The sequence below is a fragment of the Microbispora sp. NPDC049633 genome, from assembly GCF_040675265.1.
GTDB classification, from domain to species: domain Bacteria; phylum Actinomycetota; class Actinomycetes; order Streptosporangiales; family Streptosporangiaceae; genus Microbispora; species Microbispora maris.
In genome coordinates, this window is record NZ_JBFAOO010000032.1 from 1 (window position 1) to 52,916 (window position 52,916).

Genomic DNA, 52,916 nt, shown 5'->3' on the forward strand with positions numbered 1-52,916 from the left:
GGCCGGCCGGCGACTGCCCGACCTCGTGCGGCGGCTGCGGCGCGGCGAGGACGTCGACGTGGCGGCCGAGACCTCGCCGATGACCCAGGCCAGCGGCACCGTCGAGATCGAGAACCTCGGCCGCGCGTTCACCTCGGTGCAGCACACCGCGATCGAGGCGGCCGTCGGCCAGGCCGAGCTGCGCAAGGGCGTCAACAAGGTCTTCCTGAACCTCGCCCGGCGCAGCCAGTCGCTGCTGCAGCGCCAGCTCGGCATGCTGGACGGCCTGGAGAAGGAGATCAGCGATCCCGACCTGCTCGAACGGCTCTTCGGCGTCGACCACCTCACCACCCGCATGCGCCGCCACGCGGAGGGCCTGATCATCCTGTCCGGCGCCGTGCCCGGCCGCGGCTGGCGCAACCCGGTCCAGCTGTACGACGTGGCCCGCGCCGCCACCGAGGAGGTGGAGGACTACCTGCGGGTGGACGTGAACGTGCCCCACGGGTTCTCCCTCGTGGGCACCAGCGTCACCGACGTCATCCACCTGCTCGCCGAGCTGATCGAGAACGCCACGGTCTTCTCCCCGCCGCACACCCGCGTACAGGTCCGAGGGGAGATGGTGGCCCGCGGCTTCGCCATCGAGGTCGAGGATCGCGGTCTGGGCGTCCCCCCGGACGAGCTGGCGCATCTCAACGCCCGGCTCGCCGACCCGCCGGAGTTCGACCTGGCCGACAGCGACCGGCTCGGGCTGTTCGTGGTCGGGCTGCTGGCCAGGCGGCACAACATCCGCGTCTCCCTGCGCACCTCGCCGTACGGCGGGACGAGCGCCGTGCTCCTGCTCCCGAAGGAGATCGTGGTGGAGAACGAGATCAGGGAACCGGTGGTCGAGCGCCTCGCACAGCCGGAGGCCGCGCCCCCGGCCCTGGCCCTCACACCGCCGATCGGCGGCGGCGCCGAGGACTCCCTGCCCCGCCGGGTGCGGCAGGCGAACCTCGCGCCGCAGCTCAAAGAGGAACGGGGCGACCTGTTCTCCTCCTTCCAGGCAGGCTGGCAACGCGCTCAGGAGGACTCGTGACCGAGCACGAGGACGGGCCGCTGCTGCGCCCCTACACGATCACCCGTGGCCGTACCCGCCCGACCGGGCCGGACTTCGACCTGATGACCATCATCAGGACGGCTCCCTCGGCGTACAGCGGGGTGACCGGGCTGGCCCCCGAGCACTGGCGGATCCTGCAACTGTGCCGGGTTCCCTCGTCCGTGGCCGATCTGGCCTCGGAGCTCGGCCTGTCGCTCAACGTCGTCCGCATCCTGCTGGGCGACCTGCGCGACCAGGGGCTGATCACGGCGCGGCCGCAGGCCACGGTCGCCCAGCTGCCAGAGGAGCGCCTCCTCCGCGAGGTGATCCAGGGACTCCAGGCGCTCTGAGCGTCAGGAGTCCGCTTCGCAGGTCGCCCTTGTCGCTAGGAGTCCGCTTCGCAGGACGCCCTTGTCGCTAGGAGTCCGCTTCGCAGGACTCCAGGAGCCGCTGCACGTGCCAGCGGGCCGGGGTCAGCAGTTCGTCGGCGTACCGGTCCAGCAGGTCCGCGCACGCCACCGGATCGGCGATCTCGACGGACGGCAGGACCAGGATCTCCTCCTCGCCGTCGAGCACGAGATCGCCCCGCACGCCGAAGGTCCCGTCGCCGACCCGGACCGCGGCCTCGAACACGAGGTCGTGCCCCGGCAGCGCCAGCGCGGCGCCGAGCCGTACGGCGGGCCCGGCCAGGTCGGTGACGGGCTCGGCGCGGACGTGGGGGAAGAAGTCACGGGAGACGGAGCGCCCCATCTCGCTGAACCGCGCCGCCGTACGCATCAGCGCCTTCAGGAGTTCGGCGGCACCCTGACTGTTGGCGTCCACCCCCGCAGGGTAGATCACGGAAAGTTGCGTTTTGGCCAAATAATTGGGTTCGGCCGGAAATTCCGCCGAAAAGGGCGGCCTCAGCGGAAGGCGTAGCACTCCACCTCGGCCCGTCGGCGGGTCAGCCCGCCGTTCACGGACTCCTCGACGCAGGAGCGCTGCGCGGCGGTGAGTTCGAGCGCGCCGCAGACGCTGACCCCGGAGTACGTGCGGCAGTCGAGGTTCGGGTTGAAGGCGCCGACCTTGTACCGTTCGCGCACCTCCGCACGGCAGGCCTTCCGCGCCTCGGACGTCTTCCGGTAGCGGCACTGGCCGACGAGGACGTCGTACTGGTCCCGGCTCACCTCCTGCCGCTCCACGCCCCCTCTGGGAGCGGGCGCCTGCGGCGCGATCCCCGCCCTCGGACCGGTCCTCGGGTGGCCGCCGGCCCCGGCGTCCACCGAGGCGACCGCGGCGACCGTCCCGAGCATGGTCATCGCAGCGAGCACGGCGACAGCGACGATCTTTCTCATGGCGATCCTCCCGAGCAGGAACGTACCCACGCGGGAACCACCGCCCCCGGCGCCGTGCCGTGCCCGCATGGACGGCCGTGACCTCTCGTCACGGCGAAGCCGATGCTTCCGCTGCATGGAGTAAGCGCGACATTGCCAAGTGTGCCCGCGGGCCGTCGAGGGTAGGCGCGGCCCCGGAAACGGCGGGGACGGCGTTCGTGCGCGTCGACCTCGGCCACCAAGCCGGATTCCGGTCATTCCCGCGACGACGGAGCCTTTACGAGGTCTTTGGCCGCGTCCTCATGGTGTGACCGTCGCCCCTTCCCTCCGGCCGCGCGTCCGCGCCCGTACGGCGGCGCGCACGGCGACGACCAGGACCACCGCGCAGAGCAGGACCGCGAGCAGCACCGCGACGCCGTAGTCGTCGGGCAGGCCCGCGCTCCAGCCCAGGAACGGCAGGAAGACGGCGGCGAACGCGGCGGGCGCCGCGAGCAGGAGACGGGTCCCCCTCGGCGGCCACCGCAGCCAGACCGTGAGCACACCGGTCACGCCGGCCACGAACATGCCGCCGTACGGGGGAGGGATCGACCGCCGGACAGCCCTCCGCGCACTACGGGGTGCTGACGGGCGACGGCTCCTTGCTGAGGATGACGGGAGAGGCGCCGCCCAGCGCCAGGTGGGCGGGCAACCCCGCCGTGCGGCTGTGACGTTCCGCACGCGCCAGCCCGCTCACGGTCAGCGTCCCGTCGCACGGCCATTCGTCCGCCCGCTCGTCCGGCCGGTCCCACACGGCCAGCGGGCCGTCCACACGCGCGGTGAGCAGATACTGCAGCGGAGTGCGCGGCAGGAACAGGTCGACGTCGGGCGTCGCGCGCCGTACGGCCCGGGGGAGCACGGGCTCGCGCAGCCGCACCAGCCTGGCGGGCTCGGTCCGCTCGACCAGCGCGCGGATGTCGGGCGTGGACAGGTTCGCCACCTCCCTGGCCATCGAGACGTTCCGGACCAGCACGCGGACCCGCCCGGACGCGCCGTCCATGCGCGCCAGCGCCTGCTCCGACCTGGCGTCGCAGACGACCTGGTCGGCGAACAGGTCGTGCAGGCCGGCCACTCCTCCCGCCCCGATCGACGCGACGGCCGCCGCCAGGGCGTCCTGGCCCGTGATGCCCTCCCATCGGAGGCCGGGGCCGCAGACCCTGCAGCCCGTCGCGGCGGACACGGACCTACGGGCGTGCGGGCCGCGGCACTCCCGTCCGCAGTCCCCGCACAGGACGGCGGAGGGCGCCGCTCCGGCCCGCGGCCGGCAGTCGTCGCAGCAGACGAGCGGGTACATGTACCGACGGCCGGCCCGGTCGAACAGCTCACGGACGCAGGCGGAACAGAGCCCGTGCTCGCTTCGCCGAGCGCCGGGGGAAGCCGAGATGACCATGGAAGCCGCACTGCCCGCCGCCGGTCGCTTTAATCACCCCCGTCACACGGATATCTCGGTGATCAAAATCAGGCGACGCCGAGATGGACGCGGTGATACCGCCGCTCCGCCTCGTGCGGCACGGCGACCGCGAGATCGGGCTCGGCCGCCCCTCCCGGTGGGCGTACGCGGCCGGGTCGCGCGAGGCGTGGCCGTACGGGCCCGCTCAGCCGTCGGCGAGGGCGCGCAGGGACGGGCGCAGGGCCTCGGCGATCCGCTCGGGCGACGCGCCGCGCAGAGCGGTGAGATCGAGCAGCTGGTGGGCGATCGTCACGCCCAGCATCGTGCTGACCATCAGGGCGGCCCGCAGTTCCGCGTCGCCGGCCCCGATCGCGTCCGCGAGATGCGCCACCTGGCCGTCGAGCTTGCCGCGCACCTCCTCGGCGGCGTCGGGATGGGTGAGCATGGAGCGCATCATCGCCAGCGTCGCCTCGGGCAGCGGCCCCATCTTCATGCCGATCCTGCCCAGCAGTTCCTCGACCGGCTCCAGCCCGCCGTCCAGCGGCGGGATCGACGGGATCCGCACAGCCTGGTCGAACAGGTCCTGCTTCGACCCGAAGTACTGCATGACCAGGGCGGGGTCGACCTCCGCCGCCGCCGCCACGGCCCGGATCGTCGTGCGCTGGAAGCCGCGCTCGGCGAAGATCGCCCGCGCGGCGGCCAGGATGCGCTCCTCCGTGCGGCGCCGGCGCTCGGCCCGGCTCGTCGGCGTCCCCTCCACACGAGGACTCTACCGGCGTTGACCACGCCGGCCCATTCGCTCTACAGTCGTTGAGTCAACAGTTGTTGAGCGAATGGAGAGACCGATGCCGCTCACCCCACGTGAGGTGCTGGTCCGCTATCACCGGGCGATGGTCGACAGGTCGGCCGACGACCTCGCCGGCCTCTACGCCGCCGACGCCGTCCACGTGTTCCCGTTCCGGGTGCCGCGGTTCCCCGCACGTCTGGAGGGGCGGGAGGAGATCCGCGCCCTCTACCGGGGGACGTGGGGCGCGAGCCCCGTACGGCTCGCCGAGATCCGCGACGTCGTCGTCCACGAGGCGGCCGATCCCGAGGTCGTCACCGGGGAGTGGGAGGGCATCGGCAGTGTCGAACCGGACGGCCGGCCCTTCCGCGCCACCGGCCTGCTGACCCTGCGCGTGCGGAACGGCGAGATCGTGGAGACGCGCGACTACATGGACGTGTTCGGCACCTATCACGCGATGGGCCGGCTGCGGGACGTCGTGGCCGCCGCGGAGAGCGACGGCTGAGCCCTCGGGCCACAATGGGCACCATGACGATCTCCGGGAGGATGGTCCGCCGGGCGGGAGCGGCGGACGCCGCGGCCCTCGTCCGCCTGCGCGCCGTGATGCTGGAGGACATGGGCGCGGACACCGGGGACGAGAGCGCGCCCTGGCGGGCGGCGGCCGTGGAGTGGTTCGGGCGGCGGCTGCGCGATCCGGGGGACTTCGCCGCGTTCGTGGTCGACGACCCGGAGCTCGGGGTCGTCAGCTGCGCGGCGGGCACCTGCGACCCCCACGCGCCGGGGCCCACGAACCCGAGCGGCCTGCACGGCCACGTCTTCAACATCTGCACGGACCCGCGCCGCCGCCGCCTCGGCCTCGCGCGGGCCTGCCTCGACGCGCTGCTCGGCTGGTACCGCACCGAGACCGAGGTCCGGACGATCGACCTCAACGCCACGGCGTACGGCATCGAGCTGTACCAGTCCCTCGGCTTCGACGCGCCCCGCTACCCGGCTCTCCAGCTGCGGCTGGGCCCGCCGCTCGGGCGCGGTTTCACGAGCGGCTAGAGGTCGAACCGGTAGTGGACGGTCCGGCGCGTCGGCACGTAGCCGAGTGCGTCGTTGATGCCGCGCATGTAGGTGTTGCCGTCGGCGGTGTCGGCGAGCAGCCCGCCGAGGTCCGGGTGGCGTTCCCGGACCAGCCGGATCGTCTCGGCCTTCACCCAGCGGCCGAGGCCGCGCCCGCGGTGCTCGGGCGCGCCGGGATGAGGATCGACCAGATGGGTCAGATGAACAGACACGGGCGCACACCGTAACCATCGGCCCGCTCACGGATCAATGGGATTTACCTGTGGGGCCTGGGCCGACAGAACCCGCAGCGCCCGCAGGAACGCCGCCCTGTCCTCGTCCGGCAGCCGGGCGAGCAACGCTTCCTCCATCCGGCGGATGCCCGCCTGAGCGCCGTCCCGCACGCGACGGCCCTCGGGCGTGATGGACAGGAGCCGGACACGGCGGTCGGCCGGATCCGGGCTGCGCTCGATCAGCCCCCTGCGCTGGAGGTCGTCCAGGACGCGGATGATGCGCGTCTTGTCCGCGCCGATGGACTCCGCCAGCGCGGCCTGCGTGCGCACCGGCCGATCGTCCAGGCCCAAGAGCACGGCGTACGCCCACATGGACAGGCCGTGCTCGCGCAGGATCGGCGTCTCGGCGGCGATCAGCGTCCTGGTGAGCGGGACTGTCATCGCGGCGAGATCGGGACGGTCGGGCATGCCCCACAGCTTAGGGATCGACAAACCATAAGCACGCGCATATGATCGGCGAGAGCTTATCGATTGGAGAAGAGATGGACATCCGGGAACTGGACCGCCGCGCCGTACGGGCGAGCGTCGAGATGGTCGCCGAGGTGCGTCCGGGCGACCTGGGACGCCCGACGCCCTGCGCGGACTGGAACCTGGGCGGCCTGCTCGCGCACATGACCGCCCAGCACCACGGCTTCGCCGCCGCGGCGGAGGGCCGCGGAGCCGACCCCGACGCGTGGCTGGCGCCGCCCGCCCGCGACCCCGTCTGGGCCTACGCCGCGGCGGCCGAGCGCGTCACGGCCGCGTTCGCGGCCGAAGGGGTGCTGGACCGCGGGTTCGCCCTGCCCGAGCTGGGAGCGGACGCGGTGTTCCCGGCCGTGCAGGCGATCGGCTTCCACTTCATCGACTACCTGGTCCACGGGTGGGACGTCGCCCGCGCGCTCGGGATCGCCTACGACCCCGACCCGGACCTGGCCGAGGCCGCATGGCCGATCGCCCTGGTGGTGCCGGACGGCGACTACCGCCTGAGGCCAGGCGCCGCGTTCGCGCCGGGCCTGCCCGCCGCGCCGGGGGCCTCCCGCTTCGACCAGGTCCTCGCCCGCCTCGGCCGCGACCCCGCTCACGGGAGCAGCAGGCCCCAGTAGAGGGACCACGGGAGGAACGCGGCACCGCCGGCGAGCAGGAGCCCGAGACGGGCCCGCTCGCCCCTCGTCCCGGCCCGCCGCCACGCCGGGACCGTCCGTACGGATGCGGCCACCGCTGTCAGCGCGAGGGCCTGCAGGGCCAGCCAGATGACGGGGCGGCCGAGCAGCACCGGACCCGGCGCGGCCAGCTTGCCTCCGGTCATGAGCAGGTAGAACAGGAAGGTGAACGACCCGAGCACCGCCACCAGCCCGGCGGCGCTGAGCACGCGCGGCGCCGCGGGCAGGGCCGCGCCCCGCCGCCCGCGCAGCCGGCGGACGAGGGCGGTCACGGGGTAGGCGGCGAACGCGACGATCAGCAGCAGCAGCACGGTCCCCTGCACCGGGGCCGACTCCCACAGCGCCGGCCGCTCCACCGGCACGGTCGGCGTCGCCTGCTCGGGAGCGGGGCCCGAGGTGGTCGCCAGCGGCGGCCGTCCCGAGACGACCTCGCGGACCCAGGAGCCGACGAGGTCGGCGTACCCGGGAGCGAGGGCGGGCAGCCGGGTGACGCCGCCGTCGGGCGTGAGGTGGGCGGCGTGGTCCGCCCCCGCGTAGAACCGGAACGTGTAGTGCCGGTTGCCGCCCTCCTGCAGCGCCCGCGCGAAGATCGGCGGCGTCTCCTCCGGCGGCGTCAGCAGGTCGTGCACGCCCCAGACCGCAAGCACCGGCTGCCGCACCGCGGCGAGGGTCGGCCGGGGGTCGTACCAGGGCTCGGGGAACATGCCGCCGTCCGCGATCACCCGGTAGAGGTTCGGCTCGGTCCGGTCCACCAGCGATCCCGCCACCCCCGCCTTGCGCAGGCCCGCGGCTGTGGCCCAGGTCTGCTGCCGCAGCGGCGGGAGGGCGTTGGCGCCGACGACCACGACGAAGGCGACGTCACGCGAGCGAGCGGCCGCGAGGGGCGCGACCCAGCCGCCCTCACTCAGGCCCCAGACGCCCACCTTCGCCGGATCCACGCCCGGCTGCGACCGCAGCGCGGCCACCGCCCCGAGCGCGTCGCCGGCCAGTTGCGCGTACGACCGGTGGAAGAGCGAGTAGCCCTCCGATCTCTTGTCGTAGACGAGCACGGACATGCCTCTGCGGGCGAACTCCACGGCTTCGCCCATCAGCTTGGCGCGCGGCGTGCCGGTGCCCGCCCCGTGGACGAGCACCATGCCAGGGCGCCCGGGTGCCGCCTTCGCCGGCGACAACACGGTGCCGTGCAGGGTGAGGCCGCCGTTCCCGGGGAAACTCACCTCCCTTCCGGTCAGGCCGGCGGGAACGGCGACCTCTCCGGCGTCGGGGGGCGGTGGGGCGGCGGCCGCTGCGGGGGCCGCCACCAGGGCGAGGGCGAGGCCGATGGCCAGGGCGATTCGACGCATACTGCCGAATTTAGTCTGCAGAGAGTTCTCGGCAAAGACATCTCTGCAGATATCGTTCTGGAGGACTAGGCTCATCCGCATGAAGGATGAGGAGCCGTTCCTGCTCGACGACCCGGCCCGCCTCAAGGCGCTGTCCCATCCCATGCGGCGGCTCATCCTGCGCCACCTCAACATCCACGGGCCCGCGACCTCCACGACGATCGGCGAGCTGCTCGGCGCGAAGACCGGCACGACCAGCTATCACCTGCGCCAGCTCGAGAAATACGGCTTCATCGAGGAGATCCCCGAGCGCTCGGGCGGCCGGGAACGCTGGTGGCGCAGGACCGAGAGTCCCCGCGACATGCGCGCGCCGCTCCCCGCGCAGCTCGCACCCGAGGACCGTCCGGTGCTGGAGGAGTTCCACCGCATCGGTTTCGAGGAGGACCGGGCGCTTCTGGAGCGCTTCCCCGAGGCCTACCGGCGCGATCCCGACTGGGCCAAGGGCTCCCGCGGTCTCGGCCGGATGACGAAGGAGGAGCTCGCCGAGTTTCACGACGCCTACATCGCGCTGCTGCTCAAGTACAGCCACCGGGCTCAGGACGCGCCGCCGGGCGCGCGGCCCCTGTACATCCGGATGTTCGCCCTTCCCGCCGACGAGTCCTGAATCCCGACCGGCTCGCACGACCCGCTGAGAGCCGTTTGAGCTGGGTTATCGTGAAAGTGCCGCCCATGTCCGGGACGCTGCCATGCCGGTCACGGTGCGGACGCACCATACGGCCGCTCTCGTCGGGGGAAGGGAACGTCCGATGTCCGAAGTGCTCCGTGCCGTGGACAAGCTCAGACAGGCCATCAACCGCCATGACCTCGACGCCCTGGCGCAGTGCTTCGACGAGCGGGCCGTTCTGGTGTCCCCGGACGGCGTCGCCGAGAACAGGGAGGAGATCACCTCCTACTACGGCCAATGGATGGAGGCGTACCCCAACATGGTGATCACGCCGCAGTCGGTGACCATGTTCGGAGACACCGTGGCGGCGGAGTTCACGATCAGCGGCACCCACAAAGGGCCGCTCCTCATGCCCGGCGGGGACGTTCTCGAGGCGACCGGGCGGTCCATCCTCCTGCGCTCGTGCAGCTTCTCCACTGTGGAGAACGGGCTGATCCTCAGTCATCGGCTCTTCTACGACCAGTTGGAGGTGGCGGCCCAGATCGGCGGCTGCCTCTGTTTCAGCGACCACCCGTAACCGGCCTTCGCGCGGGAAAGGCGCCGACCGTCCGCGAACCCTTTTCCCTTCGTCGGGTGAAAGCGGGTAGCCGGATGGATGGAGCCCCCACGTGATCCCCGAAGCACCGCCCGATCGCGTCGACGACGCCGAGCTGATCCAGCGGTCCCGGCGCGACCCCGAGGCCTTCGCGGACCTGTTCGACCGGCACGCCTCCGCTCTGCACCGGTACGTCGCCCGCCGTTTGGGCGCGTCCCTCGCCGACGACGTCGTCTCCGACACGTTCCTAGCCGCTTTCCGCAAGCGCGAGCGCTACGACCCGGCCCAGCCGGACGCGCGCCCGTGGCTGTACGGCATCGCCGCGAACCTCATCGGGCGGCACCGCCGTACCGAGGTCCGGTTTTACCGGGCGCTGGCGAGGACCGGGGTGGACGAGGTCGCCGAGCCGTACGCCGACCGCGTGGAGCAGCGGGTGTCCGCGCAGAGCGCGCAGCGCGGCCTGGCGAAGGCGCTGGCCGGGCTGTCGGCGGGCGACCGCGACGTGCTGCTGCTGGTCGCGTGGGCCGACCTCACCTACGAGGAGGTCGCCACGGCCCTGGACATACCGGTGGGGACCGTGCGATCGCGATTACACCGGGCGCGGGCGAAGACCCGCGCGGCACTCGGCGGCGACGACCCCAGCGCGACAAGTGAGGAGCCCTCCCATGGATGACCTGCGACTCCTCCGTGAGATGCGCGCCGAGGTGCCGGACCCGGGCCCGGAGTGGCTGATCCCGGCCAGGGCGCGGCTGCTGCGCCGCGTCCGCGCCCGGCACCTCCCCCGGTTCGGCCGCAGGCTGCTGCTCGCCGGGGCCCTCGGCGGTGCGGCGTCCGTGGTGATCGCGACCCGGCCGCACGAGCGTGGCGGCGTCGCGCCGCCGGCGACCGTACGACTCGACTCCGCCACCGTGCTGCGGCAGGCCGCCGAGGTCGCCGAGTCACGGCCGCGACCGGCCGTCCCCCGGCCGGACCAGTGGCACTACACCAGGACGCTGGACAAACAGGCCAACGACGATTCCGGCACGACGCGGGAAGGCTGGTTCCGCTACGACGGGAAGCAGGCCGCCGGCTACGGAGAGGACGGCCGGATGCACGTCAGCGACGTGCCACCGGACCCGGGCGACGACGACCTGTCCCCCCAGCAGTACGACGCGAAGCTGCGCCGGCTCCCCACGGACCCGGACGACCTGCTGGCCCACGTCAGCGGCGACCGGCACTGGATCGACCTGCCGGTCGAGGAGGGCGTGAAGAAGAACGTCGAGCCCCCGGACGCGCGGGCCTTCCGCGTGATCTTCCTCTACCTCGAACGGCACGTGGTCATGCCGCCGAAACTGGAGGGCGCGATGTTCCGGGCGCTGATGAGGATCCCCCGTGTCGTGGTCGACAAGGACGTCGCGGACGCGGCCGGGCGGCGTGGCCTCGGGATCCGCTTCGACTGGGGCGGCGATCCGGGCACCCTGAGCTACCACATCCTCGATCCCCGCACCTACCGCTACCTCGGCAGCCGCATGGTGTGGCTGCGCGACCAGTACATAGGGGGTAATCCCGAGCCCGCGTTCCGGGCGGGATCGGTGTGGGCGACCGCCCTGCTCGCCTCCGGCATCGTGGACCGGCCCGGCCGGCGGCTCTGAATATTTCACCGCGTTCGGGCGCCGCCCGCGGATCCCGTACGACGTTTCGCGAGGTGCCATACGGTTCCCGCTTTTCTGCCACGGAAAGGGACATTTCCACTTCCGCGATTCATGTACACGAGCCGGGCGATTGCCGAGTCTGGGAGCATCGGCGCCCACGCGTGAACCCGAACGGGCGCCGACTGCCGGAACCTGTCACCACGCCCCTGGAGACGATCGCCTATGCCCTTCGGCCACCATCGTTCCGTCCGCAGGATCCTGACGGCCGCCGCGGCGGTCGTCCCCGCCGCGGCGCTGGCCGTGGCGGGACCGGTCCTGGGCACGACGTCCGCCGACGCCGCGGTCACGTGCCAGGCGACCTACACGAGCACCCAGTGGGGAACGGGTTCGGGCGGCTTCACGGCCGCCGTCTCCGTGAAGAACAGCGGCGACCCGCTCACGGACTGGACGCTGACCTTCACCTTCCCTGGCTCCCAGCGGGTCTCTCAGGGCTGGTCGGCCCAGTGGAGCCAGTCCGGCGCCCGGGTCACGGCCAAGAGCGAGCCGTGGAACCGGTCCGTCGCCTCGGGCGGCTCCTTCCTGATCGGCTTCAACGGCACCTGGACCGGGAGCAACCCGACGCCCACGGACTTCGCCGTCAACGGCGTGCCCTGCCAGGTGGCGGGCACCTCGCCGAGCCCGTCGCCGAGCCCCTCCGCCAGCGCGAGCCCCTCGCCCGGCCCGCTGCGGATCGTCATCGAGCCCAAGACGATCACCGTGCCCGAGGGGGGCACGGCGAGCGTCCAGGTGCGGCTCAGCCGCAGGCCCGAGGGAACGGTGCACGTCGGCACCGCCAACGTGTCCGGCGACAAGGACCTGACGGTCGTCAACAGCCCGTCCTTCACCCCGGACGACTGGAACGTCCCGCAGCCTCTCACCGTGGCCGCCGCCGAGGACGACGACGCGGTGGACGGCGGCGCCACCTTCGACACGCGCAGCAGTCAGGCCACCGCCCCCAGCGCCGTCCTGTGGACCGCGACCGAGCAGGACAACGACACCGCCGGACCGTCGCCGAGCCCGAGCCCGAGCGTCGATCCGAGCCCGGACGTGCCGGTGGACAACCCGTTCATCGGCGTCAAGGGGTACGTCGACCCGGGCTGGGCGGCCGACGTCGAATCCTCCGCCGTGAAGGTGGACGACGCGACCGCGCAGAAGATCCGCGGCCTGAAGACGACGCCCACCGCGGTCTGGCTGGACCGGATCGCGGACGTCACCGGCGGCTCCGGGGTCACCCGTACGCTGAAGGACCACCTCGACACCGCCGTCGAGCAGGGCGCCGGGTACGTCACGCTCGTGCTCCACAACCTGCCCGACCGCGACTGCCGGTCGCGGGTCTCCGACGCCGAGCTGCACGAGCAGGACAACGGCCTCAACCGCTACAAGACCGAGTACGTCGACGCCATCGCCGCCCTGCTGGCCAAGCCCGAGTACCGGAACCTGCGCGTCGCGGCCGTCGTCGAACCGCGGGCCCTGATCGACCTCATCGTGGGTGGCGCGAGCGCCTACTCGTGCGACCAGGCGGCGGGGTCGGGCGTGTACACGATGGGCATCCGGTACGCCCTCGACAAGCTGGCGCCCCTGCCCAACGTCTACACGTACCTGGACGCGGGCAGCGCGGGATGGGCCGGCTGGGAGACGAACTTCACGGCGCTCACGGCCCTCATCACCGAGACCGTGCGCGGCACGGCACGGGGCCTCACCAGCCTCGACGGCATCGCCACGAACGTCGGGGACTACATCCCTCTCGATGAGCCGTTCCTCACCGACCCGTACAAGACCGTGAGCGGCCAGCCGATCATCCAGAGCAGGTTCATCGACTGGAACCCCTATCTGGACGAACGGGACTACGCCGTCGCGATGCGCGCCGCCCTGCTCGCCAAGGGCTTCCCCGGCTCGCTCGGCGTGGTCGTCGACACCTCCCGCAACGGCTGGGGCGGGCCCGCCCGGCCGACGGCCGTGAGCACCTCCAGTGACGTCAACACGTACGTGGACCAGAGCCGCGTCGACCGGCGTCCGTCGCGGGGCGCCGAGTGCAACCAGAAGGGCGCGGGGCTGGGGACCCGGCCGGTCGCGGCGCCCGCTCCCGGCGTCGACGCCTATCTGTGGATCAAGCGGCCGGGCGAGTCGGACGGCGTCGGCGGGCCGCTCCTGCCCGAGGGCTCGGACCGGCTGATCGATCACCGGTGCGACCCCAACGGCTCCCTCACGCCCTGGACCGACAGCATCCGGCCGACCGGCGCCCTCCCCAACGCGCCGCTGATCGGCGACTGGCACCACGAGCAGTTCGTGATGCTGGTGAACAACGCCTACCCCGCACTGTGAGGTGAGCGTCGCGGCTCCGGCGCCGGGCGCCGGAGCCGCCCTCACTCCGCCGGATGCCGGTACATGACCATGCCCGCGTGGTAGAGGACGTCGTCGCGGAACTCGCCGTCGCCCGTCGGCGGTCACCCGGAGTCCGGCGACGGATGCGGCGCTCCCGTCGAGGCGTTCTCTCGTCGTGTACCAGGCGTCGGCCGGCTCCCCGAGCGCCGAGAAGTTGCGGTTGCTGCGGTCCCTCGCGGCTTGCGTCGACATCGACGGCTAATCGCCCGCTCGTCCCTGGAGCAGCTGCGCGTCGGCCGGGAGCGACGCCTGGGTGGAGGTGTCCACCTGTGAGGTGATGTCGATGCCGTTCCTCAGCTGGCTCCACAGGCCGAGGATGGCCGCCGCCTGCGCGACGATGAGCGCGATCCCGCTGCCCGCCGTACCGAGCCGGTAGACGACGGCCACGGGGGTGAGCCGCGACGCGAGACCACCCGGGCGGGTCTGGAGGGCCCGCGCGTCCATGAGGACGGCGACGACGGTGAGCACCAGGAACAGCAGCAGCACCCGCACGAGCGAGCCGCGCACGGGGGCCTGGCCGATGACGTTGTTCAGCACGGCGTGCGCGCCCGTCGCCGCGGCGTACGCGAGGACCGGCACGGCGCCCTTGAGATAGCCGCGTCTGCCGGGCAGGCGACGCCACAGCGCGCCCAGCACGAAGCCCGCCACCGGCCAGATCAGCAACCCGCCGATCAGGTCGCCGGCCAGGCCGTAGAACCCGTTCGGATCGCCCAGCCGGTCGAGCCAGCCGTCGCGCCCCCGGCTGTCGGTGCTCCAGGTGGCCCAGATGAGGAACACGGCGGCGGGGGCGCCCACGTAGGACGCGTACCGCGCGGCGAGCCGCGCGTTGGCCCACCACGACACGCCCGGGCCGCGCGACAGCGCCAGGTCGAGCGGGCTGATCCCGTCCTCCCTGTCGGGATCGAGGCCGATCTCCATCCGGAGCCCGCGGATGCGGTCGGCGACCGGCCCGTTCTCCCTGTGGAAGGCGTCGTCGTCCATGTCGCCGGCCGCCCAGCGCCGCCGCAGGCCCTTCTCCCGTGCCTCCAGATCCCGGTACTCCTCGACGATCATCGCCAGCCGTCGCCGTGACACGCCCGGGTCCGCGGCCTCGGCCCGTCGCGTCAGCCGCAGCAGCAGGGGCAGCACGGCCAGGCCGGCGAGCGCGGCGAGCGGGACGGGCATACCCGCGTACGTGCCGGGCCACCTGATCGTGCCCACGACGAACAGGAAGACGACGAGCCAGGTGGTGAGCGGCCCGACGGTCTCCGTACGCCGCCCGTGCAGACGCAGCAGCAGGAGAAGCAGGAGCACCACCAGCGGCCACATCAGGTACGCGACGCTTCGCAGCAGGAGGAAGGGTGATTCGGTCACCTCCGGCAGGCTTCCCTCGCGTACGACGACCGCGTGGGCCTCGAACGCCAGAGTCAGCAGCGCCAGTCCCGGGACGCTCCAGCGCAGCAGCACGCGGACGGCCCGGGGCGTCCGTCCACCCGGGATCCGGGCGGCCCGGACCGCGACCGCCCACGCCGCCCCGGTGAGCAGCAGCGCCGTCGCGACGCCCGACGCGACCACCGCGGGCTCCGCCGGGCTGGGGAAGTACCGCATGGACAGGGGCGCGTAGCCGCAGACGGCGACGAGCACCGCTCCCGCGAGCACCACCGCGCCGAACGCGGTGAGCTCCGAACGGGTAGGCGCAGAACGGGTGGGCGCAGAACGGGTGGGCGCCGGGCCGGCGCGCCTGAGCCGCGTGCGCGCCCAGCGCCACGCGGCCGCGCAGAGCGGCGCCGCCAGGATCGCGATCGCCGCCCCGTCCGTCAGGCCGATCATGTGGGCCGCGAAGCCCGCCTCGGTGAGCACGAGGACGACCGTGATGGCCTCCGCCGCGGTGATCGCCGCCAGGGCGCCGAGGACGATCCTGACGAGGGCGCGCTCGCCCCGGTCGCCCGAGCCCCGGTCACCCGAGCCCCGGTCACCCGGGCCCCGCTCGCCCGCACGCCGCTCGCCCGCACGCCTGTGGAGCAGCACGAGGAGCCAGGCCAGCAGCAGGTACGGCAGCGCGAAGGCCAGGTAGGTCGCGACCGTGAGCGCGTTCTGTCCCCGCAGGTCCACCCAGCGCTGGAAAGCCGCCCGCGCGGACAACGGCACGGCGACCTCGACGCGCGGCGGGGTGGCGCCGTCCCGCCAGACGTAGGTGCCGCCGGGGAGCACCTGCGACGGCAGAGGCGTCACCGTGCGCACCCGGGACTCCGGCATCTTGACGACCACGGTCCGCCAGCGCGCCCCGGCCAGCCCGGGCGGCAGGTCCACGGTCGGCGGCGCGCCCGCGGTCGAGGGCAGCAGCGCGACGAACCAGGTCCCGCCGGACTCGCGGCTCGCCCACAGCCCGGCGGAGTCTCCGCCCCAACGGGGGCCGTAGTGCTCCAGGCGGGTCTCCCGCGTGCTCTGGACCACCACCTCGGCGCCGTCGTCCGACGTCGTGACGCTCGGCGTGCCGCCGTCCGGCAGCAGGCAGCCGACCGTGCTCACGTCGCCGCTCCCGTCGCCGAGCAGAGCGGCGGACCCCGCCCAGTCACGGGGGACGCCGACCCGCGTCGTGCTCGTCAGCACGGGGGTGTCGTGGCCGCGTTCCGCGATGGTCACGGACGTCTCCACCCACGCCGAGCGGGGAGGCCCGAACCCGCAGGCCGCTCCGTCCGCGAGCGCCGGGCCCGCGCCCGGGATCAGCAGGCCGAGCGCCGCCACGACGAGCGGCGCCACAGCGAGGATCCCGACCGGCTTCGTCCCCGCACCACTCGTGAGCCACCGCACAACCGGCCTCCCGTACGCGATCGATCCCCCAAGGATGAGTCGCACGGAAAGCGGCATTGGTTACGGACGATCCCCCAAGGACCGTCCCGCCCCCGGCGTCACCTGACGTCAGGGGCCGGTCAGGCGGCGCTCGCCCTTCGTGGTGATCACGTAGACCTGCCAGGTGTAGTAGGCGTAGTAGTTCCTGATGTCCTGCTTCATCTGGCGGGCGTGCAACAGGACGGCGTCCACGTACGCCTGGGAGTGGTTGTAGGCGTACAACGCGCGCCGGTAGTCGCCGGGCGCGCCGGAGGCGTGGAGGTAGTTGGCCGCGGCGAGCAGGGCGTCACCGGTGTCGTCGATGTCGCCGCCCATGCCGTACGCCTTCCAGGTGCCCGGCATGAACTGCATCGGCCCCCTGGCGCCCACGTAGCTGGGCGAGCGCACCCGGCCGAACTTGGTCTCGACGAGCATCACCGCCGCCAGCACCTCCCACTCGACGCCGAACCGGCGCTCGGCGCGCTTGAAGGCCGCGAGCAGGGCGTCGGCCGGCTCCGCCGGCTTGACCTTCATCTTGATCGGCCCGCTGACGGGGTGGGCGAGGGAGAGCAGGTCGCGGATGGCCGTCACGTTGTCCTTCGTCCGCGCCGCCACCGCCTTGGGCAGTTTCCCGTAGGCGCGGGAGGCGACCTTGGGATTGCGGGCGAGGTAGCGGTACACGCGCTGCTCGTACAGGGACAGCAGGACCACGGGCTCGGGCGCCTCCCCCTTCGCGGGGTCGCCCGTACGCCTCCAGTCGTCGATCGCGTCGCGCAGCCGCCCGGCCGTACGGGTGAGGGCGTCGGCCAGCCGCGCGGGGTCCTTCGGAACCGCCTCGTCCGGGGCGGGCAGGTCCGGCACGGACGGCTCCGGCGCGGGGCTCGCGGAGGACGCCGGCGCCGGCGGGGACAGGCGCTCGCGCGGGGCGACCGAGGCGGCCTCCCCCGCCGAGCCGCCGCAGCCCGAGAGCGGGAGGACCACGGCGGCGAGCACGGCGGCCAGCACCCGGCGGCGCGGCGGTGAGATCACAGCAGGCTGATCGTTCATCGTCACCAACGTATGCCCAGCGGCGACGATCCCATGAGCCTTTCCCGACCTCCCGCCTCTTGTGCCACGCCTTGTCCCGTCGCCGAGCCGTCGCGGACCCGTCGCGGGCTCGTCGCGGGCTCGTCAAGCGGTCCGGGCGCGGAGGCTCCGCGCCAGGGTGACGATCATCACCGTCGCGGCGACGAGGTGCAGCCCGAGGAGCGCGATGACGGTGGCGGCGTTCGCCCCGGAGAGAAAGGGCGGGACCAGTGAGATCGCGGTCAGCGACACCGCCGTCCACACGAATCGCTCGGCGGGGCGGGCGCTCCAGCGGAGAAGGGCGACGGCGATGACGATGCCGACGACCGAGAAGAAGCCGGTCACCACGGCGAACCCGGGCAACGGGATCGCCTCGCCACCATCGGGGATCTCGAAATCGACGCCGACGGCGCGGGCGAGCGCGGCGGCGAGGGTGGTGGCCGTCATCGCCGCGAGCGCGGCGACGAGGCCGGTGCCGGCGAGCCCGCGGAGCCGGTGGGCGTGGCGGGCCCGGCCCGATGCCGGGCCCGCGACGAGCCCGGTGTCGTTCATGCTGGTCATATCGTCCTCCATCGTTCGGTGGCCGGCGCAGGGGTGTGCCGACCGGCATGTGGCGGTCCTGGCCCCGGGGGTGACGATGCGCACTCTCGCCGTGCGGCGGCCGGGGTTGCGCAGGGCGCGGACACCGGTGCCGCGGAGCCAGAACCCGGCGTCGCGTCCGAGGACCGGCCCGGGCGCGCCGTCGCGCAGCTCCAGCTGCACCCGCCCGCGGGTGACGACGCCGAACGCGTCGCACCACTCGGCCGCGACCACCGCGACACGCGCGCCACCTCGCAGCGCGAGCGTCCGCACCGGGACCTACTCCGTGCCGTCCGCCGGCAGGCGCTCCGGCAACCCGAGCCGCGGGAACCGGTCGGCGTGGAAGATGACGATCTCGGTGATCGCCCCGCCGGTGACGCGCAGGACGTCGATCGTCAGCGGCAGGTACGCGCCCTCCCGTTTCCGCCACTGGTAGAAGGCGACGGCGGGCTGCCGGTTCACGGAGGTGGGGACGGCGCGCAGGTGCTCCATGCCCTCGAAGCCGCTCTCGACCCAGTCGTTCACCACCGCGTCGCGGCCGGCGCACAGGCCCGGCGTGGGCGGCATCGAGCAGCGGACGTCGTCCCGCAGCAGTGCGGCGAGCCCGTCGATGTCCGTGGCCACGCTGGCGTCGGTGAAGCGGCGCACCAGCTCGCGCGTCCCGGCGTCCTCCTCTCCGCCGGTCCAGTCCTGCCGCTCGGCGGGCAGGTGTTCCCGCATGCCGGCGCGGGCCCGCTGCAGCGCGCTGTTCACGGAGTTGACGGAGTCCCCGAGGAGCTCCGCGACGTCCTTGGCCGGCCAGCCGAGCACGTCCCGCAGGATCAGCACCGCCCGCGGACGCGGCGCGAGGTGCTGGACCGCGACCAGGTACGCCAGCTCGATCGTCTCCCGTGCGACGGCGACGGTCTCCGGCTCGTCCGCGTCGCACGCGGGCAGCTCGTCGAGCAGCCGGTCCGGGTAGGGCTGCAGCCACGGCACCTCGCCGCCGGTCGCGGGCTCGGGGCGGCACTTGGCGAGCAGGTCCAGGCAGGCGTTGGTGGCGATCCGGTACAGCCAGGCCCGGAACGTCGACCGACCCTCGAAGGTCTCCCGCCGCCGCCAGGCACGCAGGAACGTCTCCTGCACGGTGTCCTCGGCGTCCTCGAACGACCCGAGCATCCGGTAGCAGTGCACGTGCAGCTCCCGCCGGTGCCGCTCCGCCAGCCCCGAGAACGCCGGCTCGTCGACCTCGCCCAGACCGCTCACGCCCAGCTCCTCCAGCCGCGTGTCCGCACTCATCACGTCATCCTTCCGTCCCGTCGTGTCCCGACGTAGGTGTGACGGATGCGGGCGCGACAACTCATCACCGGGGCCGGCCGGCATGGCCGATCCGGTGACGGGTCCGGTGAGGGATCCGGTGGTGGAGCACGCGACGACGCGGTGCCCGCGACGCGGGAACGTTTTACGGCCGACCCCTTTTTGCTCGACGTGAAAATCGGTGTTGACTCACCCAGTTATCGCCCACTAAACGTCGTCACGTGCGACTGCCCCGTGTGAAATTCGAGCACCGGCCTCACCGGTACGACGACGGCACCATTCGCATCGGCGGTGAGATTTACGGGATCGCCGCCGAAATCGCGGACCCGTACGGCTGGGTGTGGACGGCCCTCACGCTGATGGACGGCACCCGCTCCCGCGACGAGATCGCCGAGGGGCTGCGCCTGACCCACCCCGAGGTGCCGGACGCCGCGTCGATCGTCGAGCAACTCGTCGCCACCCGATACGTGGAGGACGCCGCGGCCGGGCCGCCCGCCGGGCTGAGCGAGCGCGAGCTCGACCGCTACAGCAGGAACCACGCGTTCTTCCGCGCGGTCGACGTCGCGCCGCGCGGCCACGGCTGGGAGACCCAGCTGCGACTGAAGTCCGCGCGGGTCGTGGTGCTCGGCCTGGGCGGCACCGGCAGCCACGCGGCGTGGGCGCTCGCCGCCGTCGGCGTCGGCACGATCCACTGCGTGGACCCCGACGTGGTCGAGCTGTCCAACCTCAACCGCCAGGTCCTCTTCTGCGAAGACGACGTGGGGCGCCCGAAGGCGGAGGCCGCCGTGGCGCGGCTGCGGACCGTCAACACCGACATCCGGGTCACGGGCGAGCGCCGCCACATCGGCAGCAGGCGGCAACTGGACGACCTGATCGCGGGCTACGACGCGCTCGCCCTGTGCGCCGACCGGCCCACCGGGCACGGCATCCGGGTCTGGGCCAACCGCGCCTGCGCCGCCGCGAACATCCCCTGGGCCGGCGGCGGATACAACGGGCCACTCGTCACCGTGGGGTGTTTCGCGCCCGGAGCGGGCGCCTGCTACGAGTGCCTGAGCAGCGGCGAGGAGGCGCGGCGCCGCCCCGGCACGCCGGTGGACCTCGGCGGGCCGGGTGTGATCGCCACCTCGGCGGGCGTGTCCGGCCAGCTCGTCGCCCACGCCCTGCTCGGGCTGCTGACCGGGGTGCCCGTGCCGCCGGCCGGCACCATCCAGGGCGTCAACCTGATCGCCGCCGACCACCACGTGTGGGTCCGGCATCCGCCGCGCCCCGGCTGCCCGGTGTGCGGCTCACGGGCTTCTCCGGCGCCGGAGCACAATTCATTCCGGCCGATGACCGAAATCGACGCCGGCTGAATGAATAAAGAAATCCTTGACTGCCCTCAGTCAAAAGGCGAATCATGAACGAGTTCTCGCGAGAACATCCATGTCCCCTCCCCTCCAGAGAGAGGAACCGGATGAACACGAACGAGCACGAGACCGAACCCGTCGACGAGACCGCCTCGCCGGCGAAGACGAAGATCACCATCCGGCTGCTCGACAAGATCGAGACCACGACCAGCAGCAACAGCGTCGGCAACTGACGGAGCACCGCCCGAGGCGTGCGGGGGTGCCGCGGGGCCGCCCGCACGCCTCGGCCGACGAGAGCCAGCACCAGGGAGCGCCCAGGGAGGGAAGGGTGGCACACGCCGGGACCATCTTCGACGACGTACGGCGGGCCGAGGCGCGGGTCCTGCCCGCGGACGCCTACCAGGCCGAGTTCACCGAGGAGTTCGAGCGGGCCCCCGACGGGGTGTGGAAGCTCGAGCGCGCCCAGGAGTTCTTCGAACCCGACGTGGCGAGCTGGCGGGCGATGATGGCCGGCGACTGGGAAGGGTCGCTCGCGATGCTGGAGGAACTACGGGAGTTCCTCGTCGGCTACTACCGGACCCGGCCCGAGGCCCGCCGCGTCCGCGTCGTGGAGACGCCGCTCACCCCCTATCTCCAGTGGGAGCTGCACGTCCTCGCCGTACGGGCGACGGCGGGCGAGCGTCCCCGGGTGCTGCACGCGGACGCCGTGCGGGAGCTGGAGCACCACGCGCCGCTGCCCGAGATCGTCGTGCTCGGCCCCACGCTGCTCTACGAGGTGCAGTACGACGAGATCGGCGCCCATGTGGGCGCCCGGCGGATCACCGACCCCGGCCTCGTCGGCCCCTGCCTGTCCGCGATCAAGGAGCTCTACGGCCGGGGCGAGGACGTGCGGGCGTACGTCGAGCGGGAGGTCGCCCCGCTGCCGCCGCCCGTGATCTCCGACAGGACACGCGCCCTCCTGCCCGGCTACTCCCACCACACCGGGACGATCCGCCCCTGACCCCGCGTCTGGAGGCCCGCGTTGGGAGAGGCCCCTGTGGTCCGGCTGCGCGAGCTGGCGTTCCGGCAGGACGGCTCGCAGTGGATCGTCGGCCGCCCGGACGGGGACGAGTTCGCCGCCGTGCCGTACGAGGGGATGCGGGCCATCGAGCTGCTGTCGGCGGGCGCCACCATCGAGGAGACGGAACGGCGGCTGCGCGCCGAGACGGGCGCGGATCTCGACGTCGGCGACTTCGTCCGCGCCCTGGGCGCGCTCGGATTCCTGGAGGAGCCCGGCGCCCCGGCCGCCCCCGCCAGGCCGCCGACCTTTCCCTGGTTGCGTCCCCGGCACGTGCGGTGGACGCTCCACCCGCTGCTCCACCTGCTGGTCGCCGGCCTGATCGCCGCCGGGATCGCGACGGCGGTCGTACGGCGGGAGACGCTGCCGGGCTGGCGCGACCTGCTGTGGAGCCAGCGCGGCACGCTCGTGCTCGCGTCGCAGGTCGCGGTCGCCTGGGCGCTCATCTTCCTGCACGAGATGGCCCACCTGTCCACCGCCAGGGCCGCCGGGGTGCCGGGCAGGATCCGGCTCGGCACCCGGCTGCAGTTCCTGGCCGTCCAGACCGAGGTGTCCGGCGTCTGGCTGGCCGGGCGGCGCGTCCGCCTGACGGTCTACCTCGCCGGGATGGCGACCGACGCGGCGGCCTGCTCGGCCGCGCTCCTCCTGACCGCGGTCGTGGGTCGCCAGCCCGTGCTGTCGCTGGTCGCGCTGACCTCGCTCGGCATGCTGGCCACGCAGTTCCTCGTGTTCATGCGCACCGACGTCTACTTCCTGCTGCAGGACCTGAGCGGGTGCCGCAACATGTACGGCGACGCCTCCGCCTACGTCCGGCATCTGGCGCTGCGGCTGCTGCGCCGCCCCTCCCCCGACCCTCTCGCCGGGCTGCCGCGCCGGGAGCGGCGCGCCCTGCGCACGTACGCGGTGCTGCTGGTCGTGGGCACCGCGGCCTGCCTGGGTGTGGCGTTCGCGGTGACGGCGCCGGCGACGCTGACGCTGCTCGGCCGGGCCGTGGCCGCGCTGGCCGCCCCCGCGGACCCGCTCGCCGGGCTGGACGCCGCGGCGGTGCTGCTGTCCGCGGCCGCGTTCCAGGTGATCTGGGCGCGGGCCTGGTGGCGCAGGCACGGCCCGCGTGTACGGCGCGCGCTGCGTCCGCGGCGGGGGCGCTGATCAGGACCGCGCGTAGGAGCCGGTCGTCAGCTCCTCGATGAGTCCGGGCCGCTGCGGGGCCCACCCGAACAGCCGCCGGGCCCGCGAGGCGTCCATCGGCGACGAACGGGTGAGCGCGGCGACGGCCGGCCCCATCGCGGCGACCGCCTGCTCCAGCGTCAGCGACACGGCCCGGGCGCCGGTCAGGCCGGCGACCGCCTCCGCGATCCGCCGGATGGGGGTCCGCTCGGCCGATGCGGCGTTGACGACGACCCCGTTGCCGGCGACCTCGTTACCGGCGGCCCCGGGCTCACGGCGCTCCAGCGCGGCGACGTACAGCTCCGCGAGGTCGTCGACGTGCACCGACGACCACTCGTTGGCGCCGTCGCCGATGTAGGGCACCATGCCGTTCCGCCTGCCGGCGCCGATGAGCCCCCGGAGCAGGCCCGATCCGCCGCGCCCGTAGACCAGCGCCGCCCGGATCACCGTGCCCGCCACGTGGCCGGCCGTCAGGACCTGCCGCTCGCCGAGGACCTTGTACGGCTGGGGCGACGTCTCCGGGGTGACGGGGTGGTCCTCGTCCACGGTCGCGCCCTGCCGGTCCGGATAGACCAGTCCCGTGCTGGTGTAGACGAAGGCGCCGCCGTCGTTCAGGCCGCCCAGCAGCGCCCCGAGGGTGTCACGCTCGATGTCGCCCATGTCCGGATCGGCATAGTCCACGGCGGTGTGGACCACGGCCTCGGCCGCCGCGGCGGCGCCGCGCAGGACGTCGAGGTCCCGCAGACTGCCGGGCACCGCCTTGGCGCCCAGCCCTTCGACCCGCTCACGCGCCTCGTCCGAGCGGGCCAGGGCGGCCACCTCGTGACCGGCCCCGACGAGGTGCTCGGCCACGACCGCGCCGACGTAGCCGCTCGCACCGGTGATGAAGATCCGCATGATCGTGTGCCTTCCGTGAGGTCGGGTGACCGTGACGCGTCCGTGTCCGCCGCCGGTCGGTGCCGACCCCACCGTCGCCCCGGGCCGTCCCGCACAGCCAGGGACCAAGAGTCCGTGGCTGAGGGGTCCGCGCACCCGATGCCGGGCGTACGGTCACAAGCATGGACAAGCAGGGGCTGGCGCGCTTCCTCCGGAGCAAGCGGGAGGGCATCGACCCCGCCGACGTCGGCCTGCCCCCGGGACGTCGCCGCCGCACCCCCGGCCTGCGGCGCGAGGAGGTCGCCCAGCTCGCGTACGTCTCGGTGGACCACTACACGCGGCTGGAACAGGCGCGGGGCCGTCACCCGTCGCGGCGGGTGCTCGACGGCATCGCCCGCGCCCTGCGCCTGTCGGACCAGGAACGCGCCCACCTGTTCCACCTGGCCGGGGAACGGGAGGAGCGCCGGTCCGGGGAGCCCGCGAGCGAGGTGCGCCCGAGCACGCTGAACCTGGTCAACCGGCTGACCGACGCCGCCGCGATCGTCGTGGACGACATGTGCCGCGTGCTGGCCTGGAACCCGCTGGCGGCGGCCCTGTTCGAGGACTTCTCCACCCTGGCCGGCCAGGAGCGCAACGTCATCCGGCACTACTTCCTGCATCCCGACCCCGAGCGGCGGCACTTCGGCATGGGCAGCCCCGAACGGTTCGCCGTCACGGCGGTCAGCTACCTACGCGTCGCCGTGACCCGCTATCCGGACAGCCGCGAGCTGAAGAGCCTGGTCGAGGAACTGCTGGCGGGCAGCGAGGACTTCGCCCGGCTGTGGAACTCCCAGCGGTTCCACATCGAGCGCCACCTGCACCAGACCGTGCGGCACCCGCGCGTCGGGCCGATCGAGCTGGACTTCGACGTGCTCACCGTGCCCGACCAGGAGCAGCAGGTGGTCATCTTCACCGCCGAGCCCGGGTCCCCGGCCTACGAGTCCCTGCGGTTCCTGAAGGTCGTCGGCGCCGGGCAGGTGCCCGCCGGGGCCTGACCCGCGCCCGCGTACGCCTGTCTCCCCGCCCGTCGGCGGTCGATGTAAAAAGTTCTGTACATCAGGTCAAAGACGCGTTACCTTCAGGGTGTCAAAGATTTTGTACACCCGAAGGGAGTCGATGATGACCCTTGAGGAGAAACGCGCCTGGATCGGGCTGGTCGTCGCGGTGATCGCCTATCCCGCGTACGTCGTCGCCGTCCTCAGGGCGGCGGACGGAGCTCCGTTACCCGAGGCGCCGTACGCCGCCGCCCTGCTGTGGACGATCGGCGGGGGGATCGTCGCGTCGATCCTGGCCGAGATCGGGATGGCGATCGTCAACCCGCGGGGCTCGCGCGTCGTCGACGCCCGCGACAAGGAGATCGGGCGGTTCGGCGACCACACCGGTCAGGCGTTCGTGGCCATCGGGGCGCTCGCGGCGATGCTCATGGCCATGGCCGGGTGGGACCGCTTCTGGATCGCGAACGTGGTCTACCTCTGCTTCATCCTGTCGGCGGTCATCGGCGGAATCACCAAGATCATTCTCTATCGCAGGAGCGTTCCGGAGTGGTGAAGCCCACACGCGTGACGAACCGCATCCGCGCGCTGCGATTCGCCCACGACGAGATGACCCAGGCCGAACTCGCCGAACGCATCGGCGTGACCAGACAGACCGTCATCGCCATCGAACAGGGCCGATACTCGCCGTCCCTGGAGATGGCCTTCCGGATCGCCCGGGTGTTCGGCGCCCCGCTCGACGACGTGTTCCAGTATCCCGACCTCCCCGAGGAGACGAAATGAAAGCCATTGTCCAGGACACGTACGGCCCGGCCGACGTGCTCGAACTGCGCGACATCGACCGTCCCTCGATCGGCGACGAGGAGGTGCTCGTCGAGGTCCGCGCGGCCGCCGTGGACCCCGGCGTGTGGGTCCTGATGACCGGCACGCCGTACCTGGCGCGTGGGGGATTCGGGCTGCGCCGCCCCAAGGTTCCCGTCCGGGGCCGCGACGTCGCCGGGGTCGTGACGGCCGTCGGCGCCGGCGTCACCCGCTTCCGGCCCGGCCAGGAGGTGTACGGCACCTGCCCGGGCGGCTCGCTCGCGGAGTACGCGAAGGCGCCGCAGGACCGCCTCGCGCCGAAGCCGGCCAACCTCACGTTCGAACAGGCCGCCGCGGTGCCGGTCTCCGGCATGACGGCGCTGCAGGCCGTACGCGACGTCGCCGGTGTGCGCCCGGGGCAGCGGGTGCTGGTGATCGGCGCGTCGGGAGGCGTGGGGTCGTTCGCCGTGCAGATCGCCAAGGCGCTCGGCGCGAGCGTCACCGGCGTGTGCTCGGCGGCGAAGGCGGAGTTCGTGCGGTCGCTCGGGGCCGACGACGTCATCGACTACACCCGCGAGGAGATCGACCGCGACGGCGCACGCTACGACGTCGTCGTCGACACCGGGGGCAACCGGCCGCTGTCCCTGCTGCGACGTGCCCTGACCCCGCGCGGCACGCTGGTGATCGTCGGCGGCGGGCACACCGCGTACCGCTTCACCGGTGGCATGGGACGCACATTCCGGGCGCCGCTGCTGTCACTGATCACGGGGTCGGTGTTCAGGGGGCAGCGACTGCGCCCGGTGCTCTCCCGCGAGCGCGCCGAGCACCTGGAGGAACTGACCCGGCTCATCGAGTCCGGCGCCGTCGTCCCGGCGATCGACCGCGCCTATCCCCTCGCCGCCGCGCCCGACGCGATCCGCCACCTCATGGGAGGCCACCCCGCCGGCAAGGTCGTCGTCACCGTGGCGGATGCGGCCTGAGTCACACGCGGGCCGGCGACTCGTGCGTGATCCCTCAGCCGATGAGACGTTTGCGCCAGTCGATGGGGACGACGGTGATGCTCTGCGAGGGATCGCCGTTCCACTCCACCGAAAGGCCGGCTTTCCCGAGCGCGGCCACGATCTCCCGGCCGATGGACGCCGTCGTGCCGGACGAACCGTCGAACCCGCCGTACAGGAGTGCGAGTCCGTGCCCGGCCGCGGCGGAGTCCGTGCACTGGCTGTGGAAGTAGACGTAGCCGCGCGCATCCGGGGACCCCGCCGACCCGATCTCCGCCTGACCGCAGGAGCGACAGCAGGTGAAGTGCTCCCTCGCCGTGATGCCCGAGGCCTCCAGGACGGCGAAGGCCCGGCTGAGTCGTTCCGGGTCCGTCTCCCCCTCCCAGGAGGCCTGCTCCTCGACACGATCCAGCCACAACCTGTCCGCGAGCAGGCGTGCTTGTCCGGGGGAGACCGGCCGGCGGTCGCCCGACACGAGATAGTCCTCCGCGATCTCGGCGAGCTGCGCCCTCGTCGCATAACCGCCGATGATCACCTCGCGGAGGCGCGCATCGAGTCGTTCGCGTTCGTCCCGGTCGAGCTCGAGCGGAGGCGGAGGCTCGGGGAGACCGAGGTCCAACGCCGTCCAGTCCAGTCCGGAGTGCCAGCCGTCCTCCCGGCCCGCCCAGCGGGTCATGGCCGCGATCACCGGCCCTGGGCCGTCGAGTATCGCCTGGAAGTGCCGGTCGGGCGCCCCGTCGCGGTGTTCCAGCACATAGTCGCCCTCGTCCTCGTGCCACACCTGAACGAAGACCTCGGGCAGGTCGGGTATCCGCTGGACGACCAGGAACCTGTCGTGCCGGCCGCCCAGACGCCCGACCAGTCCGGCGAGTTCCCCGGCGTCCGGCCGGACGTGCCGGTGGCCGTCCTCCGTCAGTACGGTGATTGCCAACATGCCGGTCACTCTGGCACAGGCCGCGGACAGACGCCCGGTCCCGAGGCCGGCAACGCGCCTGCCTGCCGAATGACGCCGGCGCTTCCTGCTCACGGGGACGCCACCGATCCAGCGCGGTTGACGCCTCCCCGGGTCTGGCGAAAAGTGATATCACTTTGCTACTGTCGTGCTAGACCCGAGGAGAAGACATGACAGACCTGCAGATCGCCGTCGACATGCCGGCCCCCCAGACCCACGAGCGGGCGGCGCGAGCAGCCGCGGGATGGCCCATGCTGATCCTGGCCCTGGTGGGCCTGCTGAGCCCGTTCGCGCTGGTCCCGATCGGAGCCGTCGTCGCGGTCGACGGCAGCGGCGGCGCCGGAGCGGCGCTGATCGCCGCCGGGGTGCTGCTCCTCCTGGCGGCCCTCGTCGTCCTCACCGGGCTCACCGCGGTCGCCCCCGGTGAGGCACGCGTGATCCAGCTGCTCGGCCGTTACGTGGGCACGGTCCGCACGCCCGGTCTCCGGCTCGTGGCTCCCTTCACCCAGAAGCGCCGCGTGTCGACCCGGATCCGCAACCACGAGACCGACATCGCCAAGGTCAACGACGCCGACGGCAACCCGATCGAGATGGCCGCCGTGGTCGTGTGGCAGGTCGAGGACACGGCGAAGGCCGTCTTCGAGGTCGACGACTTCGTGGAGTTCGTCGCCTTCCAGACCGAGACCGCGGTCCGGCACATCGCCGGCAGCTACCCGTACGACGGGCACGACGACACGCTGTCCCTGCGCCAGAACGCGGACGAGATCACCGGCCGCCTGTCGGCCGAGATCCAGGCGCGGGTGGCCTCGGCCGGGGTCAAGGTCATCGAGTCGCGCATCACCCGGCTGGCGTACGCTCCCGAGATCGCGCAGGCGATGCTGCGCCGTCAGCAGGCCGGAGCGGTCGTCGCGGCCCGTCAGCGGATCGTGGACGGCGCGGTCGGCATGGTCGAGGCCGCCCTGGCCCGCCTCGACGAGCACGACGTGATCGAGCTCGACGAGGAGCGCAAGGCCACCATGGTCAGCAACCTGCTCGTCGTCCTGTGCGGCGACCGCGACGTGCAGCCCGTGGTGAACACCGGCTCCCTGTACCACTAGACCGTGGCGACCGAAAGAAAGAGCATCCTGCTGCGGCTGGACCCCGCGGTGCACGACGCGCTGTCCCGCTGGGCCGGCGACGAACTGCGCAGCACCAACGCCCAGATCGAGTTCCTGCTGCGCCGGGCCCTGTCGGAGGCGGGGCGGCTCCCGGGCGGCGCCGCCCGCATCCCCCGGCGCGGCCGGCCCCCCAAGAAGCAGATGCCGGATCAGGAAGCCCCCGCCGCCGACCCGCCCGACGACTGAGAGGAGGGCAGTCCCATGGACGTCCCCGGTTCCCTGACGGCCCAGCTCTACCTGCTGGCCTACGACCCCCGCAAGGAGCGGGTGGTGACGAACAGCCGTTTCCCCTACCTGCTGCGCGCGGCCGCGCTCACCGATCTGCTGCTCGCCGGCCGGATCGCCGACGACGACGGCAAGGTGCGCGTGGTGTCGGAGGCGCGGCTCGCCGACCCGGTCCTCGACGGCCTGCTCCGCCAGCTCGCCCAGTCGGGCCCCCGGCCGTGGTCACACTGGATCGGCAAGGACAGCCGGGCCACGGTCCGGGCGGTCCGCGACGAGCTGGAGGTGGGCCGCTGGGTCAGGGTCGAGCTGCGCCAGCCTTTCCTGATCTTCAACAGGAGCTGCGTCCGCGTACGCGACACACGTGTGGTGAAACGCCTCACGGCGCGGGTCGCCGGCGCCCTCACCGGGCCGGCGTCCCGGGTCGGTGACCGCGAGGCGGCCCTCGCCGGGCTGGCCGCCGTGGGAGAACTCGGCACGGTCCTTCCGCCGGTCAAACGACGGGCGCACCAGCAGCGCATCGGCCAGCTGACCGAACGCATCGGCCCGGCGGCGCCGGCCCTCCGCAAGGTCATCCAGCGGGCAGGCATCGAAGGCGCCGGCTGAGCCTGCCCGCCGCCAGCACGGGTTCCCTCATCGCCCGCAGGTGCGGAGCATGTTGAGCAGGGCCACCTTCTCCTGGCGCGTGACGAAGAGCCGGTAGTGATGCTTCACCGTGATCCACGAGGTCGCGTAGCGGCACCAGTAGCGGCGGCGCGGCGGACGCCAGCTCTGCGGTCCCTGGCCTCCCTTGGCCATGTTGACGGAGTGGCTCACCACGACCAGCTCGGGACGGGTGAGGTCGTTGGCGAACGCGCGCCGCTTCGCCTGGCTCCATCGCTTGGCGCCGGAGCGCCAGGCGTACGCCAGAGGCACGACATGGTCGACGTCGGTCTGTTTCACGCTCTTGAGCACCTTGCCGTCGTACGGGCTGTGCCAGACGCCCTTCACGGCCTGGCACGCCGCGTTCCTGCGCACGCCCCGCCCGTCGCGGGCGAGAACCGCCTCCCGCGCGTCGCACTGCCCCTTGTGGTGGGCCCAGCGCGGCTGGAACCGCCGATGGCTGTACCCGCGGATCGACAGCGGCTTGGCGACCTTCAGCTGGGCCAGCATGCGACGGGTCGGCGCCCCGGCGTCGGCCGCGGCCTGCGGGGCGAGCGCGACAGCGGTGATGGGGAGGACGAGAACGGAAAGCGCGGCGACTCGGAGCGTGCGGTGCATGAAGATCATAGTTACAGCCATACCAAATACTCCCCACCGAGCGTGACGATATGCGACTACGAGGGTCAGCGGGCGGCCGGGGCGGTTCGCACGGGGAGGGAGACCTCGACGAGGGTGCCGCCGCCGGCCGGGGAGGAGATCAGGCAGAAGCCGCCCACCTCGGCGGCGCGCTCCCGCATCGAGGCCAGGCCCACCCCGCCGCGCCGCGACTCCGGCAGCCCGACGCCGTCGTCACGCACCCGCAGGGTCAGCGTCCCCGCGCCGTTGTGCAGCGTCACCGACACGGTCGCGGCGTTCGCGTGCCGGAGCACGTTGGTCAGCGCCTCCTGGACGATCCGGTAGACCGCCACCTCCGCGGCGGCGGGAAGATCCGTCAGATCTCCGCTCACCGACACCGTGATCCGCGGGGCATGCCCACCGGCCCGGCCCCTCCCGTCCCCGTCCGCCACGGCGACCGCGGCGACCCGATCGGTCACCGCGCCGTCGCTCCCGCTCGCCCGGGCCGTTCGCGGGCCGGGCGGGGAGTCCGAGCCCGCGCCGCCGCCTCCCATCGCCTCGGCGGCGAGCGCGCGGACGGCTCCCTCCAGGCTCAGCTGGTCGAGCACGGGCGGACGCAGGCCGTAGACGAGTTCGCGGATCTCGCCGGCCACTCCGTCCATGGCCGTACGCAGGTCCAGCAGGATCCGCTCGGCCTCCTGCGGCGACGTCCGCAGCGTCCGGCGGGCCATGGTGATCGTCATCGCCATGGCGGCGAGCGCCTGGCCGAGACCGTCGTGCAGGTCACGGCGGAGCCTGCGGCGCTCCTCCTCCCGGGCGCTCAGGATCCGCTCGCGTGAACGCTGCAGATCCGCGGAGAGCCGTACGGCGTGGGCGATGTCGGCGACGTACGGCGTCACCGCGTTGATCAACCGGTCGTTGTGGGCGGCGGGGAAGCGGCGCGGGCCGGGTGCGCCGATCAGCAGCCGGCCGACGTCCTCGCCGTGCCACACCAGCGGCACCACGCGCGCGGCGTCGACACCGCCGCTCTCGACGTAGCGCGGCCGTCCGTCGTACACCTCGACGGCCACGCCCCGGACCGCCAGGCCCTGGCGTACCGCGGCGGCGACGGAGGCGAGCGCGGTGACCGGATCGGCGGCGTGCACCTCGCGGGTGAGCCGCTGCCTGAGCGCCTCGGGATCCCCGACGGGGCCGTAGAAGACGCGGTCGAGCAGCCGCCGCAGCCGGCGACGCAGCGGCTGGAAGAACGCCCCGGCGAACAGCGCCGCCACCAGTCCCTGGATCTGCCCGTATTCGGAGACGAAGACCCCCCACAACACCCCGACACCGAAGTAGACCGCGGTGACCGACGCCAGCACGCCGGTGGCGACCACGGTCCTGCTGACCAGGGTGTCGATGCCGTACAGCCGGTAGTGCGTGACCGCGACGGCGATCGCGACGGGCACGGCGGCGCTGGTGACGAGCGACAGCGGCGACTGGTGCCACCACACCTCGACGATCAGGTTGGCGGCGGTGGCGTACAGCAGCCAGCCGATCTGCCGCCGCCGCACGGTGTCGACGGTGAGGAACCTGACGACGAGCGACAGCAGGCACACCGCTTCGATCGCATAGAAGAAGTTGAAGGGCAGGTCGCGCAGCCATTCGTCCAGTGGAGCGATCCAGGACACCGCCAGGGGGTTCGGCCCCCGCGGTGAGTCCGCGGGGACGACGCGGCAGACGAACGCCACGGACTGGATCAGCGTGACGGTGCTCACCGCGACGGCGACGGGACGCCAGCGCCGCGACGGGAGCCGCCCGTCCGGATACAGCAACGGCAGCAGTTGGTCCACCGCGAGCATCCCGAGGGCGCCGACGACGTTGTTGACCATCACGGGGTAGTACTGGGCCCGCAGGTCGCCGTGGTAGGCGAGCCACTCGTACGCCGCCTGTGAGGGCCCCAGCACGGCGATCGCCAGACCGCCCAGGACCATCAGCCACCCGACACGGAGCCTGGGCCGCCGCACGACCAGCAACGCGCCGATGACCGGATAGGCGATGCCCACCATGTCGTCGCCCGTCAGCACCGCCGGCCGCACCCGGAACCCGGCGGGTATCGCGTAGCGGCTCGCGGCGGCCGCCACCACCATGACCACGGAAAGGGCGGCCAGTCCCCCGGCGACCAGCCCGGCCGTACGGGCTCCGGTGAGTCGGCGCACCCCGTACTCCTTCTCCGACACGCCCACTCGATCAGCGGCGTCGACGGATCCTAGCGCGGCCGGGACGGCCGCCGACGCGGCAGAAACCGCCGGACATCGTGACCGGATTTCGTGGAGAGCCGCCTGCCGGAACCGCCCGCGCCCTCAATCGACGTTCACGTGTCACTCCGTCCGGAGTCCCGCACCGATCGTGCGCAGCGCTTCGAGAAGATCGTCCGCTGACGGGGCCTGATCCGGATCGACGAGCCACTGGGCCGCCATCCCGCCGAGCAGCGCCTGGTAGAAGGAGCCGACGGCCATCGCCTTCCGCTCGTCCGCGCCCGGATCCAGCTGCTCGAAGATCGCCGCCAGTCCCAGCCTCGCCTGCCGGTTGGCGGTCGCGAACGCCTCGCGCAGTTCCGGAAGGCGGTCCATCTGGGCGATGAGCTCGAACTGAATGGCCCAGAGCGGTCTCAGCCTGACGAAGGACTCGGTGATCCGCGTCCAGGTCGTCAGGAACCGCTGCGCGGGAGTGCCGGACAGTGACGCGTCGGCGGCGAGAGTCCGCTCGATCTCCTTTCCCCACTCCTCCATCGCCTCGATGAGCGCCGCGTTGAGCAGGGCCCTCGTCGATCTGAAGTGATAGCCGATTGCGGCGAGGCTGGTGCCGGCGGCCGCCGCGATGTCCCGCGCGGTGGTGCCGGAATATCCCTTCTCCATGAGGCAGCGCTTGGCTCCCGCGAGCAGATCTTCCCGGTTTCCCATGGCCAGAGCTTAGCCCGCCGTCGAGACAAATGTCTTGTACATTTGTGCTAGACAGATGAGTGAGACATTTGTACAGTTCCTGGCATGAGGAACATCCTGATCTCCGGCGGGAGCGTCGCCGGGCTGACCCTGGCCTTCTGGTTGCGCGAGCACGGGTTCGCGGTGACCGTCGTGGAGCGCTCGCCCGCGCTGCGGGACGGCGGCTACAAAATCGACATCCGCGGAGCGGCGCTCGACGTCGTCGGCCGCATGGGGCTGCTGGACGAGGTGCGACGGCGCGGCACGGACATGCGGATCGCGCGCTTCGTCGACGCGCGCGGCAGGCAGCTGGGCACGATGGACGCCCGGTTGTTCGGCGGCCGCGAGGGTGACGACGTCGAGATCATGCGCGGCGACCTCGCCGGGCTCCTGTACGCGGCGGCCGGGAGCGGCGTCGAGTACGTCTTCGACGACTCCATCACCAGCCTGAACGAGACTCCCAAAGGCGTGCGCGTCACCTTCGCGAGCGGCCCTCCGCGTACGTTCGACCTGGTGGTGGGCGCCGACGGCCTGCACTCGAACGTGCGCGCGCTGGCCTTCGGCGAGGAGTCCCGGTTCGTCCACGACCTCGGGCACCACATCTCGATCTTCACGGTGCCGAACCATCTCCACCTGGACCGCACCGAGATGATGCACCCCGCCCCGGGCAGGAGCGCGGGGATGTACAGCACCGGGGACGCCGACGACGCCAAGGCGATGTTCCTCTTCTCCTCGCCGCCGCTCGCCTACGACCGGCGAGACGTCGCCCGGCAGAAGAAGCTGCTCGCCGACGCCTTCTCCGGTCAGGGCTGGGAGGTCCCGCGCCTGCTCGACGCGATGGAGGACGCGCCGGACTTCTACCTGGACTCGATCAGCCAGGTGCGCATGGACCGGTGGTCGTCGGGCCGGGTGGCACTCGTGGGCGACGCGGCCTACGCGGCCTCGCCCGCGTCCGGCCAGGGCACCAGCCTGGCCCTGGTCGGCGCCTACGTTCTGGCGGGCTGCCTGGCCGAGGCGGCGGGAGACCACGCCGCCGCGTTCGCCGCCTACGAGCGTGAGATGCGGCACTTCGCCGAGGAGAACCAGAAGCTCGCCGCGAACAACCTCAAGGGCATGGTGCTGAAGTCGGCGACGCAGATCAAGTTCCAGATGCTGATGTTGCGGCTGATGCCGCACCTGCCGGGGAGGAACCGCATGATCGAGCGGATCACCGAGCCGATCCGCAGGGCCGCGACCGCGATCACGATCAGGGACTACCGGACGCCGGCCTCGCGATAGACCCACAACAATTCCCGGATCTGCGGCATCTCACCCAGCATGAGATTGCGCATGACCCTCGGGGCACTGCTCCTGACCGCCGTACCGCTGGCCGCGCGGCCCGCGGCGGCCGCCACCCCGGTAACGATCGCGTACGCCCAGCGGACGCAGACCTGGGAACTGGTGCTGACCGACGGAGACGTGGTGCCGGTGCCGGAAGCGCTCGCGGTGGCGCCCAAGGACGCGGTCAACGCCGGGACCCGGGCCGCGTTCCTGGTCAGCGGGGACGGCCGGCATTACTTCTACTTCCGCAAGTCGGACGGGGTATTCGTCCGGCGGACCCTGCACGGCGAGGAGAAGCCGATACGCGGGGTGACGGCGACCGCGATCGGCGAGGAGTGGCCGTCGGTGTCGGACGACGGCGGCTTCGTGGTCACCGGGACCTCGGCGCCGGGGCTGGGGGCCCTGGTGGACCTGCGAAAAGGCAGGACGTTGCCGCTGCCCGCGGGCAGGGACGACTGGAACCTCGCGGGGTTCAGCCCGGACAGTGAACGGCTGCTGCTGCAGGGGGTGGTAGGGGGCCGCGTGACGGTGTTCGACCGGGCGCTGCGTGCCCGGTTGCGGCCGAAGACGCGAAAGTGGGTGGTGGCCCTGGCGAACGACTACGTGACGGCGGCGGTGCCCGTCGGCTCGTGGCCGGAGTCCCGCAAGCTACGCCTGCTCAACCTGCGCACCGGCCACGAGAGCGGCACCGTGACCGTGCGGCTGCCCCGTGGGCAGCAGATCGACGACCTCGACTTCGACACGGCGGGGCGCGTGGTCGTGCGCTCGAAGACCAAGACCGGCGTGGCGGTCTACCGGGTCTCGAAGACGACCGGCAAGGCGACGCCGCTACGCACGATCACCAGGCCCGACACGCGGGTCTGGGTGCTCCCGGGAGACAGCACGTACGAACCGTGGACGGAGAAGGCGAGCAAATCGTCCCGGTGACGAAGTGAACCGACCCTCTCCTCCGAACGTCATCCTCATGACGGAAGGGGAGGCGTTGTGCGTACCGTGTTCGTCTCGGGGATGACGGCGCTCGGGCTGGCGTGCGCGCCCGCCGTGGCGGCCTCCGGCGTGACCCACGAGGGCGGCCGGGCCGGGGAGACCGCCGCGTGGCGGCTGGCCAGGGTGAACACCCTGCCCGGTGACGACGTCCTCGACGACGTGACGGTCCTGGCCGACGGCTCCGTGTGGGCGGCCGGTCACCGGGTCGCGAACGGGAAGCAGCGGGGCCTGGTCCAGAGGTACGACGGCCGGGCGTGGCAGGTGGTCCCCGGCGCCCCGCCGTACGAGCTGAAGGCCGTGGCGGCCACCTCGAACAGCAACGCTTGGGTCTTCGGCCAGGGGAAGGCCGCCCGGTGGAACGGCCGCGCGTGGACCACCTTCTCGCTGGGCGGCGCGTTCTCGGCGACGGACGCCGACGCGACGGGCGCGAAGGACGTCTGGGCGGTGGCCGGGTCCTCGGCCTCGGCCAGGCACTGGAACGGATCCTCGTGGAAGAGCGTCCGGCTGCCGGCTCACGCCGCCGCCGTCGACGCGTACAGGGCCCGCGACGTCTGGGCGGCGGGCAGCAAGGGCGACCGTCCCGCGATCATGCGGTGGAACGGAGGGTCCTGGGCGCTGGTGCCCACACCCGCGGTCAAGCTGCCCGCCCCCGACGCCGTCGCGTTCCTCGCCGACATCGCCGTCGTGAGCCCGGGGAACGTGTGGGCCGTCGGCGGCGTCACCTGGGAGGGCGCGGACGACGAGGGTGACGACGTCACCTACAACCGCACCCTGGTGATGCGCTGGAACGGCACGTCCTGGTCCGCCTCGGTCGGCGCCGCCAACGCGCAGCCGTACACGGAGGTGGAGCCCGACGGCAAGGGCGGCATGTGGGTCGTGCAGGGCAACTGGAACCCCACCCTGTGGCACGTGACGGGCTCGGCGTGGAGGAGCGTCCCCCTCCCCCGGAAGGCGGGCACCGACGCCGTCCTGTCCTCGATCGCGCGCAGGCCGGGCACGGCGGCGCTGTGGGGCGCGGGTTTCACCGTGCCGCAGGGCGACCCCGACGACCCCTCGGCCAACGGCACGTTCTGGCGTACGCGCTGATCTTCACGATGCCGGAAGCTTCCCTCCGGCTCTCGTCCGGGTGTGACGAGCGCCACGTTTCTCCAAGCACGCGGCTCTGACCTGCGATTATGTGGCCATGATCCCTTTTATGGGCTTCTTACCCTTTATGTGCCCTTTGCCCGGATATGGGAGAGCTTGGTAGTTTCCTTGCCCTGCGACGGCGGCGTACCCCATGACGCCGCCGTAGCGGAACCGGCACCGCCGTGCTTGAAAACGAAAATCCACTGTCACCGTCGTCGTGTCCTCTCCGCCCCCCAGGGCGCCGGTGACGCCGAATCCGTGCGGCAAGGAAGCACGGAGCCGGGGAACCAGTCGACCTTCGCACGAAGGTCCGGGGTGAATCGGCGCGCCGAGCGCCGTAGGGCGACTTCCCTGCCCGAATCCGTCAGCTAACCCGGTAGGCGCAAGCGGAAGACTCTAGGAGAGACCCCCTGTCTACCAACCCCGCCACCCTGTCCCGCATCGCCCGCGTCACGATCGGTGGCGTCGCGCTCACCGCCTCTGTAGCGGCCTTCGGCGCACTGCCCGCGGCCGCCGCTCCGGGGACGGTCACGGCACCACAGCCCGCCTCGACGCTCATCCCGCCCCAGCCCCCCGCGACGGGAGCCACCCCGGACACCGCCGCGGCGCCCACGACCCCGACCCCGATCCCGACTGCGGCGGCGACCACGGCGGCGACCACCGCCGGGGCCACCCCGGACGCCGCCGCGGCCAAGAAGCTCAGCAAGTCCGCTCTCCAGCAGGAGAAGGCCGAGCGCGCCATCAAGGTGGCGAAGAAGCAGCTCGGCGACCCCTACGTGTGGGGCGCCACAGGCCCGCGGGCGTTCGACTGCTCCGGGCTGGTCCAGTTCGCCTGGCGCAAGGCCGGGATCAAGCTCCCGCGCACGACGTGGTCGATGCTCAACGCCGCCAAGAAGAAGGTCCGCCTGGCCCACCTCAAGCCCGGCGACCTCGTCTTCACCAGCGGCGGCGGCCACGTGGGCATGTACATCGGGCACAAGAAGGTGATCAACGCCCCCCACAGCGGCGCGGTGGTCCGCATCGACAGCCTCAAGGGCTACTGGAGGAGCAGCTTCCTCACCGCCGTACGCCCGGGGGTCTGACACCGGGCGCGAGGACGACGGTTCCCGGCCTGCGGCGACGCAGGCCGGGAACCCCGCGCGCGCCCGCGCCCTCGGAAACAGGAAACCTCCGGTCGGGCGACACCGACCGGAGGTCTCATGAATCCTGCGTCACATCGTCAGCGCTGCAGCGTCAGCACGCCCGGCCGGTAGGGCAGGAGGCCGTAGTCGACGCCGTTGGAGCTGGGGCTGCGGCCCTGGTAGAGCAGCTGCAGGTTGCAGGCGTCGACGGTCTTGGTCTGGTCGGGGTTGCTGCGGACCAGGTCACCGTGACTGATGTCGTTGGTCCAGGTGGCGCCGCTGTTGGCCTTGCCCGCGAAGGGGTTGCTCTCGCTGGTGGCCTGCGGGGTCCACGAACCACCCAGGCTGGTCGCCGTGTACGAGCGGAAGTAACGGCCCTGCGAGCCGATCGACTCGACCAGCATCAGGTACTTGTTCAGGCCCTGGAGCTTGTAGACCTCGACGCCCTCGAACAGGTTGTTCGTCGTGTCGCTCATGATCTGGGTGTAGTTGGAGCCGAAGCTGCTCGGGAAGTTCCCGATGGGCATGCTCTGCCGGTAGATCTTGCCGTTGTCCCCGGCGAAGAACAGGTACATGTTCTGGCCGTCACCGATGAGGGTCTGGTCGATGGGGCCGGTGCCGGAGCCGGTGATGCTCGCCGTGGACAGCGTCTGCTGCGCCGACCAGCTGTTCACGTTGCTGGGGTCGCTGGAGGTCCGGTAGGAGAAGGCGGTCCCGCCCCACTGGTAGGCCAGCACCCAGATGTTCTTCGGAGCGAAGTAGAACAGCGTGGGCGCGACGGCCGAGAAGGGCATCGTGTTCTGGCTGGCCGAGGCCATGTCGGACCAGTTGGTGAACAGGCCGAAGTTCATCGAACCCCAGCTCGTGCCCGTGTTGTGCGTCGTCGCGTAGACCAGGTGCTTGCCGTTGTAGACGACGTTGGTGAAGTCCTTGAGCGAGACCCATCCGGACTTCGGGTTCGCCAGCGAGCCCGTGGAGGTCCAGCGGTACGTCGACGGGAGGTCGCACGTGCCGCCGGTCGGCGTCACCGTCGGGGACGGTGACGAGCTCGGGCCGCCACCTCCGCGGATGCTCCACTTCTGGTTGTCGCCGCCCCAGCAGCTGTAGAGCTGGACCTGGCTGCCGTTGGCGGTGCCGGCGCCGACGACGTCCAGGCACAGCCCGGACGCGACGCCCACGATGGTGCCGTCGGAGTTCTGGCGCCACTTCTGGTTGTTCTGGCCGTTGCAGGACCAGATCACGACCTTGGTGCCGTTCGTCGTGCCCATGTTGTAGGCGTCCACGCACCGGGTGCCGTTGAAGGTCCGCAGCTCACCGGCGGAGGTGAACTCGAAGCCCTGGTTCGCCTGCCCGTTGCAGTCGTAGATCTGCAGGGCGGTGCCCAGCGCGTCGGTGTTGCCCGCCACGTCCAGGCAACGCCCCGACGCCGCACTCACCAGGGGTGCGGGCGCCGCCGACGCCGGCACCGCCCACGTCGCGGTGGCCGCCACCAACGCGGCCAGCACCGCCACGAGGCGTACGCCGACACCGACCGGCGAACGACGCCGGCCGCTCGTCATGCGAATGGGGGGTGAATCCATTGTTTCGTTCTCCTCCTTCGGGGGGTGAAAGCGTGGCGAAGCGGGCCACGCCAGGAAAAACCGCAGCGATTGCACGGAGGCGGACAGGTACAGTCCGCAATGGAAAGGCCAAGGGCGACCACGGATCTGTTAGCGCTAACATCTGGCGCAATCCCGGGTTCCTCTCCCTCGGCTACTCGTCGGTGATGGTGCAGCGGCGCGGATACGACCGGGCGAGGCACCGCGTCAAGGACGCGACTCTGCCCCCCGCCGACCACGTCCGGATGCCGCCGGGGTGGCGCGCGGCCGCGGACCGCCTCCGATCATGGAGACCCTCCTTTCCGTGGCCGGCGCGTGTTAGCGCTCACAATTCACGACGCGGAGAGCCGCGTCCACAGGTCTCGTTGCCGGTGATAATGGCGGAGCAAACTAGGATCCGCCGGGGTCCGTCAAGAGCCGACCGGGAGCTTCGGCGGCGCCTCGCGCTCCTGGAACGCACTCAGCTGGCATTACGGGCCCGGCCCGCACCGCATGCGATCCGGCACGTGATGAAACTTTCAACCGAGTACGCGCCGACGCGGGCGGCGGCCTGCCGCATCACCGATTGCCGCGCTCCCCGGCGAGCGGCCGGGAGCCCGGTTCACGGCCTGACGCCTTCGGGGAACCCGGTCCAGCGCAGGTCGGGCGGGAGGTGGCTCATGTCATTGAACATCACGAGCGTGGGCGGCAGGCCGTCGCGGTAGTCGATGACCGTCAGTGCGGTGTTGGCGCTGTTCAACCCGAGCCACCGAGACGGCGGCGCGTCCAGCGCGTGCCGCACCAGCCACGCGATCTGGTAGGCGTGCGTCACCAGCACCTCCCGTGTGTCGTGCCGGGTTCCCTCCGCGGTGGTGCCGGGGACCTTCGCGAACCGGGCGACCAGGGCCTCGGCGAGTCTGCGGCCCGAGGCCGCCTCGGTGTCGTCGTAGCCGTCGAAGAAGCCGGCCCAGGACGGAGGCGTTTCGGCCGCGCCCGGGACGTAGGGCACGTGGTCGACGAGTTCGGCGACCTCGGCCACCGGCACCCCCGGCAGGTGACGGGCGAGTTCCCGCGCGCTCGCGACGGCGCGTGGCAGCGGCGAGTGCCACACGGCGTCGACCGGTACGCCGGTGAGCCGTTCGCCCAGCAGGGCCGCCTGCCGGCGTCCGATGTCGGTGAGGTTCCCGAACGCGTCGGCCGCACCGTGACGGGCCAGGTAGAGGCGTCGAGTAGCCATGCGCAGCCGGGGCGGGAGTCCCTGCGGACCCTTCCCCGCCTCCTTTCGCCGTGGGGTGGGGCGGCGGGATGCCGAGGAGGTCAGTCGCCCTTTGCCGTGACCGTGCCGGTGGTGCCGTCGATGGTGACGACGGTGCCGTCCCGGAGGTCGCTCGTCGCGTTCGGGAGGCCGAGGACGGCGGGAATGGCGTGCTCTCGAGCGACGATCGCGGCGTGGGAGAGCACGCCTCCGGTCTCGGTGACGACGCCGGCGGCGATGCGCAGCAGTGGGGTCCACGCGGGGTCGGTGAATGGGCAGACGAGGATGTCGCCCGAGCGCACGCGCGCGAAGTCGACGGGACCACGGACGATCCTCGCGGTGCCGGTCACGGTCCCGTGGCTGCCCGGCGTTCCGTAGAACGTAGCGGCCGGAGTGTCCGGAGCGCCGGAAGGCGATGCCGGCGGCGGGAGCGCGGCGGTGACCGGCCGCGCTTGCAGAACCCACGTGCGGCCACCGGCGATCGCCCATTCGACGTCCTGCGGTCCACCGAGGACGGCGGCGGCCCGTTCGCCCAACTCGGCCAGCCGTACGGCGGTCGCGTCGTCGATCGCCGGCTGGTTCCGGGTGGCTGTGGGCACGTCGTGGACGACGAGCCGCGCGCCGCGCCGGTCGAGGCGGCTCTGTTTGTCCGCGACGGTGCGGGTGACCGACCCGTCCCCGGCGACACGGTAGGTGTCCGGGGTGACCCTGCCCTCGACGATGCTGGGGCCGAGGCCCCACGACGCCTCGATCCGGGTCGCATCGCTCCGGTCCGCGGGTGTGAACATGACGCCGGACGCCTCGGCGTCCACATGGCGTTGGACGATGACGGCCATCAGAAGATCGCCGGATCGCCGGTCGTGGCGGCCGGAGGCGGCACGGTAGGCGATGGCACGCGAGGAGAACAGCGACGCCCAGCAGGCGCGTACGGCGGCGGCGACCTCACCGACTCCGCGCACGGCGAGGAAGCTCTCGTGCTGACCGGCGGCCGATGCCTGACCGGTGTCCTCCCCTGCTGCCGATGATCGCACCGCCACGGGCGGATCGCCGAGCTCGCCGAGCGCGCGCCCCAGCGCGTCGGCGACGGCCGCGTGGATCGGGCGGGCCCCGATCGCCTGCCGCACCGCGTCGACCGCGTCGACCGCGTCGATTTCGTCGGCGTCGTCCGCCTCGCCGTCGAGCCGCCCGAGGTCCAGGTCGCGGACGGCGGCGAGGTAGGCGGCGAACGGGACGACGAAGCCGTCGGGAACCGGCAGACCCGCGCGGTGCAACGCACCGAGTGCGCCGGCCTTGCCCCCGCAGGTATCGGCGACAGCCTCCATGAGGGGAACGATCACCGCTCAGCCTTTCAACATAAAATTGACAACAATTCGTTGATTGTGCAGTCTGAGACGCATGGAACGCAAGGACGACATCGGTCGCGGCACGCACGCGGACCACGTCCGGGCCCGGCGCGAGCAGGAGGCGCGTGACCGTCTTCTGGACCTGGGCGCGGATGCGCTCGACGCCCGTCCGTGGCGGCCTGCGCCCGTCCCGCCGTCGGCGGTCGATCTCGTGCAGTTCGCCGTCTGGCGCAACGCCGATCTGGACCCGGCCGACATCCTGAGCGCGCTCGCCCTCCTGCCCGCCGCACGAGCCGAGGTCGAAGGGCTCGAATCCGCCCTGCTGTTCATCGCCCGCAGCGCGGGCCTGACCTGGGCGCAGATGGCGCACGCGATGGGGTTCAACTCCCCGCAGGCGTGCCAGCAGCACTACACCCGCCTCACCTCACGACAGGACGCCGACTCGTGACGTGTGACTCTCCGCCCGGCCTCCTGGTCCTGCACGCCGTGCGCGTCACCGGGTTCGCGGACACCCCGGTGATCGCCCGTCGGTACGGGCTCGACACGGCCGAGACGAAAGAACTGCTGCTCGACGCCGAGGCCCTCGGCTGGGTCGAGCACACCGCCTTCGCCGGCACCGGAGGCTGGTCGCTGACCGATTCGGGCCGGACCGAGAACGAACGCCTGCTCGCGGCCGAGCTCGCACGCACCGGCGCCGCCGACGAGGTCCGAGACGTCTACCGCGAGTTCCTCCCGCTGAACGCCCTCCTGCTCCAGGCCTGCACCGACTGGCAACTCCGGCCCACCGCCGGCGATCGGCTCGCCGTCAACGACCACTCCGATCCCGCTTGGGACGCCGGGGTCCTCCACGAGCTCGCCTGTGTCGACCGGGCGCTCACGCCACTCGCCGACCGGCTCGGTCGCGTCCTCACGCGGTTCCGCGGATATGACACGCGATTCACCACAGCCCTGGCGCGCGCCCGGGCCGGCGAGGTCGCCTGGGTCGACCGCACCGACGTGGACTCCTGCCATCGTGTCTGGTTCGAACTGCACGAAGACCTCATCGCCACGCTCGGCCTCGACCGGCACGCGCACCCCTGACCCGCCATCCCGGTCCCCGCGCGATCAGGCCGTCCGGCAGCCGGGCCTTCGGGGCCGCAGACGCCGACGATGAAAATTTCACCCCGGCGCCGACGGCGGCGGCGGTTCCTCCCTGGTCAAAACCGAAGGAATGGACGGCCGTCTCGGGGGACAGGCGACGTCCTTGACACAATTCCTGACTTTCATATTTGCTCCGCACCACCACCACCTCCAGTCGGCCGGCAGAGAGGAGCACATCCCGCCCCCGTCATTGTTAGCGATAACATTTGCCGTCTCCACGGCAGCGAAGTCCTTCGTCAGGACCGCCGAGGAGAGAGCACGGCAGGCGCCATGCTGACGCTAACGGGCATCTGACCTCGTCCTGCTCTTCTGTGGCAGGCAAGGGGCGAACACGCGCAGGCCGACGGCGATCGGTCGCCGCGCCGCTCCGGATCGACTGACGGTGGGCTCACTCAGCGTTCGAATCCGCCCGGGGAAGCCACTCGGCCGGCACGCGAATACCGGCTGCGGACGCTCCACCGGGTGAAGGAAAAACGATGACTTCCCTACCGACGCATGTCGGTTTTCGAACGGCAAAGGGAGTTGTGTGAAGTTGAGACAGAGATCCATTTTTGCCTCTGTCGCGGCCGCCGCGCTTCTCGTCCTGGCTACGGGACGCATGGCACTGAGCGACAGCCTCGGCGCGACCGCGCCGTCCTCCGCCGCCGCCGCCGCGGCGGCGACCGCCGGCTGCGGCAAGACTCCGACGCTGAGGAGCGGCTCGCAGACGATCACGACCAGCGGCAAGAATCGCAGCTGGATCCTGCGGATTCCCGATAACTACGACAACAACCGCCCCTACCGGTTGATCTTCGCGTACCACTGGTTGAACGGCACGGCCCAGATCGTCGACTCGGGCGGATCGGACGGATCCGTCTGGGCCTACTACGGGCTCAAGCAACTGTCCAACAACAGCACGATCTTCATCGCACCCCAGGGCATCAACAACGGCTGGGGCAACTCCAACGGTGAGGACCTGACCTTCACCGACGACGTGCTGAGGCTTGTCGAGAACAACCTGTGCGTCGACACGACGCAGCGCTTCGCCATGGGGTGGAGCTACGGCGGCGCGATGAGCTTCGCGGTCGCGTGTGCCCGGCCGACGATCTTCCGTGCGGTCGCGGTCTACTCCGGCGCGCAACTCAGCGGGTGCAACGGCGGCACTCAGCCGGTCGCGTACATGGGCATCCACGGCACCCATGACTCGGTGCTCAACATCTCCCAGGGACGGTCGCTGCGTGACAGGTTCGTCGCGAACAACGGCTGCACCCCCACGAACCCCCGGGAGCCCGCGCAGGGCAGCCTGACGCACATCATCACCACCTACTCGGGGTGCCGGGCCGGATACCCGGTCGTATGGGCGGCGTTCGACGGAGACCACACCCCCTCTCCGAACGACGGGTCGACCTCCACCAGCGGCGCCAGGACCTGGACGTCGGCTGAGGTGTGGAAGTTCTTCACCCAGTTCCAGTCCGGTTCGTCTCCTTCCCCCTCCCCGTCCCCGTCGGCGTCCCCGTCGGCGTCGCCGTCGGTCTCGCCCTCGGCGTCCCCGTCGGTGTCGCCTTCCCCGTCGCCGTCGCCCGGCGGATCGGGCGCCTGCCGCGTCAGCGCCACCGTCAACGCCTGGAACAACGGCCTGACCGAGCAGATCGCCATCACCAACACCGGGTCCTCCGCCGTCAACGGCTGGTCTCTGACCTTCACCCTCCCCGGCGGGCAGACCATCACCGGTGGATGGAACGCCACCTACTCGCCCACCAGCGGACAGGTCACGGCGAAGAACGTGAGCTACAACGGCTCACTGGCGCCCGGAAGCACCACCGAGATCGGCTTCCAGGCCACCCACACCGGCAACACCGGCAAGCCCACCGGGTTCGCCCTGAACGGCAGCCCCTGCACCATCGCCTGACCGGCACGGATCACCGGGGGTGGCGCCCCATCGGACGCCGCCCCCGGGCCCTCCCCGCATACGGGGTTCGCTCCGTGTGAAGCCGCGGATCAATCGGCTCGTGGGGAGCTGCCGCTCGTCATCCCACGGCGGCGGCCAGAGCGTCGATCATGCTCTGGCGGAACGCGCGCATGGACGGCACGGCCGCGTGGTCGAAGTCGGCGCCGTGGTACATGCCGGGCTCGACGACCAGGTCGACCGGCACGCCGGCCGCCCCGAGCCGTCCGGCGTAGCGCAGGTTCTCCGAATGGAACAGGTCGAGGTCGCCGACGCCGATCCACGCGGGCGGCAGGCCACGCGGATCCTCCCTGCGGCCCGCCGCGGCGTAGGGACGGGGTTCGGCGACGCGCGGCCCGCGGCCGAGATAGCAGCTCCAGGCGTACGTGTTGGAGCGCGCCGTCCAGCCGATCCTGCCGCGTCCCCGATGGTCGCGCACCAGGGCCGTACGGTCGTCCAGCATGGGATAGAGGAGCAGCTGGAACGCCACCGGAAGCCCTTGATCGTGTGCCTTCTGCACGACCGAGGCCGCCAGTCCCCCGCCGGCGCTCGCACCGCCCACGGCGACGCGCGCGCCGTCCACGCCGAGCGCGGGGGCGGCGTCGTGCAGCCAGCGCAGCGCGGCGAAGCAGTCGTCGAACCCGGCGGGGAACGGGTGCTCCGGAGCGAGCCGGTAGCGTGCGCTCACCACCAGGATCCCCAGGTCGCGGGCGATGCGGCTGCACAGTTCGTGGTCGCTTTCCGGGTGGCCGAGGATCGTGCCGCCCCCGTGGATCCACAGCAACGCCCCGCCGGGGCGCGGGCGGCCCGGCGACTCGTACACGAAGGCGTCCTGTCCGCCGGGGACGGCGTGCCGGGTGACCGCCACCCCCTCGGCCGGGCGCGTCGTACCGCCCGAGAGCCGGCGGGCGAAGGCCAGGCTCAGCTTGCCGATGATCGGGCGCGGGAGCCACAGCGCCGGTGTCCTCAGAGCAGATGTCCTCAGCTCCGGCGCGACGGCCGAGAGAGTGTGGTGCCGGCGGGCCACCAAGGCCATCACCGGGGCCACCACCGAGGCCGCGACGGCGGCCGCTCCGAGCACTCCCGCCGCCGCGCCGCGCGACGTGCTCAACGACGTCCCCCCGCCGACGCGGGAACGACCACGGTGGTGGCGGCTCCGTCCAGGGTGAGTTCGAGGACCGGCGCGATGGTCCCGCCGAAGGCGTCCCTCGCCTCGGCGGGCCCGGCCTGCCACGGCTCCTGCCCTTGGATGGAGCGGTAGTTGAGGAAGCTCACGACCTTCAGGTCGGGCAGGACCAGCCAGGCGTACGCCTGGTCGGGCTCCTCGGCGGGGTTGCGCAGCACGAGCCCCGAGCCGTTGAGCGGCGTGTACGGCCCGGTGAGGCCGGGGGCGACGAAGCCGTAGAGCCCGGTGGGCGCGCTTCCCGGCGGGTGGAACGAGTGACGATGCGTGCAGAAGAAGAGGTAGTACGACGACCGGTGCACCACGATGTGCGGCCGTTCGATCTCGTGGTTGACGCCGTCGGCCACGAGGAGGGGCGGCCGCAGCGACCAGCCGCCCGGTTCCGCGGCGGCGAGGGCCACCGCGCCCATGAAGGCGTGGTCCGCGTCGGCGGACGCCGCGACGGACGCGGCGACGAGCAGGTACTCACGCCCGTCGGCGGGGTCGCGGAACCAGCCGGGATCGCGGAAGGCCCTGATCCGCCCGGGTCCTCCCTCGATGTCGTCGGCCGGCAGGTACGTCACGCCGTCCGAGCGGAGGACCTCCCGGTGTTCGGCGGCCTGGTCCAGCAGGATCCGGCCGTCATCGGTCACCAGCCGGGCGCGGGCCTCGACGACGGTCTGGGCGAACGTCGGGCGGGCCTCCCCTCGCCGGCCCGCGGCCGTGTAGAACACCGACACCGTGCCGTCCGGCCTGCGGACCGCCGATCCCGACCATTCGCGGCTGCCCGGCGAGGCGCCGTCGGCGAAGGCGTGGCCGAGGTCGGTCCAGCCGTCGCCGTCCAGGGCGAGCAGCCGGAGGCGGGCGCGGTCGTGACGCTCCTCGGGGTGGCCGGCGGCGGGCGCGGAAAGCGCCATCCACAACTCGCGGCCCCGCATCACGGACGTCGAGCCGTCCTCTTCCTGGATCGGCCACAGATCCCAGATGTCGTCGTGCGGCAGCACGCGCGGCGCCGGAAGGCCGATGACCGGTGCCGTCGTCGCCGCACCGCCGATCGGCCCGGCGAGGTGCCGCCGCGTCCAGCGCGCGGGCTCGCCGTTCACGCGGTCCCCCCGTCGCGCCGCCGTCCACCGGCGAGGGCCTCGTACGCGCCGGACCGGGTCTCCGGTCCGGGCGTGCCGCCTCGCCGCCCCCATGGAGCCATTTCAAGAACCTCCAACTCAGTCGCGCGGGGCGTTTCCCGGCGCGTCACAGAAAGCGTCAGCGGAAACGGGCTTGAGTTCAGGCCGGCCCTGCCGCGCGTGCGAGTTCCACGGCTCCCGCCACTCCCGAACGGTCGCCGAGGAAGGGGCCGACGACGTACTCGTCCATGGCCGCGGGCCCGGCGGGCGCCGGCGCCCCCGGGTAGCCGGCGGCGAGGGTGAGCAGCCGCGCCCGGACGGCCGGAAGCAGGCCGGGGTGCCTGGCGACGCCGCCGCCCACCACGATCCGCTCGGGCGACAGCGCGTAGGTCAGGTTCAGGACGGCGAGGGCGACGTACTCGGCCTCGAGTTCCCAGGCCGAGGGGTCGTCCAGGTGCTCCGCGGGGCGTCCCCATCGCCGGCGCATCGCCTCGCCCGACGCGAGCCCTTCGAGGCAGTCGCCGTGGAAGGGACAGCTCCCCGGGAACGGGTCCCTGACCGGGTCGTGGGGGATGCGGATGTGGCCGAACTCGGGATGCAGGGCTCCGTGCACGAGGCGGTCGTTCACCACCGCCCCCATGCCGACGCCGGTGCCCAGGGTCATGTACGCGAATGTGCCGAGCCCCGCGCCCGCTCCCCGCCTCCATTCCCCCAGCGCCGCGGCGTTGACGTCCGTGTCCAGGCGGACGGGTACGCCCAGCGCGGCGCGCAGAGGGGAGACGACGTCGACGTTCGCCCAGCCCGGCTTGGGCGTGGCCAGGATGCGGCCGTACGTCGGCGAGCCCGGTCGCACGTCCACCGGGCCGAAGGTGCCGACGCCGAGCGCGGCGAGCGGCCGGTGGTCGCCGAAGAACCGCACTGCCGCGCCGATCGTCGTCTCCGGCGTGGTCGTGGGGATCACTTCGGTCGCGAGAAGGTCTCCCCCGGCGTCGGCGACCGCGCACACCCACTTCGTCCCGCCCGCTTCGATTCCCCCGTACACCCGGGTGGCTCCGTCCATGCGCGTCACCCCTTCAGGGAGCCCTGGAGCAGAGCCGTGACGAAGCGGCGCTGGAAGATCAGGAAGATCACGAGCGTGGGCGCCAGGATCAGCAGCGACCCCGCGCACAGCAGCGGCATGTCGGTCCCCCACTGCCCCTGGAAGGCGCCCAGGGCCCCGGACATCGTCCGTTTCAGCGGGTCGTCGACGAGGACGATCGCCAGGAGGAACTGGTTCCAGGTCCACAGGAACAGCAGGATGGCCAGGGACGACAGCGCCGGCATGGCCAGCGGGACGTGAATGCGCCAGAAGAGCTGCCACACGTTCGCGCCGTCCATCCGCGCGCTCTCCGACAGCTCGTCGGGCATGTTGACGAAGTGCGCCCGCATCCAGAAGACCGCGAACGGCATGTACAACCCGATGAGCGGCAGGATGATGGCCCACCTGGTGTTCAGCAGTCCCATGTCGCGCACCTGGTAGTACAGCGGCGTGATGATGCCCTCGAACGGCAGCGTCAGCCCGAGCACGAACAGCAGGAACACCAGATTCCGTCCCGCCATCCGCAGGTGGCCGATGGCGAAGCCGGCCAGCGTCCCGAGGAGCAGCGCGACGGGAACCACGCCGAGCACGATGAGCGTGCTCGATTTCACCAGCTCGATCATCCGCGCGGCCTCGAACGCCTTGACGAAGTTGCCCCACTGCGGATCGCGCGGCCACTCCAGCCCCGAGGGGTAGCTGCCGGACGGGTGCAGGGCGGTGACGAACAGACTGACGAACGGCATGAGCGTGACCGCCATCAGCAGGACGAGCAGCAGCCTTCCGGTCCACGTCTCCCGGCGTCCGACGATCATGAGGACCTGTCCTTGGTGAGCCACTGGATGGGAAGGGCGACGAGGATGACGAGCACCATGAGCACGACGGCCAGCGCGGACGCCATGCCCACCTGCCGCTCGGAGAAGGCCAGGTAGTAGATCTCCAGCCCGGGGACCATCGTCGCGTTGCCCGGTCCGCCCTGGGTGGACACGTAGACGATGTCGAAGCTGGCCAGCGCCGCGATCACGGTCACCGTGACGCAGACGCCGATCTCCTGCCGCAGGCTGGGCACGGTGATCGAGACGAACTCGCGCAGCGGCCCTGCTCCGTCCATGCGCGCGGCCTCGTACAGCGCCGGGTCGATCTTGCTCATGCCGGACAGGAGAAGGATCGTGCACAGGCCGAGCAGCACCCACGCCCCGATCACGCCGACGGCCGGCAGGGCCGTGGAGAAGTCGCCCAGCCAGGCGCGGGTCACGCCGTCGAGGCCGACGTACGCGAGCAGCTGGTTGACCAGGCCGGTCGACGACATCAGCCAGCTCCAGGCGATGCCGGCGGCGACGAGCGGGATGACCTGCGGCAGGAACAGGACCGTCCGCGCCACCAGCGCGAGCCGGCTCGCGGCGATCCGGCGGATCGTCGAAGCGATCGCGAGGCCCAGCACGACCGGGATCACGCTGAAGAAGACGATCAGCTTGATCGCGTTGAGGATGGAGGCGAACAGGTCGGGGTCGGTGAACACCCTGACGTAGTTGCCCAGGCCGGCCCAGGTGGACGGGCCGATGCCGTCCCAGCGGTACATCGAGTACTGGACGGTGAGCGCGATCGGGCGCAGTACGAAGACCGCGTAGACGACGAGCGCCGGAGCCACGAACAGCCAGGCGACCCAACCCGGCGTGCGGAGCCCCGCCGCGCGGGCGGGGCCCTGCTTCTGCGACACGGGCTTCCTCGTCACGGCTGCCGGCCCGGGGCGGGTCGCCGAGGGATCGACCGCGCTGTCGGGAGTCGGCCGTGTCATCGGTGCTCAGCTCCCCTTGACCTGGCTCGTGTAGTCGCTCTGCACCGACTTCAGCAGCGCCTCGGGGGTCTGCTGACCGGCGACCAGCTTCTGCAACTGGGGCGTCCAGCTCTTGGCGTAGATCGCGCCGGTGGCGTTGGCGATGAAGTCCATCCCGCCGTTGTCCTCGGCGATCTTCGCCCCCGCCGCCAGGGTGCTCGCGGTGACCGTGTCCTTGGCCACCTCCGGCATGGGGGCGTCCGCCGGGCCCATGGGGTGCGACCCGCCGACCTTCACGCCGATCTCACGCGCCTTCGGGTCGGTCGCCACCCAGTTGAGGAAGTACGCCGCGCAGTCGGCGTTCTTCGCCCTGGAGCTGATCCCGTAGGCGAGGGGCGCCGACATCGCGGCCTGCTTGCCGCCCTGCTGCGCCGGCGGCATCAGGAAGAAGCCCGCGTCGCCCGGCATCTGCTTGTCGAGGTTCCCCGACTCCCAGTCGCCGTTGAACATGAACAGGCCGTCGCCCTTGATGAAGCGGCTCATCATCGTCGCGTAGTCGACGGCGTTGACGTCCTTCCAGAAGTACCCGGCCTTGATCCACTTCTCCAGGTGCCGCGTCGCCTGCAGGTTGGCGGGGGTGTCGATCGTGGCGCCCGGCTTCTGGTAGATCCACTCGTTGATCGGCCCCGAGGGACCGTACGCGGCCATGAGGTCCTGCAGCGGGAAGGCGAGACCGCCGGTGGCCCCACCGTTGAACTGGGCGATCGGGGTGATGCCCGCGCTCTTGGCCTTCGCGAGCGCGTCGTCCAGCTCGGCCAGGGTGGCCGGCGGGGACGACATGCCGATCTTGTCGGCGAGCTTCTTGTTGTAGAACACCCCGGTCATGCTGAAGTTCAGCCCCATGGCGTACAGCGACCCCTCACCGCGGGTCTTGCCGCCGGGGGCCAGGCGCATCTGCTCCAGCTGCGAGGCGGGCCAGGAGTCCCAGCCGAACGCCTTCGCGTAGCCGTCGAGGTTCATCAGCAGGTTGTTCTTCACCAGCTCCGACACCTGCGGGAGCCGCATCAGGTCCGGCGGGTCGTCGGCGAGGACGCGCGGCGCGTTCTGCGTGATCACCGCGAACTGGTCCTCGCGGATGTTCCACTTCACGTTCGGATGCTGCTTGGAGAACTCGGTGCTGAGCTCCTTCGGCAGGGGGAAGCCGGTCTCGATGTAGGCGTTGAGCGTGACCGGCGCCGTGCCGCAGGCCGGCGCGGCCGCCAGGGACGCGCTGGTGGCCTCCGGCTGGGGGGCGTCGCCGCCGGGCTCCCCGCAACCCGCCGCCAGCGTCCCTCCCATCACGACCGCGAGCGCGGCCCCGTTCCAGCGAGTTCGACGCGACATCTGCGTCTCCTTGATTGCTCGGGGACCCGCCGGCACACACCGGACGCCCCAGGACTCAGGTTTGCTAAATCGGATTAGCAGTGCGATAGTCTCATCACACGTGTCGCGGGGTGTCAACCCCCACATCGCAGGAGGTCGCCCGGTGAGCCCACGACGGGTCACGCTGGCGGACGTCGCCAAGACCGCCGGCGTCTCGCCGACCACCGCGTCGCTCGTGCTGTCCGGACGCGGCCGGGAGCTGCGCATCTCTCAGGATGTCGAGCAGCGTGTCCATAAGGCCGCGGCCGAGTTGCAGTACCGGCCGAACATCGTATCCGTAGGCCTGCGAACTGGGACAACTCGGACTATCGGCTTTATTTCGGACACGGTCGCCACGTCACGGCTCGCCGGCGACATGATCAAAGGAGCACTAGAGGCCGCGCGGGAGCGCGGCTTCATGTTGTTCATCGGTGAGACGGAGGGCGACGCCGAGCTGGAGCGCCTCCTGCTGCAGGCCATGCACGACCGCCAGGTGGACGGCATCATCCTGGCCGCGATGTACACGAGAACGATCAAGGTGCCGAAGGGCATGGCGGCCGTCCCCGCCGTCCTGCTCAACGCGCTCCCCAAACAGCCGTCACCGCTGCCGTCGGTGATCCCCGACGAGATCGAGGCCGGACGCGTCGCCGCGAGAACTCTGCTCGACGCCGGCCATCGCGAGGGCATCCACCTGATCGGCGCCGGCCCCGGACGGCGCAACGTCCCTCCGGGTGGAAGCGTCGCGGCCGTCGAACGGCTCATCGGCATTCGCGAGGTGCTCGCCGAGGCGGGGGTCAAGCCGGCCGGCGGCCACGTCTGCCCTGACTGGCAACCGGAGTACGGCCTCGCCGCGACCCGGGAGCTGCTGAAGAAGGAGCGCCCGCGGGCGTTGATCTGCTTCAACGACCGGGTCGCCCTCGGCGCCTACCAGGCACTCGACGACTTCGGGCTCAAGGTGCCCGCCGACGTCTCCGTCGTGTCCTTCGACGACCACCCCATCGCCTCGTGGATGCGCCCCCGGCTGACGACGGTGGCCCTCCCCCACTACGAACTCGGCCGCAAGGCCGTCGACGTGCTGTTCACGGAGATCGGCCGTGACCGTGAGGACGACGGCGGGGAGGGTGAGGTGCATCGCGTTCCGATGCCCATCCGCCTGCGGGAGTCGGTCACGTCGCAGGGCACGTGACCGGCACGCCGGCCGCCGCCATGCCGGTCGGCGCGTCTCTGCGCCGCGTCTCTGCGCCGCGTCTCTGCGCCGCGTCTCTGCGCCGCGTCTCTGCGCCGCGTCTCTGCGCCGCGTCTCTGCGCCGCGGCCGGGCCACAGGTGCACCGG

At 72.0% G+C, this 52,916-nt stretch carries 55 protein-coding genes, 2 pseudogenes and 1 riboswitch; of the genes and pseudogenes, 29 read left to right on the plus strand and 28 right to left on the minus strand.

Annotation, left to right across the window (positions count from 1 at the left end):
- Positions 1–1,054: ATP-binding protein (locus tag AB0J39_RS11245; RefSeq protein WP_363463292.1), on the plus strand; the 1,054-nt coding region annotated here is incomplete at its 5' end.
- A complete protein-coding gene (locus AB0J39_RS11250; RefSeq protein WP_363463294.1) occupies positions 1,051–1,404 on the plus strand; it encodes a DUF742 domain-containing protein in 354 nt (117 codons plus the stop codon). The genes AB0J39_RS11245 and AB0J39_RS11250, both read left to right, overlap by 4 nt.
- A 67-nt stretch (positions 1,405–1,471) precedes the next feature.
- Here the strand turns inward: AB0J39_RS11250 and AB0J39_RS11255 are convergent, their stop codons facing one another.
- The 6 genes and pseudogenes from AB0J39_RS11255 to AB0J39_RS11280 all read right to left on the minus strand — a co-directional run bounded on the left by AB0J39_RS11255 (position 1,472) and on the right by AB0J39_RS11280 (position 4,553).
- Positions 1,472–1,876, minus strand: a complete 405-nt coding sequence (locus AB0J39_RS11255) for a hypothetical protein (protein ID WP_363463296.1) — start codon at positions 1,874–1,876, stop codon at positions 1,472–1,474.
- An 80-nt stretch (positions 1,877–1,956) separates the two neighbouring features.
- Positions 1,957–2,388, minus strand: coding sequence for a hypothetical protein (locus AB0J39_RS11260; protein ID WP_363463298.1), 432 nt, complete (start codon positions 2,386–2,388; stop codon positions 1,957–1,959).
- Between the two features lie 279 nt (positions 2,389–2,667).
- Positions 2,668–2,931: a hypothetical protein gene (locus AB0J39_RS11265; protein ID WP_363463300.1), complete on the minus strand. Its 264-nt coding sequence runs from the start codon at positions 2,929–2,931 to the stop codon at positions 2,668–2,670.
- A gap of 46 nt (positions 2,932–2,977) precedes the next feature.
- On the minus strand, positions 2,978–3,583 hold the full coding sequence (locus AB0J39_RS11270; protein WP_363463371.1) for a hypothetical protein: 606 nt from the start codon (positions 3,581–3,583) through the stop codon (positions 2,978–2,980).
- 87 nt (positions 3,584–3,670) lie between these two features.
- Positions 3,671–3,793: pseudogene (locus AB0J39_RS11275) on the minus strand (hypothetical protein); the annotation flags it as partial.
- A 205-nt stretch (positions 3,794–3,998) separates the two neighbouring features.
- Positions 3,999–4,553: a TetR family transcriptional regulator gene (locus AB0J39_RS11280; RefSeq protein ID WP_363463302.1), complete on the minus strand. Its 555-nt coding sequence runs from the start codon at positions 4,551–4,553 to the stop codon at positions 3,999–4,001.
- Positions 4,554–4,638: 85 nt separating this feature from the next.
- On the opposite strand from AB0J39_RS11280, the gene AB0J39_RS11285 reads away from it, so the two are divergent.
- Together AB0J39_RS11285 and AB0J39_RS11290 are read left to right on the plus strand one after the other, a co-directional pair.
- Positions 4,639–5,082, plus strand: a complete 444-nt coding sequence (locus tag AB0J39_RS11285; RefSeq protein ID WP_363463304.1) for a nuclear transport factor 2 family protein — start codon at positions 4,639–4,641, stop codon at positions 5,080–5,082.
- A 23-nt stretch (positions 5,083–5,105) separates the two neighbouring features.
- On the plus strand, positions 5,106–5,621 hold the full coding sequence (locus AB0J39_RS11290; RefSeq protein WP_363463305.1) for a GNAT family N-acetyltransferase: 516 nt from the start codon (positions 5,106–5,108) through the stop codon (positions 5,619–5,621).
- Here the strand turns inward: AB0J39_RS11290 and AB0J39_RS11295 are convergent.
- Together AB0J39_RS11295 and AB0J39_RS11300 are read right to left on the minus strand one after the other, a co-directional pair.
- Complete coding sequence (locus tag AB0J39_RS11295) at positions 5,618–5,854, minus strand: hypothetical protein (protein WP_363463306.1); 237 nt, start codon at positions 5,852–5,854, stop codon at positions 5,618–5,620. The genes AB0J39_RS11290 and AB0J39_RS11295 overlap by 4 nt on opposite strands.
- A 27-nt stretch (positions 5,855–5,881) precedes the next feature.
- Entirely contained in the window at positions 5,882–6,322 is a 441-nt protein-coding gene (locus AB0J39_RS11300) for a MarR family transcriptional regulator (protein WP_363463307.1), read from the minus strand.
- A 74-nt stretch (positions 6,323–6,396) separates the two neighbouring features.
- On the opposite strand from AB0J39_RS11300, the gene AB0J39_RS11305 reads away from it, so the two are divergent.
- A complete protein-coding gene (locus AB0J39_RS11305) occupies positions 6,397–6,996 on the plus strand; it encodes a TIGR03086 family metal-binding protein (protein ID WP_363463309.1) in 600 nt (199 codons plus the stop codon).
- Here AB0J39_RS11305 and AB0J39_RS11310 read toward each other — a convergent pair.
- The gene (locus tag AB0J39_RS11310; protein WP_363463310.1) at positions 6,972–8,396 is read right to left on the minus strand and encodes a prolyl oligopeptidase family serine peptidase; all 1,425 of its coding nucleotides are present in this window, start codon (positions 8,394–8,396) and stop codon (positions 6,972–6,974) included. The genes AB0J39_RS11305 and AB0J39_RS11310 overlap by 25 nt on opposite strands.
- Before the next feature lie 79 nt (positions 8,397–8,475).
- Between AB0J39_RS11310 and AB0J39_RS11315 the strand changes: the two genes are divergently transcribed.
- The 5 genes from AB0J39_RS11315 to AB0J39_RS11335 all read left to right on the plus strand — a co-directional run bounded on the left by AB0J39_RS11315 (position 8,476) and on the right by AB0J39_RS11335 (position 13,626).
- Positions 8,476–9,039, plus strand: coding sequence for a helix-turn-helix domain-containing protein (locus tag AB0J39_RS11315; protein ID WP_363463312.1), 564 nt, complete (start codon positions 8,476–8,478; stop codon positions 9,037–9,039).
- A gap of 142 nt (positions 9,040–9,181) precedes the next feature.
- Positions 9,182–9,616, plus strand: a complete 435-nt coding sequence (locus AB0J39_RS11320; protein WP_363463314.1) for a nuclear transport factor 2 family protein — start codon at positions 9,182–9,184, stop codon at positions 9,614–9,616.
- A gap of 91 nt (positions 9,617–9,707) precedes the next feature.
- Entirely contained in the window at positions 9,708–10,307 is a 600-nt protein-coding gene (locus tag AB0J39_RS11325) for an RNA polymerase sigma factor (RefSeq protein ID WP_363463316.1), read from the plus strand.
- Positions 10,300–11,265: a CU044_5270 family protein gene (locus tag AB0J39_RS11330; protein ID WP_363463318.1), complete on the plus strand. Its 966-nt coding sequence runs from the start codon at positions 10,300–10,302 to the stop codon at positions 11,263–11,265. Before AB0J39_RS11325 ends, AB0J39_RS11330 begins: the two co-directional genes overlap by 8 nt.
- A gap of 222 nt (positions 11,266–11,487) precedes the next feature.
- Entirely contained in the window at positions 11,488–13,626 is a 2,139-nt protein-coding gene (locus AB0J39_RS11335) for a glycoside hydrolase family 6 protein (RefSeq protein ID WP_363463320.1), read from the plus strand.
- Positions 13,627–13,667: 41 nt separating this feature from the next.
- Here AB0J39_RS11335 and AB0J39_RS11340 read toward each other — a convergent pair.
- The 5 genes and pseudogenes from AB0J39_RS11340 to AB0J39_RS11360 form a co-directional block, all read right to left on the minus strand.
- A pseudogene (locus AB0J39_RS11340) lies at positions 13,668–13,739 on the minus strand (Atu4866 domain-containing protein); the annotation flags it as partial.
- A gap of 145 nt (positions 13,740–13,884) precedes the next feature.
- Positions 13,885–16,425: a DUF6185 family protein gene (locus AB0J39_RS11345; protein WP_363463321.1), complete on the minus strand. Its 2,541-nt coding sequence runs from the start codon at positions 16,423–16,425 to the stop codon at positions 13,885–13,887.
- 159 nt (positions 16,426–16,584) lie between these two features.
- Positions 16,585–17,541 (minus strand): lytic murein transglycosylase, encoded by a 957-nt coding sequence (locus AB0J39_RS11350; RefSeq protein ID WP_363463323.1) that lies wholly within the window; start codon positions 17,539–17,541, stop codon positions 16,585–16,587.
- Between the two features lie 123 nt (positions 17,542–17,664).
- A complete protein-coding gene (locus AB0J39_RS11355; RefSeq protein ID WP_363463325.1) occupies positions 17,665–18,411 on the minus strand; it encodes a DUF6069 family protein in 747 nt (248 codons plus the stop codon).
- 6 nt (positions 18,412–18,417) lie between these two features.
- Entirely contained in the window at positions 18,418–19,416 is a 999-nt protein-coding gene (locus tag AB0J39_RS11360) for an RNA polymerase subunit sigma-70 (protein WP_363463327.1), read from the minus strand.
- A gap of 239 nt (positions 19,417–19,655) precedes the next feature.
- On the opposite strand from AB0J39_RS11360, the gene AB0J39_RS11365 reads away from it, so the two are divergent.
- The 4 genes from AB0J39_RS11365 to AB0J39_RS11380 all read left to right on the plus strand — a co-directional run bounded on the left by AB0J39_RS11365 (position 19,656) and on the right by AB0J39_RS11380 (position 22,986).
- Positions 19,656–20,786 (plus strand): HesA/MoeB/ThiF family protein, encoded by a 1,131-nt coding sequence (locus tag AB0J39_RS11365; protein WP_363463328.1) that lies wholly within the window; start codon positions 19,656–19,658, stop codon positions 20,784–20,786.
- A gap of 101 nt (positions 20,787–20,887) precedes the next feature.
- Complete coding sequence (locus AB0J39_RS11370; protein ID WP_346224982.1) at positions 20,888–21,013, plus strand: hypothetical protein; 126 nt, start codon at positions 20,888–20,890, stop codon at positions 21,011–21,013.
- A gap of 95 nt (positions 21,014–21,108) precedes the next feature.
- Entirely contained in the window at positions 21,109–21,780 is a 672-nt protein-coding gene (locus tag AB0J39_RS11375) for a DUF6879 family protein (RefSeq protein ID WP_363463330.1), read from the plus strand.
- A 21-nt stretch (positions 21,781–21,801) separates the two neighbouring features.
- On the plus strand, positions 21,802–22,986 hold the full coding sequence (locus AB0J39_RS11380) for a hypothetical protein (RefSeq protein WP_363463331.1): 1,185 nt from the start codon (positions 21,802–21,804) through the stop codon (positions 22,984–22,986).
- On the opposite strand, the gene AB0J39_RS11385 is transcribed toward AB0J39_RS11380, so the two are convergent.
- Positions 22,987–23,901 (minus strand): NAD-dependent epimerase/dehydratase family protein, encoded by a 915-nt coding sequence (locus tag AB0J39_RS11385; protein ID WP_363463333.1) that lies wholly within the window; start codon positions 23,899–23,901, stop codon positions 22,987–22,989.
- Between the two features lie 161 nt (positions 23,902–24,062).
- Here AB0J39_RS11385 and AB0J39_RS11390 point away from each other — a divergent pair, with 161 nt between their 5' ends.
- The 4 genes from AB0J39_RS11390 to AB0J39_RS11405 all read left to right on the plus strand — a co-directional run bounded on the left by AB0J39_RS11390 (position 24,063) and on the right by AB0J39_RS11405 (position 26,692).
- The gene (locus AB0J39_RS11390; protein ID WP_363463335.1) at positions 24,063–24,914 is read left to right on the plus strand and encodes a helix-turn-helix transcriptional regulator; all 852 of its coding nucleotides are present in this window, start codon (positions 24,063–24,065) and stop codon (positions 24,912–24,914) included.
- Positions 24,915–25,038: 124 nt separating this feature from the next.
- Entirely contained in the window at positions 25,039–25,467 is a 429-nt protein-coding gene (locus tag AB0J39_RS11395) for a hypothetical protein (protein ID WP_363463337.1), read from the plus strand.
- Between the two features lie 11 nt (positions 25,468–25,478).
- On the plus strand, positions 25,479–25,694 hold the full coding sequence (locus tag AB0J39_RS11400; protein WP_308424374.1) for a helix-turn-helix transcriptional regulator: 216 nt from the start codon (positions 25,479–25,481) through the stop codon (positions 25,692–25,694).
- A complete protein-coding gene (locus AB0J39_RS11405) occupies positions 25,691–26,692 on the plus strand; it encodes an NAD(P)-dependent alcohol dehydrogenase (protein ID WP_363463338.1) in 1,002 nt (333 codons plus the stop codon). The genes AB0J39_RS11400 and AB0J39_RS11405 overlap by 4 nt, the downstream gene beginning before the upstream one ends.
- Before the next feature lie 34 nt (positions 26,693–26,726).
- On the opposite strand, the gene AB0J39_RS11410 is transcribed toward AB0J39_RS11405, so the two are convergent.
- Positions 26,727–27,644 (minus strand): hypothetical protein, encoded by a 918-nt coding sequence (locus AB0J39_RS11410; RefSeq protein ID WP_363463339.1) that lies wholly within the window; start codon positions 27,642–27,644, stop codon positions 26,727–26,729.
- Between the two features lie 188 nt (positions 27,645–27,832).
- Here AB0J39_RS11410 and AB0J39_RS11415 point away from each other — a divergent pair, with 188 nt between their 5' ends.
- From AB0J39_RS11415 to AB0J39_RS11425, 3 genes are read left to right on the plus strand one after another with little or no spacing between them, the layout of a single operon-like run.
- The gene (locus tag AB0J39_RS11415) at positions 27,833–28,759 is read left to right on the plus strand and encodes an SPFH domain-containing protein (RefSeq protein WP_363463340.1); all 927 of its coding nucleotides are present in this window, start codon (positions 27,833–27,835) and stop codon (positions 28,757–28,759) included.
- Between the two features lie 3 nt (positions 28,760–28,762).
- On the plus strand, positions 28,763–29,005 hold the full coding sequence (locus AB0J39_RS11420) for a hypothetical protein (RefSeq protein WP_363463342.1): 243 nt from the start codon (positions 28,763–28,765) through the stop codon (positions 29,003–29,005).
- Positions 29,006–29,020: 15 nt separating this feature from the next.
- A complete protein-coding gene (locus tag AB0J39_RS11425) occupies positions 29,021–29,647 on the plus strand; it encodes a GPP34 family phosphoprotein (protein WP_363463343.1) in 627 nt (208 codons plus the stop codon).
- Positions 29,648–29,674: 27 nt separating this feature from the next.
- Here the strand turns inward: AB0J39_RS11425 and AB0J39_RS11430 are convergent, their stop codons facing one another.
- From AB0J39_RS11430 to AB0J39_RS11440, 3 genes are all read right to left on the minus strand, one after another.
- Positions 29,675–30,322, minus strand: a complete 648-nt coding sequence (locus tag AB0J39_RS11430; protein ID WP_363463344.1) for an HNH endonuclease family protein — start codon at positions 30,320–30,322, stop codon at positions 29,675–29,677.
- Positions 30,323–30,366: 44 nt separating this feature from the next.
- Positions 30,367–32,493: a sensor histidine kinase gene (locus AB0J39_RS11435; protein WP_363463346.1), complete on the minus strand. Its 2,127-nt coding sequence runs from the start codon at positions 32,491–32,493 to the stop codon at positions 30,367–30,369.
- Between the two features lie 162 nt (positions 32,494–32,655).
- Entirely contained in the window at positions 32,656–33,237 is a 582-nt protein-coding gene (locus tag AB0J39_RS11440; protein WP_363463347.1) for a TetR/AcrR family transcriptional regulator, read from the minus strand.
- An 84-nt stretch (positions 33,238–33,321) separates the two neighbouring features.
- Between AB0J39_RS11440 and AB0J39_RS11445 the strand changes: the two genes are divergently transcribed.
- From AB0J39_RS11445 to AB0J39_RS11460, 4 genes are all read left to right on the plus strand, one after another.
- On the plus strand, positions 33,322–34,533 hold the full coding sequence (locus tag AB0J39_RS11445) for an FAD-dependent monooxygenase (RefSeq protein ID WP_363463348.1): 1,212 nt from the start codon (positions 33,322–33,324) through the stop codon (positions 34,531–34,533).
- Between the two features lie 51 nt (positions 34,534–34,584).
- Positions 34,585–35,502: a WD40 repeat domain-containing protein gene (locus AB0J39_RS11450; RefSeq protein ID WP_363463349.1), complete on the plus strand. Its 918-nt coding sequence runs from the start codon at positions 34,585–34,587 to the stop codon at positions 35,500–35,502.
- A gap of 57 nt (positions 35,503–35,559) precedes the next feature.
- The gene (locus AB0J39_RS11455) at positions 35,560–36,648 is read left to right on the plus strand and encodes a hypothetical protein (RefSeq protein WP_363463350.1); all 1,089 of its coding nucleotides are present in this window, start codon (positions 35,560–35,562) and stop codon (positions 36,646–36,648) included.
- Positions 36,649–36,928: 280 nt separating this feature from the next.
- Positions 36,929–37,088, plus strand: a riboswitch (cyclic di-AMP (ydaO/yuaA leader).
- A gap of 348 nt (positions 37,089–37,436) precedes the next feature.
- Positions 37,437–37,772 carry a C40 family peptidase gene (locus AB0J39_RS11460; RefSeq protein ID WP_363463352.1) on the plus strand — a complete coding sequence of 112 codons (336 nt, stop codon included), beginning with the start codon at positions 37,437–37,439 and terminating at the stop codon, positions 37,770–37,772.
- Between the two features lie 137 nt (positions 37,773–37,909).
- Here AB0J39_RS11460 and AB0J39_RS11465 read toward each other — a convergent pair whose 3' ends face one another.
- From AB0J39_RS11465 to AB0J39_RS11475, 3 genes are all read right to left on the minus strand, one after another.
- Positions 37,910–39,391 carry a non-reducing end alpha-L-arabinofuranosidase family hydrolase gene (locus tag AB0J39_RS11465; protein WP_363463353.1) on the minus strand — a complete coding sequence of 494 codons (1,482 nt, stop codon included), beginning with the start codon at positions 39,389–39,391 and terminating at the stop codon, positions 37,910–37,912.
- 619 nt (positions 39,392–40,010) lie between these two features.
- On the minus strand, positions 40,011–40,625 hold the full coding sequence (locus AB0J39_RS11470) for a histidine phosphatase family protein (protein ID WP_363463355.1): 615 nt from the start codon (positions 40,623–40,625) through the stop codon (positions 40,011–40,013).
- Between the two features lie 80 nt (positions 40,626–40,705).
- The gene (locus tag AB0J39_RS11475) at positions 40,706–41,965 is read right to left on the minus strand and encodes a PEP/pyruvate-binding domain-containing protein (RefSeq protein ID WP_363463356.1); all 1,260 of its coding nucleotides are present in this window, start codon (positions 41,963–41,965) and stop codon (positions 40,706–40,708) included.
- Between the two features lie 73 nt (positions 41,966–42,038).
- Between AB0J39_RS11475 and AB0J39_RS11480 the strand changes: the two genes are divergently transcribed.
- The 3 genes from AB0J39_RS11480 to AB0J39_RS11490 all read left to right on the plus strand — a co-directional run bounded on the left by AB0J39_RS11480 (position 42,039) and on the right by AB0J39_RS11490 (position 45,014).
- The gene (locus AB0J39_RS11480; RefSeq protein ID WP_363463358.1) at positions 42,039–42,434 is read left to right on the plus strand and encodes a DNA-binding protein; all 396 of its coding nucleotides are present in this window, start codon (positions 42,039–42,041) and stop codon (positions 42,432–42,434) included.
- Entirely contained in the window at positions 42,431–43,066 is a 636-nt protein-coding gene (locus AB0J39_RS11485) for a transcriptional regulator (RefSeq protein WP_363463359.1), read from the plus strand. Before AB0J39_RS11480 ends, AB0J39_RS11485 begins: the two co-directional genes overlap by 4 nt.
- Before the next feature lie 658 nt (positions 43,067–43,724).
- Positions 43,725–45,014: a cellulose binding domain-containing protein gene (locus AB0J39_RS11490; RefSeq protein WP_363463361.1), complete on the plus strand. Its 1,290-nt coding sequence runs from the start codon at positions 43,725–43,727 to the stop codon at positions 45,012–45,014.
- A gap of 118 nt (positions 45,015–45,132) precedes the next feature.
- On the opposite strand, the gene AB0J39_RS11495 is transcribed toward AB0J39_RS11490, so the two are convergent.
- The 6 genes from AB0J39_RS11495 to AB0J39_RS11520 all read right to left on the minus strand — a co-directional run bounded on the left by AB0J39_RS11495 (position 45,133) and on the right by AB0J39_RS11520 (position 51,565).
- Entirely contained in the window at positions 45,133–46,161 is a 1,029-nt protein-coding gene (locus AB0J39_RS11495; protein WP_363463362.1) for an alpha/beta hydrolase, read from the minus strand.
- Positions 46,158–47,315, minus strand: coding sequence for a glycoside hydrolase family 68 protein (locus AB0J39_RS11500; protein WP_363463364.1), 1,158 nt, complete (start codon positions 47,313–47,315; stop codon positions 46,158–46,160). The genes AB0J39_RS11495 and AB0J39_RS11500 overlap by 4 nt, the downstream gene beginning before the upstream one ends.
- Before the next feature lie 178 nt (positions 47,316–47,493).
- Positions 47,494–48,393: an ROK family protein gene (locus tag AB0J39_RS11505; RefSeq protein WP_363463365.1), complete on the minus strand. Its 900-nt coding sequence runs from the start codon at positions 48,391–48,393 to the stop codon at positions 47,494–47,496.
- Positions 48,394–48,398: 5 nt separating this feature from the next.
- On the minus strand, positions 48,399–49,223 hold the full coding sequence (locus tag AB0J39_RS11510; RefSeq protein WP_346225008.1) for a carbohydrate ABC transporter permease: 825 nt from the start codon (positions 49,221–49,223) through the stop codon (positions 48,399–48,401).
- Positions 49,220–50,203 (minus strand): sugar ABC transporter permease, encoded by a 984-nt coding sequence (locus AB0J39_RS11515; protein WP_363463366.1) that lies wholly within the window; start codon positions 50,201–50,203, stop codon positions 49,220–49,222. The genes AB0J39_RS11510 and AB0J39_RS11515 overlap by 4 nt, the downstream gene beginning before the upstream one ends.
- Positions 50,204–50,209: 6 nt before the next feature.
- Entirely contained in the window at positions 50,210–51,565 is a 1,356-nt protein-coding gene (locus AB0J39_RS11520) for a hypothetical protein (protein ID WP_363463367.1), read from the minus strand.
- A 142-nt stretch (positions 51,566–51,707) separates the two neighbouring features.
- Here AB0J39_RS11520 and AB0J39_RS11525 point away from each other — a divergent pair, with 142 nt between their 5' ends.
- Positions 51,708–52,769 carry a LacI family DNA-binding transcriptional regulator gene (locus tag AB0J39_RS11525; RefSeq protein WP_363463369.1) on the plus strand — a complete coding sequence of 354 codons (1,062 nt, stop codon included), beginning with the start codon at positions 51,708–51,710 and terminating at the stop codon, positions 52,767–52,769.
- The last annotated feature ends 147 nt before the right edge of the window (positions 52,770–52,916 follow it).

Bases quoted from the DNA above. Each gene is read 5' to 3' on its own strand.
- AB0J39_RS11480 (WP_363463358.1), top strand. From the start codon at position 42,039: ATGGAACGCAAGGACGACATCGGTCGCGGCACGCACGCGGACCACGTC.
- AB0J39_RS11440 (WP_363463347.1), bottom strand. From the start codon at position 33,237: ATGGGAAACCGGGAAGATCTGCTCGCGGGAGCCAAGCGCTGCCTCATG.
- AB0J39_RS11450 (WP_363463349.1), top strand. From the start codon at position 34,585: ATGACCCTCGGGGCACTGCTCCTGACCGCCGTACCGCTGGCCGCGCGG.
- AB0J39_RS11320 (WP_363463314.1), top strand. From the start codon at position 9,182: ATGTCCGAAGTGCTCCGTGCCGTGGACAAGCTCAGACAGGCCATCAAC.
- AB0J39_RS11265 (WP_363463300.1), bottom strand. From the start codon at position 2,931: ATGTTCGTGGCCGGCGTGACCGGTGTGCTCACGGTCTGGCTGCGGTGG.
- AB0J39_RS11385 (WP_363463333.1), bottom strand. From the start codon at position 23,901: ATGCGGATCTTCATCACCGGTGCGAGCGGCTACGTCGGCGCGGTCGTG.
- AB0J39_RS11310 (WP_363463310.1), bottom strand. From the start codon at position 8,396: ATGCGTCGAATCGCCCTGGCCATCGGCCTCGCCCTCGCCCTGGTGGCG.
- AB0J39_RS11505 (WP_363463365.1), bottom strand. From the start codon at position 48,393: ATGGACGGAGCCACCCGGGTGTACGGGGGAATCGAAGCGGGCGGGACG.
- AB0J39_RS11475 (WP_363463356.1), bottom strand. From the start codon at position 41,965: ATGGAGGCTGTCGCCGATACCTGCGGGGGCAAGGCCGGCGCACTCGGT.
- AB0J39_RS11430 (WP_363463344.1), bottom strand. From the start codon at position 30,322: ATGGCTGTAACTATGATCTTCATGCACCGCACGCTCCGAGTCGCCGCG.
- AB0J39_RS11410 (WP_363463339.1), bottom strand. From the start codon at position 27,644: ATGTTGGCAATCACCGTACTGACGGAGGACGGCCACCGGCACGTCCGG.
- AB0J39_RS11445 (WP_363463348.1), top strand. From the start codon at position 33,322: ATGAGGAACATCCTGATCTCCGGCGGGAGCGTCGCCGGGCTGACCCTG.
- AB0J39_RS11425 (WP_363463343.1), top strand. From the start codon at position 29,021: ATGGACGTCCCCGGTTCCCTGACGGCCCAGCTCTACCTGCTGGCCTAC.
- AB0J39_RS11415 (WP_363463340.1), top strand. From the start codon at position 27,833: ATGACAGACCTGCAGATCGCCGTCGACATGCCGGCCCCCCAGACCCAC.
- AB0J39_RS11300 (WP_363463307.1), bottom strand. From the start codon at position 6,322: ATGCCCGACCGTCCCGATCTCGCCGCGATGACAGTCCCGCTCACCAGG.
- AB0J39_RS11330 (WP_363463318.1), top strand. From the start codon at position 10,300: ATGGATGACCTGCGACTCCTCCGTGAGATGCGCGCCGAGGTGCCGGAC.
- AB0J39_RS11390 (WP_363463335.1), top strand. From the start codon at position 24,063: ATGGACAAGCAGGGGCTGGCGCGCTTCCTCCGGAGCAAGCGGGAGGGC.
- AB0J39_RS11490 (WP_363463361.1), top strand. From the start codon at position 43,725: ATGGCACTGAGCGACAGCCTCGGCGCGACCGCGCCGTCCTCCGCCGCC.
- AB0J39_RS11305 (WP_363463309.1), top strand. From the start codon at position 6,397: ATGGACATCCGGGAACTGGACCGCCGCGCCGTACGGGCGAGCGTCGAG.
- AB0J39_RS11360 (WP_363463327.1), bottom strand. From the start codon at position 19,416: ATGAGTGCGGACACGCGGCTGGAGGAGCTGGGCGTGAGCGGTCTGGGC.
- AB0J39_RS11370 (WP_346224982.1), top strand. From the start codon at position 20,888: ATGAACACGAACGAGCACGAGACCGAACCCGTCGACGAGACCGCCTCG.
- AB0J39_RS11315 (WP_363463312.1), top strand. From the start codon at position 8,476: ATGAAGGATGAGGAGCCGTTCCTGCTCGACGACCCGGCCCGCCTCAAG.
- AB0J39_RS11260 (WP_363463298.1), bottom strand. From the start codon at position 2,388: ATGAGAAAGATCGTCGCTGTCGCCGTGCTCGCTGCGATGACCATGCTC.
- AB0J39_RS11515 (WP_363463366.1), bottom strand. From the start codon at position 50,203: ATGACACGGCCGACTCCCGACAGCGCGGTCGATCCCTCGGCGACCCGC.
- AB0J39_RS11470 (WP_363463355.1), bottom strand. From the start codon at position 40,625: ATGGCTACTCGACGCCTCTACCTGGCCCGTCACGGTGCGGCCGACGCG.
- AB0J39_RS11290 (WP_363463305.1), top strand. From the start codon at position 5,106: ATGACGATCTCCGGGAGGATGGTCCGCCGGGCGGGAGCGGCGGACGCC.
- AB0J39_RS11285 (WP_363463304.1), top strand. From the start codon at position 4,639: ATGCCGCTCACCCCACGTGAGGTGCTGGTCCGCTATCACCGGGCGATG.
- AB0J39_RS11520 (WP_363463367.1), bottom strand. From the start codon at position 51,565: ATGTCGCGTCGAACTCGCTGGAACGGGGCCGCGCTCGCGGTCGTGATG.
- AB0J39_RS11510 (WP_346225008.1), bottom strand. From the start codon at position 49,223: ATGATCGTCGGACGCCGGGAGACGTGGACCGGAAGGCTGCTGCTCGTC.
- AB0J39_RS11335 (WP_363463320.1), top strand. From the start codon at position 11,488: ATGCCCTTCGGCCACCATCGTTCCGTCCGCAGGATCCTGACGGCCGCC.
- AB0J39_RS11350 (WP_363463323.1), bottom strand. From the start codon at position 17,541: ATGAACGATCAGCCTGCTGTGATCTCACCGCCGCGCCGCCGGGTGCTG.
- AB0J39_RS11405 (WP_363463338.1), top strand. From the start codon at position 25,691: ATGAAAGCCATTGTCCAGGACACGTACGGCCCGGCCGACGTGCTCGAA.
- AB0J39_RS11395 (WP_363463337.1), top strand. From the start codon at position 25,039: ATGACCCTTGAGGAGAAACGCGCCTGGATCGGGCTGGTCGTCGCGGTG.
- AB0J39_RS11465 (WP_363463353.1), bottom strand. From the start codon at position 39,391: ATGGATTCACCCCCCATTCGCATGACGAGCGGCCGGCGTCGTTCGCCG.